Source organism: Caulobacter sp. DWR2-3-1b2, from assembly GCF_049896345.1.
Taxonomy (GTDB): domain Bacteria; phylum Pseudomonadota; class Alphaproteobacteria; order Caulobacterales; family Caulobacteraceae; genus Caulobacter.
The window spans coordinates 1-53,595 of the sequence record NZ_JAFCUC010000005.1 but is presented as its reverse complement, the minus strand read 5'-3'; the positions used below and the strand labels follow the sequence as shown (position 1 = coordinate 53,595).

The 53,595-nt window shown below is 66.9% G+C and carries 59 protein-coding genes, 2 tRNA genes and 1 pseudogene (1 of these 62 only partly in view); 37 read left to right on the top strand and 25 right to left on the bottom strand.

The window, feature by feature from the left end; translation table 11 throughout:
- Positions 1–664: the 5' portion of an NADP-dependent oxidoreductase gene (locus ACP694_RS14135; protein WP_426013366.1), read on the bottom strand. It extends 362 nt beyond the left edge of the window; only the first 664 of its 1,026 coding nucleotides appear in the window; its start codon is at positions 662–664; the stop codon falls past the left edge of the window.
- A 116-nt stretch (positions 665–780) separates the two neighbouring features.
- Here ACP694_RS14135 and ACP694_RS14130 point away from each other — a divergent pair, with 116 nt between their 5' ends.
- Positions 781–1,701: a Gfo/Idh/MocA family protein gene (locus tag ACP694_RS14130; protein WP_426013364.1), complete on the top strand. Its 921-nt coding sequence runs from the start codon at positions 781–783 to the stop codon at positions 1,699–1,701.
- Positions 1,702–1,709: 8 nt separating this feature from the next.
- Here ACP694_RS14130 and ACP694_RS14125 read toward each other — a convergent pair whose 3' ends face one another.
- Positions 1,710–3,212 carry a GH39 family glycosyl hydrolase gene (locus ACP694_RS14125; RefSeq protein WP_426013785.1) on the bottom strand — a complete coding sequence of 501 codons (1,503 nt, stop codon included), beginning with the start codon at positions 3,210–3,212 and terminating at the stop codon, positions 1,710–1,712.
- 347 nt (positions 3,213–3,559) lie between these two features.
- Between ACP694_RS14125 and ilvD the strand changes: the two genes are divergently transcribed.
- The 4 genes from ilvD (at position 3,560) to ACP694_RS14105 (ending at position 6,835) form a co-directional block, all read left to right on the top strand.
- The gene (gene ilvD, locus ACP694_RS14120) at positions 3,560–5,290 is read left to right on the top strand and encodes a dihydroxy-acid dehydratase (protein WP_426013363.1); all 1,731 of its coding nucleotides are present in this window, start codon (positions 3,560–3,562) and stop codon (positions 5,288–5,290) included.
- A gap of 84 nt (positions 5,291–5,374) precedes the next feature.
- Positions 5,375–5,839, top strand: a complete 465-nt coding sequence (locus ACP694_RS14115; RefSeq protein ID WP_426013361.1) for an HlyD family efflux transporter periplasmic adaptor subunit — start codon at positions 5,375–5,377, stop codon at positions 5,837–5,839.
- On the top strand, positions 5,836–6,534 hold the full coding sequence (locus tag ACP694_RS14110) for a hypothetical protein (RefSeq protein ID WP_426013359.1): 699 nt from the start codon (positions 5,836–5,838) through the stop codon (positions 6,532–6,534). The genes ACP694_RS14115 and ACP694_RS14110 overlap by 4 nt, the downstream gene beginning before the upstream one ends.
- A gap of 4 nt (positions 6,535–6,538) precedes the next feature.
- A complete protein-coding gene (locus tag ACP694_RS14105; RefSeq protein ID WP_426013357.1) occupies positions 6,539–6,835 on the top strand; it encodes a hypothetical protein in 297 nt (98 codons plus the stop codon).
- Positions 6,836–6,940: 105 nt separating this feature from the next.
- Here the strand turns inward: ACP694_RS14105 and ACP694_RS14100 are convergent, their stop codons facing one another.
- Both ACP694_RS14100 and xth read right to left on the bottom strand, forming a co-directional pair.
- Entirely contained in the window at positions 6,941–7,771 is an 831-nt protein-coding gene (locus ACP694_RS14100) for a hypothetical protein (RefSeq protein ID WP_426013356.1), read from the bottom strand.
- A 44-nt stretch (positions 7,772–7,815) separates the two neighbouring features.
- Positions 7,816–8,610 (bottom strand): exodeoxyribonuclease III, encoded by a 795-nt coding sequence (gene xth / locus ACP694_RS14095; protein WP_426013354.1) that lies wholly within the window; start codon positions 8,608–8,610, stop codon positions 7,816–7,818.
- A gap of 36 nt (positions 8,611–8,646) precedes the next feature.
- Here xth and ACP694_RS14090 point away from each other — a divergent pair, with 36 nt between their 5' ends.
- Positions 8,647–8,985: a hypothetical protein gene (locus ACP694_RS14090; RefSeq protein WP_426013353.1), complete on the top strand. Its 339-nt coding sequence runs from the start codon at positions 8,647–8,649 to the stop codon at positions 8,983–8,985.
- A 7-nt stretch (positions 8,986–8,992) separates the two neighbouring features.
- Here the strand turns inward: ACP694_RS14090 and ACP694_RS14085 are convergent, their stop codons facing one another.
- Together ACP694_RS14085 and ACP694_RS14080 are read right to left on the bottom strand one after the other, a co-directional pair.
- Positions 8,993–9,304 carry a hypothetical protein gene (locus ACP694_RS14085; protein ID WP_426013351.1) on the bottom strand — a complete coding sequence of 104 codons (312 nt, stop codon included), beginning with the start codon at positions 9,302–9,304 and terminating at the stop codon, positions 8,993–8,995.
- Positions 9,305–9,455: 151 nt separating this feature from the next.
- Positions 9,456–9,788: a HesB/IscA family protein gene (locus ACP694_RS14080; protein WP_426013350.1), complete on the bottom strand. Its 333-nt coding sequence runs from the start codon at positions 9,786–9,788 to the stop codon at positions 9,456–9,458.
- Between the two features lie 78 nt (positions 9,789–9,866).
- Here ACP694_RS14080 and ACP694_RS14075 point away from each other — a divergent pair, with 78 nt between their 5' ends.
- The 12 genes from ACP694_RS14075 (at position 9,867) to ACP694_RS14020 (ending at position 21,754) form a co-directional block, all read left to right on the top strand.
- Positions 9,867–11,051 (top strand): deoxyguanosinetriphosphate triphosphohydrolase, encoded by a 1,185-nt coding sequence (locus tag ACP694_RS14075; RefSeq protein ID WP_426013348.1) that lies wholly within the window; start codon positions 9,867–9,869, stop codon positions 11,049–11,051.
- Between the two features lie 113 nt (positions 11,052–11,164).
- Positions 11,165–11,995, top strand: a complete 831-nt coding sequence (locus ACP694_RS14070) for an SPOR domain-containing protein (RefSeq protein WP_426013346.1) — start codon at positions 11,165–11,167, stop codon at positions 11,993–11,995.
- A gap of 13 nt (positions 11,996–12,008) precedes the next feature.
- Positions 12,009–13,034 carry a beta-N-acetylhexosaminidase gene (gene nagZ / locus ACP694_RS14065; RefSeq protein WP_426013345.1) on the top strand — a complete coding sequence of 342 codons (1,026 nt, stop codon included), beginning with the start codon at positions 12,009–12,011 and terminating at the stop codon, positions 13,032–13,034.
- Positions 13,031–13,855, top strand: a complete 825-nt coding sequence (locus tag ACP694_RS14060; RefSeq protein WP_426013344.1) for a segregation and condensation protein A — start codon at positions 13,031–13,033, stop codon at positions 13,853–13,855. The genes nagZ and ACP694_RS14060 overlap by 4 nt, the downstream gene beginning before the upstream one ends.
- Before the next feature lie 141 nt (positions 13,856–13,996).
- A complete protein-coding gene (gene scpB, locus ACP694_RS14055) occupies positions 13,997–14,644 on the top strand; it encodes an SMC-Scp complex subunit ScpB (RefSeq protein ID WP_426013342.1) in 648 nt (215 codons plus the stop codon).
- A 112-nt stretch (positions 14,645–14,756) separates the two neighbouring features.
- Complete coding sequence (locus tag ACP694_RS14050; RefSeq protein WP_426013340.1) at positions 14,757–14,981, top strand: twin-arginine translocase TatA/TatE family subunit; 225 nt, start codon at positions 14,757–14,759, stop codon at positions 14,979–14,981.
- A 135-nt stretch (positions 14,982–15,116) separates the two neighbouring features.
- Positions 15,117–15,728: a Sec-independent protein translocase protein TatB gene (gene tatB, locus ACP694_RS14045; RefSeq protein WP_426013338.1), complete on the top strand. Its 612-nt coding sequence runs from the start codon at positions 15,117–15,119 to the stop codon at positions 15,726–15,728.
- Positions 15,725–16,627 carry a twin-arginine translocase subunit TatC gene (gene tatC, locus ACP694_RS14040; protein ID WP_426013337.1) on the top strand — a complete coding sequence of 301 codons (903 nt, stop codon included), beginning with the start codon at positions 15,725–15,727 and terminating at the stop codon, positions 16,625–16,627. The genes tatB and tatC overlap by 4 nt, the downstream gene beginning before the upstream one ends.
- A 97-nt stretch (positions 16,628–16,724) precedes the next feature.
- Positions 16,725–18,179, top strand: a complete 1,455-nt coding sequence (gene serS / locus ACP694_RS14035; protein WP_426013335.1) for a serine--tRNA ligase — start codon at positions 16,725–16,727, stop codon at positions 18,177–18,179.
- A gap of 100 nt (positions 18,180–18,279) precedes the next feature.
- Positions 18,280–19,089 (top strand): 5'/3'-nucleotidase SurE, encoded by an 810-nt coding sequence (gene surE / locus ACP694_RS14030; RefSeq protein WP_426013333.1) that lies wholly within the window; start codon positions 18,280–18,282, stop codon positions 19,087–19,089.
- The gene (locus ACP694_RS14025) at positions 19,089–19,745 is read left to right on the top strand and encodes a protein-L-isoaspartate(D-aspartate) O-methyltransferase (RefSeq protein ID WP_426013783.1); all 657 of its coding nucleotides are present in this window, start codon (positions 19,089–19,091) and stop codon (positions 19,743–19,745) included. The genes surE and ACP694_RS14025 overlap by 1 nt, the downstream gene beginning before the upstream one ends.
- Positions 19,746–19,846: 101 nt before the next feature.
- Positions 19,847–21,754: a LysM peptidoglycan-binding domain-containing protein gene (locus ACP694_RS14020; protein ID WP_426013331.1), complete on the top strand. Its 1,908-nt coding sequence runs from the start codon at positions 19,847–19,849 to the stop codon at positions 21,752–21,754.
- Between the two features lie 146 nt (positions 21,755–21,900).
- Here the strand turns inward: ACP694_RS14020 and ACP694_RS14015 are convergent, their stop codons facing one another.
- Together ACP694_RS14015 and ACP694_RS14010 are read right to left on the bottom strand one after the other, a co-directional pair.
- Positions 21,901–22,149 (bottom strand): hypothetical protein, encoded by a 249-nt coding sequence (locus ACP694_RS14015; protein ID WP_426013330.1) that lies wholly within the window; start codon positions 22,147–22,149, stop codon positions 21,901–21,903.
- 18 nt (positions 22,150–22,167) lie between these two features.
- Positions 22,168–23,007, bottom strand: coding sequence for an ATP-binding protein (locus tag ACP694_RS14010; protein ID WP_426013328.1), 840 nt, complete (start codon positions 23,005–23,007; stop codon positions 22,168–22,170).
- A 153-nt stretch (positions 23,008–23,160) separates the two neighbouring features.
- On the opposite strand from ACP694_RS14010, the gene yajC reads away from it, so the two are divergent.
- From yajC to ACP694_RS13980, 6 genes are all read left to right on the top strand, one after another.
- Positions 23,161–23,466: a preprotein translocase subunit YajC gene (gene yajC / locus ACP694_RS14005; protein WP_426013326.1), complete on the top strand. Its 306-nt coding sequence runs from the start codon at positions 23,161–23,163 to the stop codon at positions 23,464–23,466.
- Between the two features lie 73 nt (positions 23,467–23,539).
- Positions 23,540–25,141, top strand: coding sequence for a protein translocase subunit SecD (gene secD, locus ACP694_RS14000; RefSeq protein WP_426013324.1), 1,602 nt, complete (start codon positions 23,540–23,542; stop codon positions 25,139–25,141).
- Positions 25,142–25,150: 9 nt separating this feature from the next.
- Complete coding sequence (gene secF / locus ACP694_RS13995; protein ID WP_426013323.1) at positions 25,151–26,101, top strand: protein translocase subunit SecF; 951 nt, start codon at positions 25,151–25,153, stop codon at positions 26,099–26,101.
- Positions 26,102–26,103: 2 nt separating this feature from the next.
- Positions 26,104–26,457: an Mth938-like domain-containing protein gene (locus ACP694_RS13990; RefSeq protein WP_426013781.1), complete on the top strand. Its 354-nt coding sequence runs from the start codon at positions 26,104–26,106 to the stop codon at positions 26,455–26,457.
- A gap of 72 nt (positions 26,458–26,529) precedes the next feature.
- A complete protein-coding gene (locus ACP694_RS13985) occupies positions 26,530–27,144 on the top strand; it encodes a urate hydroxylase PuuD (RefSeq protein ID WP_426013322.1) in 615 nt (204 codons plus the stop codon).
- 83 nt (positions 27,145–27,227) lie between these two features.
- Positions 27,228–27,956 carry a squalene/phytoene synthase family protein gene (locus ACP694_RS13980; protein ID WP_426013321.1) on the top strand — a complete coding sequence of 243 codons (729 nt, stop codon included), beginning with the start codon at positions 27,228–27,230 and terminating at the stop codon, positions 27,954–27,956.
- A 117-nt stretch (positions 27,957–28,073) separates the two neighbouring features.
- Here ACP694_RS13980 and ACP694_RS13975 read toward each other — a convergent pair whose 3' ends face one another.
- A complete protein-coding gene (locus ACP694_RS13975) occupies positions 28,074–30,158 on the bottom strand; it encodes a prolyl oligopeptidase family serine peptidase (RefSeq protein ID WP_426013319.1) in 2,085 nt (694 codons plus the stop codon).
- Between the two features lie 291 nt (positions 30,159–30,449).
- On the opposite strand from ACP694_RS13975, the gene lpxC reads away from it, so the two are divergent.
- The 3 genes from lpxC to recN all read left to right on the top strand — a co-directional run bounded on the left by lpxC (position 30,450) and on the right by recN (position 34,243).
- Entirely contained in the window at positions 30,450–31,346 is an 897-nt protein-coding gene (lpxC, locus tag ACP694_RS13970; protein ID WP_426013318.1) for a UDP-3-O-acyl-N-acetylglucosamine deacetylase, read from the top strand.
- A gap of 153 nt (positions 31,347–31,499) precedes the next feature.
- Positions 31,500–32,465, top strand: coding sequence for an outer membrane protein assembly factor BamD (locus tag ACP694_RS13965; RefSeq protein ID WP_426013316.1), 966 nt, complete (start codon positions 31,500–31,502; stop codon positions 32,463–32,465).
- Positions 32,466–32,548: 83 nt separating this feature from the next.
- Entirely contained in the window at positions 32,549–34,243 is a 1,695-nt protein-coding gene (gene recN / locus ACP694_RS13960; RefSeq protein WP_426013314.1) for a DNA repair protein RecN, read from the top strand.
- Between the two features lie 145 nt (positions 34,244–34,388).
- On the opposite strand, the gene ACP694_RS13955 is transcribed toward recN, so the two are convergent.
- From ACP694_RS13955 to ACP694_RS13945, 3 genes are read right to left on the bottom strand one after another with little or no spacing between them, the layout of a single operon-like run.
- Entirely contained in the window at positions 34,389–34,514 is a 126-nt protein-coding gene (locus ACP694_RS13955; protein WP_426013312.1) for a hypothetical protein, read from the bottom strand.
- A gap of 17 nt (positions 34,515–34,531) precedes the next feature.
- On the bottom strand, positions 34,532–34,822 hold the full coding sequence (locus tag ACP694_RS13950; protein ID WP_426013310.1) for an acyltransferase family protein: 291 nt from the start codon (positions 34,820–34,822) through the stop codon (positions 34,532–34,534).
- 41 nt (positions 34,823–34,863) lie between these two features.
- A complete protein-coding gene (locus ACP694_RS13945; protein ID WP_426013309.1) occupies positions 34,864–35,046 on the bottom strand; it encodes a hypothetical protein in 183 nt (60 codons plus the stop codon).
- Between the two features lie 113 nt (positions 35,047–35,159).
- Between ACP694_RS13945 and ligA the strand changes: the two genes are divergently transcribed.
- Positions 35,160–37,505, top strand: coding sequence for an NAD-dependent DNA ligase LigA (gene ligA / locus ACP694_RS13940; RefSeq protein WP_426013307.1), 2,346 nt, complete (start codon positions 35,160–35,162; stop codon positions 37,503–37,505).
- A gap of 86 nt (positions 37,506–37,591) precedes the next feature.
- On the top strand, positions 37,592–38,008 hold the full coding sequence (locus ACP694_RS13935; RefSeq protein WP_426013305.1) for a DUF2147 domain-containing protein: 417 nt from the start codon (positions 37,592–37,594) through the stop codon (positions 38,006–38,008).
- A gap of 146 nt (positions 38,009–38,154) precedes the next feature.
- On the opposite strand, the gene ACP694_RS13930 is transcribed toward ACP694_RS13935, so the two are convergent.
- From ACP694_RS13930 to ACP694_RS13905, 6 genes are all read right to left on the bottom strand, one after another.
- Entirely contained in the window at positions 38,155–39,966 is a 1,812-nt protein-coding gene (locus ACP694_RS13930) for a M24 family metallopeptidase (RefSeq protein ID WP_426013303.1), read from the bottom strand.
- Positions 39,967–40,011: 45 nt separating this feature from the next.
- A complete protein-coding gene (locus ACP694_RS13925) occupies positions 40,012–40,434 on the bottom strand; it encodes a hypothetical protein (protein ID WP_426013301.1) in 423 nt (140 codons plus the stop codon).
- Positions 40,435–40,501: 67 nt separating this feature from the next.
- Positions 40,502–41,368: a 50S ribosomal protein L11 methyltransferase gene (locus ACP694_RS13920; RefSeq protein WP_426013299.1), complete on the bottom strand. Its 867-nt coding sequence runs from the start codon at positions 41,366–41,368 to the stop codon at positions 40,502–40,504.
- A 119-nt stretch (positions 41,369–41,487) separates the two neighbouring features.
- Complete coding sequence (locus ACP694_RS13915; RefSeq protein ID WP_426013297.1) at positions 41,488–42,057, bottom strand: O-antigen ligase family protein; 570 nt, start codon at positions 42,055–42,057, stop codon at positions 41,488–41,490.
- Complete coding sequence (locus ACP694_RS13910; RefSeq protein ID WP_426013295.1) at positions 42,054–42,224, bottom strand: hypothetical protein; 171 nt, start codon at positions 42,222–42,224, stop codon at positions 42,054–42,056. Before ACP694_RS13910 ends, ACP694_RS13915 begins: the two co-directional genes overlap by 4 nt.
- Positions 42,225–42,262: 38 nt before the next feature.
- On the bottom strand, positions 42,263–42,751 hold the full coding sequence (locus tag ACP694_RS13905; RefSeq protein ID WP_426013294.1) for a hypothetical protein: 489 nt from the start codon (positions 42,749–42,751) through the stop codon (positions 42,263–42,265).
- 86 nt (positions 42,752–42,837) lie between these two features.
- On the opposite strand from ACP694_RS13905, the gene ACP694_RS13900 reads away from it, so the two are divergent.
- Together ACP694_RS13900 and ACP694_RS13895 are read left to right on the top strand one after the other, a co-directional pair.
- Complete coding sequence (locus tag ACP694_RS13900) at positions 42,838–43,062, top strand: hypothetical protein (protein ID WP_426013292.1); 225 nt, start codon at positions 42,838–42,840, stop codon at positions 43,060–43,062.
- 54 nt (positions 43,063–43,116) lie between these two features.
- Positions 43,117–43,416 (top strand): low temperature requirement protein A, encoded by a 300-nt coding sequence (locus ACP694_RS13895; RefSeq protein ID WP_426013290.1) that lies wholly within the window; start codon positions 43,117–43,119, stop codon positions 43,414–43,416.
- Here ACP694_RS13895 and pip read toward each other — a convergent pair.
- Positions 43,413–44,402, bottom strand: coding sequence for a prolyl aminopeptidase (gene pip / locus ACP694_RS13890; protein WP_426013288.1), 990 nt, complete (start codon positions 44,400–44,402; stop codon positions 43,413–43,415). The two genes, ACP694_RS13895 and pip, sit on opposite strands and share 4 nt — an antisense overlap.
- A gap of 86 nt (positions 44,403–44,488) precedes the next feature.
- Here pip and ACP694_RS13885 point away from each other — a divergent pair, with 86 nt between their 5' ends.
- Both ACP694_RS13885 and ACP694_RS13880 read left to right on the top strand, forming a co-directional pair.
- On the top strand, positions 44,489–45,586 hold the full coding sequence (locus ACP694_RS13885) for an HPP family protein (protein WP_426013287.1): 1,098 nt from the start codon (positions 44,489–44,491) through the stop codon (positions 45,584–45,586).
- A 37-nt stretch (positions 45,587–45,623) separates the two neighbouring features.
- Positions 45,624–45,869, top strand: a complete 246-nt coding sequence (locus ACP694_RS13880; protein WP_426013285.1) for a low temperature requirement protein A — start codon at positions 45,624–45,626, stop codon at positions 45,867–45,869.
- A 115-nt stretch (positions 45,870–45,984) separates the two neighbouring features.
- Here ACP694_RS13880 and ACP694_RS13875 read toward each other — a convergent pair whose 3' ends face one another.
- Complete coding sequence (locus ACP694_RS13875) at positions 45,985–46,968, bottom strand: alpha/beta fold hydrolase (RefSeq protein WP_426013283.1); 984 nt, start codon at positions 46,966–46,968, stop codon at positions 45,985–45,987.
- 118 nt (positions 46,969–47,086) lie between these two features.
- Between ACP694_RS13875 and ACP694_RS13870 the strand changes: the two genes are divergently transcribed.
- The gene (locus ACP694_RS13870; protein ID WP_426013281.1) at positions 47,087–48,313 is read left to right on the top strand and encodes a multidrug effflux MFS transporter; all 1,227 of its coding nucleotides are present in this window, start codon (positions 47,087–47,089) and stop codon (positions 48,311–48,313) included.
- A 9-nt stretch (positions 48,314–48,322) separates the two neighbouring features.
- Here the strand turns inward: ACP694_RS13870 and ACP694_RS13865 are convergent.
- From ACP694_RS13865 to rlmB, 5 genes and pseudogenes are all read right to left on the bottom strand, one after another.
- A pseudogene (locus ACP694_RS13865) lies at positions 48,323–49,077 on the bottom strand (IS5 family transposase).
- 175 nt (positions 49,078–49,252) lie between these two features.
- Positions 49,253–49,633 carry a DUF423 domain-containing protein gene (locus ACP694_RS13860; protein WP_426013280.1) on the bottom strand — a complete coding sequence of 127 codons (381 nt, stop codon included), beginning with the start codon at positions 49,631–49,633 and terminating at the stop codon, positions 49,253–49,255.
- The gene (locus tag ACP694_RS13855) at positions 49,630–50,373 is read right to left on the bottom strand and encodes a TerC family protein (protein WP_426013278.1); all 744 of its coding nucleotides are present in this window, start codon (positions 50,371–50,373) and stop codon (positions 49,630–49,632) included. Before ACP694_RS13855 ends, ACP694_RS13860 begins: the two co-directional genes overlap by 4 nt.
- 42 nt (positions 50,374–50,415) lie before the next feature.
- Positions 50,416–52,062 (bottom strand): hypothetical protein, encoded by a 1,647-nt coding sequence (locus tag ACP694_RS13850; RefSeq protein WP_426013276.1) that lies wholly within the window; start codon positions 52,060–52,062, stop codon positions 50,416–50,418.
- A gap of 123 nt (positions 52,063–52,185) precedes the next feature.
- On the bottom strand, positions 52,186–53,004 hold the full coding sequence (rlmB, locus tag ACP694_RS13845; protein ID WP_426013275.1) for a 23S rRNA (guanosine(2251)-2'-O)-methyltransferase RlmB: 819 nt from the start codon (positions 53,002–53,004) through the stop codon (positions 52,186–52,188).
- 170 nt (positions 53,005–53,174) lie between these two features.
- On the opposite strand from rlmB, the gene ACP694_RS13840 reads away from it, so the two are divergent.
- From ACP694_RS13840 to ACP694_RS13830, 3 genes are all read left to right on the top strand, one after another.
- Positions 53,175–53,260: transfer RNA gene (locus ACP694_RS13840), tRNA-Tyr, on the top strand.
- An 87-nt stretch (positions 53,261–53,347) separates the two neighbouring features.
- Positions 53,348–53,421 (top strand) — tRNA-Gly (locus ACP694_RS13835).
- Between the two features lie 55 nt (positions 53,422–53,476).
- A partial coding sequence (locus tag ACP694_RS13830; RefSeq protein ID WP_426013779.1) for a GTP-binding protein occupies positions 53,477–53,595 on the top strand: 119 nt, incomplete at its 3' end.

Genomic DNA, 53,595 nt, shown 5'->3' with positions numbered 1-53,595 from the left:
CCTTGGGCGCGACCCGCGCCAGTTCGGCCACTACGTCGGGCGTGGCCTTGTAATCGATGACCTCGTCGACGCCGATGCTCTTGAGGAACGCCACCTTCTCGGGCCCGCCAGCTGACCCGATCACCGTGTGGCCCTTCAGCTTGGCGATCTGGCAGACGACCTGCCCCACCGCCCCGGCGGCGGCCGAGACGAAGACGATGTCACCATCCTTGAGGGCCGCGATGCGCAAGAGCCCGGCATAGGCGGTCAGGCCCGGCATTCCGGCCACGCCCAGGAAGGTCTGGGGCGGCAGGCCATGGGTGTCGATCTTGGTCACCGCGCCCATGCCGCCGGCCGCTAGCGCCTTGGGCGAGACGTTGAACACCTCGCGCCAGCCAAACATGGTGCTGACGATGTCGCCCACCTTGAAGTCCGAATCATTGGTGGCCGTGACCTCGCCGATCGCCCCGCCCTGCAGGGCCTCGCCCAGCTCGAATGGCGGCACATAGCTTTTGCGGTCGGTCATCCGGCCGCGCATGTAGGGATCAACCGACATCCACAGGTTCTTCACCTGGATTTCGCCATCGCCCGGCGCGCCGACCTCGACCGTGGCCAGTTCGAAGTCGGTGGTGACTGGGACACCCACCGGGCGGCTCTTCAGACGGATTTCGCGCGACGTGACCATGGTCGTTCCTCCAGACCTCGTGATCGAGGTGCGTTGCTTAAACGAACGTTTAACCCGGTCTGGTCCGCGCCTCCAGTCCTTCCCGCGACAAAGCGAACGGTCTAGACAGCAAACCCATGACCCAAGATATCCTCAAGGCTGGCGTTGTCGGCGCGGGCGTGTTCGGCGGCTACCACGCCAAGAAGTACGTCGAGCTCGACGGGGTCGAACTCAAGGCGGTGTTCGACATCGACCTCGCGCGGGCTCAGGCCCTGGCCGAGCCCCTGGGCGCGGAAGCCTTCGATGACATGGCCGCCTTCCTGGCGACGGTTGATGTGGTCACCGTCGCGACCCCGGCCGTACACCATGCCCCGGCCGTGCTGGCGGCGCTGAAGGCGGGAAAGCCGGTCTATTCCGAAAAGCCCCTGGCCGTGACGCCGCAGGACGCCGACGCTCTGGTCGCCGAGGCCGCCAAGCGACAGCTGCCGCTGGCCTGCGGTCATCAGGAACGGGTTGTGTTCCAGGCCATGGGCCTGCTGGACATTCCCGAGCAGCCGCTGCGCCTTGAGGCCGTGCGTCGCGGCACGCCGTCGGACCGCAATCTTGACGTCTCGGTGGTGCTCGACCTGATGATCCACGACATCGATTTGGCCCTGGCGATCTGCGAGGGCGAGCCGATTGCCGTGGAAGGCGAGGGGGCCATCACCCGCTCGACCTCACTGGACTGGGTCAAGGCCGAGGCCACCTTCGACAACGGCTTCACCGCCGTGTTCGACAGCTCGCGCGTCGCCGAGGCCCGCGAGCGGACCATGAAGGTCGTCTACCCCTCCGGCGAGGTCGAGATCGACTTTCTGGCCCGCACCTTCCGCAACACCACGCCGTTCCCGCTGATCGAGGACTTCACCGAGACCCCGGCCGGCAAGGACCCCCTGGGCCAGAGCGTGGCGGGGTTCTTGAAGGCGGTGCGCGGGGAGGCGCCGCGTCCGGTGGTCACCGGCGAGGAAGCGGCCCGGGCGCTGGACCTGGGCCTGGCGGTGGAGCAGGCGGCGGGGGGCTGACGGCGCGGTTAGCGTGGCGCCACCTTCACCAGCACCACGTCATTGGCCCGCATGGTCACCGCCACCCTCGCCGCGCCCGACTTGCCGACGGTCAGCGCTCGGGTCTCGGGCTTGTCCACCGTCAGCGCCTGCAGGTCGCTTACCTGCGACCCGCGCAGCGTCTTGGGCGAGCCCAGCTCCAGATAGGCCGTGTAGGCGTCGTTGGCCTTGAAGCCGGTGCGGAAGATCTGGACGTCATAGCGGCCCGGCTTCAGGCCCTCGAGGTCAAGGCTGACCGGCTCAATGTCATGAGTGGGCTGCACCTTGGTGTAGTAGGGCCGGTTGCTCTTTTCCTGCACCGGCTGACGGAAGGCCCAGACCAGGGCCTGGACGCCGCCCTTGTCGCCCGTGACATAACTCTCGGCGTCGGCCACCTTGATCGCCTTGTCGCCCAGCTGGTTCAGGTACTTGTAAGCGAACCAGGCCGGCTTGCGGATGCCCTGCGGGTTCATCAGGCCAAAGCCGCCCTGGAACGGCGCGGTGGGCGGGCCCGGCTCTTCGAACAGGTCGCTATAGGTCCAATAGCTCATGCCCTGCAGCAGGCCCTCGCTGGCCTTCAGCTTGCTGAGGATATAGGGCGCGCTGACATAGGAATCGTGGACCGGATCGCGCGGCGTGTAGCTGGTGCTCCATTCGGTGAAATAGAGCGGCAGGCCGGGCCTGGACGAGGCCTCGATCTCCTGGCGTACCCGCCGCACATCGCCGACGATGGCGTCGGGCGACGGCGATAGCTTGGTGTCGCTCTCGCCCTTCTCGTCCAGGAACCCGCCGTCGACGCCGTAGGTGTGGGTGGTGATGAAGTCGACCGGCGCGCCCGAGGCCTTGGTGTGGGCGATGAATTCCGGCGTCCAGGCCGCGCCCGCCGTCGAGGGCCCCCCGACCTTCAACAGCGGATCGACGGCTTTCAGGGTGCGCGCCGTCAGGTCATAGAGCTCGAAATAGGCCTTCTGGTCGGCGCCTTCCCAGAAGCCGGCCAGGTTGGGCTCGTTCCAGACCTCAAAGTACCACGACCGCACCTCGGCCTGGCCGTAGCGCGCCTCGACGTGGCGGGCGAAGGCGTCCACCAGCCCGGCCCAGGCCTTGGGTTCGGGGTGGGACGAGTTGCCCTTCCAGTAGAAGATCGTCTGTTCCGAGGTCTTCATGGCGTCGGGCGTAAAGCCCAGCTCGACGAACGGCTTGATCCCGATCTTCAGCAGGGCGTCGTAGAACGCGTCGATTTTGATCCAGTCATAGACCGGCTTGCCGTCGACGACGCGGTAGGTCCCCAGCACGTCATGGAAGATGGCGTGGAAGCGGATGTAGCGGAAGCCAAGCTCGTCCTTGGCGGTCTTGAGCTGGGCCAGGCTGTCGTCGCGCAGCAAGGTGCCCGGATAGTCCGAGCCGACCGACAGGTCATAGAAGCGGTCGCCCGGGGTGGTCGGGGCCTGGGCGTCGATGGCGATGTGGCGGACGGCGCTCGGCTCGGCGGCCATTGCGGCCGTCGAGGCCAGCAGTGAGGCCAGGGCCGAGGCGGCGGCGGCCGCGAACCGTGTGTTCCGGACGATCTTCATCACTGGTCAAACTCCGTCTGTTTCCGCCCGGGCCGTCTAAGCGATCTCTGTCGCTCTCTGGCTGATGAGAGCGGTACCATCATTTGTCACACAATGCCTAGAGGGCGCGGCTGCGAAGGGTTTGATCGTGCGTCGAGGGCTGCGACGCCGCTGACCCGTCGCAACGAAATATGCGTGCGGCGTCGGTTTCACGGTAAAAACCAAGCGCGAACCCTTCCGTCGCGCTTGCGCCTGAGCTAACCACACCGCTCTGTTCGAAGGGCATAAGCATGACCAAGAAACCCGACGGGACCTGGGACAAGTCGCAACTCCCCAGCCGGCACGTGACCGAGGGACCGGCCCGCGCGCCGCACCGTTCCTATTACTACGCCATGGGTCTTGGCACCCGCGAGATCGCCCAGCCGTTCGTCGGCGTGGCCTCGTGCTGGAACGAGGCCGCGCCGTGCAACACCGCCCTGATGCGCCAGGCCAACGCCGTCGCCAAGGGCGTCAAGGCGGCCGGCGGTACGCCGCGCGAGTTCTGCACCATCACCGTCACCGATGGCATCGCCATGGGCCATGAGGGCATGCGCTCATCTTTGGTCAGCCGCGACGTGATCGCCGACTCGGTCGAGCTGACCATGCGCGGCCACGGCTATGACGCCCTGGTCGGCGTCGCTGGCTGCGACAAGAGCCTGCCAGGCATGATGATGGCCATGCTACGCCTCAACGTGCCGTCGGTGTTCCTGTACGGCGGCTCGATCCTGCCCGGCCGCTTCCAGGGCCGCGACATCACCGTGATGGACGTGTTCGAGGGCGTCGGAGCCTTCGCCGCCGGCAAGATGTCCGCCGAGACCCTGTGCGAGCTGGAGCAGCACGCCTGTCCGTCGGACGGCGCCTGCGGCGGCCAGTTCACCGCCAACACCATGGCCTGTGTGTCGGAAGCCATCGGCCTGGCCCTGCCGCTGTCGTCGGCCCTGCCGGCCCCCTATCTCGACCGCGACCAATATGCCGTGGCCTCGGGCGAGGCGGTCATGCGGCTGATCGAGCAAAACATCCGCCCCCGCGACATCTGCACCCGCAAGGCCTTCGAGAACGCCGCCGTCGTCGTCGCCGCCACCGGCGGCTCCACCAACGGCGCCCTACACCTGCCGGCCATGGCCCACGAGTGCGGCATCGAGTTCACCCTGAAGGACGTGGCCGAGATCGCCGCCCGCACGCCCTACATCGCCGACCTCAAGCCCGGCGGCCGCTATGTGGCCAAGGACATGGGCGAGGCGGGCGGCGTGCCGATGCTGCTGCGCACCCTGCTCGACGCCGGCCTGCTGCATGGCGACTGCATGACCGTCACCGGCAAGACCCTGGCCGAAAACCTGGCCGACGTGGTTTGGCGCGAAGACCAGGACGTCATCCGCCCTGTCTCCAACCCGCTGTCGCCGACCGGCGGCGTCGTGGGCCTGTGGGGGTCGCTGGCTCCGGATGGCGGCATCGTCAAGGTGGCGGGTCTCAAGCACCAGGTGCATCGCGGCCCGGCCCGGGTATTCGACGGCGAGGCGGCCTGTTTCGAGGCGGTGTCGAACCGCGACTACAAGGAAGGCGACGTCCTGGTCATCCGCTACGAAGGACCGCGCGGCGGGCCGGGCATGCGCGAGATGCTGTCGACCACCGCCGCCATCTATGGCCAGGGCGTGGAGAACATCGCCCTGATCACCGACGGCCGCTTCTCAGGCGCCACGCGCGGCCTTTGCATCGGCCATGTGGGTCCTGAAGCCGCGCTTGGCGGTCCGATCGCCCTGGTCAAGGACGGCGACATCATCAGCATCGACGCCACCAAGGGCACGATCGAGCTGGAGGTGGATCCGATCGAGCTGGAGAACCGCCGCCGCCACTGGGAGCCGCGCAAGCACAACTACAACAGCGGCGCGATCTGGAAGTTCGCCCAACTGGTGGGGCCGGCCTATCTCGGCGCGACGACCCATCCGGGGGCGGCGGAAGAGACGCATATCTACGCGGATCTGTAGGAAACGCGGCGGTGGGGTGAGGGACACACACTCATTTTCCGCCACCGCCTTATCAGCCGCGAAGCCGTTGCGGAAAATGAGTGTGTGTCCCCAAAGGCACTGACCGCCCCGGTCGGCGGCATCGTCCAGGCGGTGGCGGTGACTACACTCGGCGAGGTGGCCGAGACCGGCAAGCCGATCGTCACCCTGGTGGCCGATGGCGAGGCCTTGGTGGTCGAGGCCCTCGTTTTGGGCCGCGACATCGGCTTCGTCCACACCGGCGATCGCGCCGTCGTCAAGCTGGAGGCCTATCCGTTTACCCGTTACGGCACGCTGTTGGGCGAAGTGATCCAAGTCTCGCCGGACGCCATCGTCGACGAAAAGCGCGGGTTGGTGTTTCCCGTCAGGGGGAAGCTGTCACGGGCGCGTCTTACGGTTGACGGCCGGCAAGCCTTGCTGTCGGCTGGCATGAGCGCTTCGGTCGAGATCGTGACGGGGAAACGGCGGGTGATTGATTTCGTGTGGTCGCCAGTGGCGAAGACGATGAGTGGGGCGGGGAGAGAACGATGAAGAACAGGATCAGCGCCCGCGCGCGCTTCCGGATTTGCCTGTCGCTGGTCGGCCTGTTCGTCACGATCGTCGATCAGGCCGACGCGGGCGTCAGTCGCGGGACCTGCGCGAACCTGCTGGAGCGGAGTGTCAGGGTCATGGACGACACAAGCCTCGTCCTGGCCGCCGAGGCCGAAATCCGGGATGACATGAATATCTACAGGTCCTCGCAGGCCGCGACCGTGGCGGCGGAGCAGGTGCAGAGGTATCTTCGGACCTGCGCTCCCTCCGAGGCCGGGAAGGCCCGCCTGCGGGCGAGTTCGTCGCATCTATCGAATCTCGCCCTCGACAGATCGTCGGGTTCGTACCGGCTTGATCCGGCCCGAACCTACCTGCCGCTCTACATCGAGATGTTGCTCGGCGATCGTGGACCCATCACCGCCACGCTGCGCGATCGGCCCGAACGCGTCTTCATCGACAACGAGACGCCGGTGACCTGGTCGGCCAGCCGCGCGCCGACCGACGTCGCCAACCTCGACCACAGGGCCATCCTCGCGAACGCCTACGCCGTTTGCGTGGCCTATCCGCGACGGTTCGGCCGGATCATGGCCGACTTCGGATATGCCGACTTCCTCTCCGGGCAAGCCAGACGCGAAGTCCAGGCCCTGCCCAACCGCGCCTTCTCGACCTGCATCGCCACCTTGGTGAAGGGATAGGATCATGGGTTTCAACCGCCTGCCGGACGGCCGCCTGATCGGTTCCTGGAAGGGCACGAACACGACGTGGATCTCGGGAAACATATCCTCGAACTCCGGCGGCGCGTGGACCGGGGTGAGGTCGGTCGTGCCGACCTGCACGTCCTACAACGAGTGGGTGACGGGCGTCGTCCTCACCAACGCGGCAGGACAGACGCAGACGGCGAACATCCATGTGGTCGGCTTCAGGACCTCGGGCGTCGCCATCGCCGAGCAGATTATTCGCTCCGTCGCCGCAGGCAGCAACGTACCCGGGAAATAGGGACACAGGAAATAGGGACACACACCCTTTAGAAGCGAGCCCCCAAAGCACCCTTGAGTGGGGCGCTCCACACCGATCGTCTCCAGGTCGCCGTTGCCTGCGCCCTCAGTCCTCCAGATCAAACGGCAACTCGTCCTGGTCGCCCTTGGGCGGGCGGGGCGTGGCCTTGGAGACCGGTTTGTAGGGCTTGTCCATCACCAGAGGCGGCTCGTCGAGGTCGTCGTCCCAGGGCGCTTCAATCGGATCGGCGGTGGTGTCGATCTCGTCGAACATCGGGGCGGTGGTCGTGGCGGCCACGGCCTCGTGCGCGGGCTGGTAGGGCTTGGGCGACGGGGCGGGTACGGGCCGAGCGATCTCCGGCTCGGCCAGCGGGCGCGACGGCCTGGCCGGCTGCAGTTGGGCCTTCGGGGCCAACGGCCGGCGGACGATGGCGTCGGCGCGCAGCAGCCAGCGGTTGGCTTCCTGGATGGCGTCGGCCGGTGAGCGGGTCTCGCGGCGCGCCTGGTCGCCGTCCAGCCACAGGTCGAGCTCGAAGTCGGGATGGCGCGGATCGTCGAAGATCAGTTTCAGCGTCACCTGTGCAGCCTGTTGGACGATCTGGTCGATGGCGCGGCGCTGCTCGCCCCGGAAAACGCGGCCGATCACCTGGCCATCCACCGCCAGTTCCGCGCCCATCAGTTCGTCGATGCGGTAGATCAGGCACCAGGCGCCGCTGTCCCAGGCAACGGCGGCCTGGTTGGTGGAGAAGTTGAAACCCGCCCCGCGACCGCGCCCCCGCGCGATGATCACCGTCTCCGGCGCGCCCTTCAGCACGTGGCGCAGGGACCGGCGGATGCGGCGGTCCTCGTCAATGAACCAGATCGCGGCGCTGCCCATGAACGTGACGGCCGAGGCCGAGATCGTCACCAACAGCATAAGACGCCAGAGTTCGCTCATGAGATCAGGCTAGCGAGAGTCCGGGTTTGGGAACAGGGCGAAGACTAGAGCGAAAGCTCGACCACGACCGGAACGTGGTCCGAAGGCTTCTCCTTGTCGCGCTCGTCGCGGTGGATCACCACGCCCTGAAGCTTGTCGGCGGCCTGGGGCGACAGCAGTAGGTGGTCGATGCGGATGCCCAGGTTTCGCGGCCAGGCGCCGGCCTGATAGTCCCAGAAGGTGTAGCCGTGCGGCGCGCCGTCGGCCTGCATATAGGCGTCGGTGAAGCCGAGGTTTTTCAGCGCGCGAAAGGCGCCCCGGCTTTCGGGACGAAATAGGGCGTCGTTCGCCCAGGCCTCGGGGTTGGCGACGTCCTCGGGCTCGGGGATCACGTTGTAGTCGCCGGCGATAACCAGCGGCTCTTCCAAGGCTAGCAGGCGCTGGGCGTGGGCCTGAAGCCGGCGCATCCAGGCCAGCTTGTAGGTGAACTTCTCGGTATCGACCGGATTGCCGTTGGGCAGGTAGATGCCCGCTACGCGGAACGGGGTCGGCGCGCCGATCACCGCCTCGATATAGCGCGACTGCTCATCGACCTCGTCCTCGTCCTCGTTGCGGAAGGGCAGGCCGCGCCGCACATCCTCCATCGGATATTTCGAGAGCATGGCCACGCCGTTGTAGGTCTTCTGGCCGTGGACCGCCACGTTGTAGCCCAGGCGTTCGAAGCCCTCGACGGGGAACTTCTCGTCGACGCACTTGATCTCCTGCAGCACGGCCACGTCGGGCGAGGCCGATTCGAACCACTCCAGCACTCTTTCCAGGCGGGCGTTGACGGAATTGACGTTCCAGGTGGCGATACGCATTGACGGCTCCAGTCGGCGGCGGGAAGGCTAGGGCCCATGGCGAGCACGCTCAAGTCGGGGTTCCAGATTTCACGACGCGGCCGACTCTTGCTGCTGGTTCTGGCGACCGTGACCTGCTGCGCCTTGGCCGTGGCCGGCGCGGTGGCCGCCGTCTTCACGCCGCTGGTGTTCGACGCCCCGGGCGCCCTGCGCAATCCCATGGCCTGGATCGGTTTCGTGCTGGGGGCGAGCTTCTGGATCGTTTGCCTGCTGGCGCCGCTGCGGGCCTGGATCGAATGGAAGCGCGGCCGCGAGCCGATCGCCTGGGCCGCGATGGCCGCGCCGCTGGCCTGGGGCGCGGCGGCGCTGGCGGTGCTGCAGTTCGTGCCGGCCTAGTGGGTCCTCAGCGCGGCGCCGCGCGAGAGGAGCCCACGGCTTGTCCAGCCTGGAAGGCCGATAGCAGATTGGCTTGAACGCTCATAACGAGGGCGGCGGCCGCCAGGATGGAGGTGATCATCGTGATGACCACGGTCCATCGCGTGGCCTTGTTGTCGGCCTTGCTTTCAGATCTCAAGGAATTCACCTGCGCGATAAGACCATGGTCGCCGGTGATGATCTCGCCCAGCCGGTCGATCTTACCGATGAGTTCGACGAAACGCGTCTCGCTGCGCGCCTCTGCGGCTTCCAGTCTGGCTTCCGTCTCTTCGCGCGTCATGGCGTTCATCTTGCGACCGGGGCGCCTTGGTTTCAATTGGCTTTTCGATGTGGCCATGCCCTTGCCCGAGATGGGACCGACCTAGCGTTTATGATTTGTTCCAAACTCATAGCGTCACCCGAAGCGGTTCGCAATCGCTTGAGTTGAAGTATTAGATCGAGAAGCTGACGCCGCAGCCGCAGCTGGACTTGGCGTTGGGATTGCGGACCCGGAACTCGGCCCCGGCCAGCTCATCGACGAAATCGATTTCCGAGCCCTTCAACAGGGCCAAGGAGATCACGTCGACCAGGGCCGCCGCCCCGTCGCGCTCGACCCGCAGGTCGTCGGCGTCGGCGGCGTTGACCAGGTCGAACCGATACTGGAAGCCCGAGCACCCGCCGCCGTCGACGGCGACGCGCAGCATCACCGGATGGCCTTCGGCCTCCGAGATCGTATGCAGCCGGCGGGCGGCGTTGGGAGAAAGCGTAACGGAGGTGTCGGTCATGGCTGTGGAAAACCCGTGCTTGACCTATATGAGGGTGTCCGCGCCCCAGGGAAAGGGGGCGATCAGCAAAGGCCGCTCATGTCGTCGTCTCCGTTCATCGTTCCGCGCGCCCCCTATGCCGAGGATCCGTCCAAGTCGCGGGGCCGTCGCTTCCCCGAGGACGAGAGCCGCACGCGCACGCCGTTCGCCCGCGACCGCGACCGCATCATCCACACCTCGGCCTTCCGCCGGCTGAAGGAAAAAACCCAGGTGTTCGTCGCCCACGAGGGCGACAATTTCCGCACCCGTCTAACCCACTCGCTGGAAGTAGCCCAGGTCGCGCGCTCGCTGGCCACGGCCCTCGGGCTCGACAGCGACCTGGCCGAGACCATCGCCCTGGGCCACGACATCGGCCACCCGCCTTTCGGCCACGCCGGCGAGGACGAGCTTCAGGCCAGGATGGAGCCCTATGGCGGCTTCGACCACAACGTCCAGACCTTCCGCGTCGTCACCGAGCTGGAGCGCCGCTATCCGGACTTCGACGGCCTGAACCTGACCTGGGAAACCCTGGAAGGGCTCATCAAACACAACGGCCCCGTCATTGATAAACTCGGCAAGCCGTCGTGGAAGGCGATCGCCGACTATGACGGCGCGTATAATTTGGGCCTCAACACCTGGGCTTCGGCCGAGGCCCAGGTCGCGGCCCTGGCCGACGACATCGCCTATAACAATCACGACGTCGATGACGGGGTCGAGGCGGGGCTGTTCACCTTGGACGAACTGATGGACGTGCCGTTGATCGGTCCGATCCTGGCGGCTGTTCGCAGCGAGCGTCCGGACCTGGACCTGCGCTTGACCCGCCTGGAGGCCGTGCGGCGGATGATCGGCGCCATGGTTGATGACGTGATGGGCGAGACGCTGCAGCGCGCCGGCGCGAGCGGCGTGCAGACCGCCGACGAGGTGCGGGGCCTGGACCATGCCCTGGTGGCCTTCTCGGCCGACATGGCCGAGGATTTGGCGCGGCTTCGTCAGTTCCTGCATGCCCGGATGTACCGTCATTGGCGCGTCAATCGGACTCGTAGCCAGGCGCGCCGTATTCTGGCCGAGATGTTCAGCCTGTTCTTGGCCGAGCCCGACGTTCTGCCGTCGGAATGGTTCGCCCGGTCGCAGAATTGTGACGAGGCCGGCCGCGCCCGCGTGGTCTGCGACTACATCGCGGGCATGACCGACCGTTTCGCCATCGAAGAGCACCGAAAACTGTTCCAGCTGGAAGTCTGGAACTAGCCCGGCGCCTGCTGACGGTTCTGCGTAAGCTCGGGCTTGGTTAGACTATCGAACGCGCGCGTCTGATTCGCTGTCGGCGATCCGCGCGCTGGAATACTGGAGCTTCGACGCGAATGTCCGATCCCCACCGCGGCGCCTATACGCCGCCTACCGATGCGCCGCTCTCGTTCGACGCGCGCCAGCCGGTTCGCGGTTCGCGGCCCCTGCCCATGACCCTGATCCTCAGCGCCGTGGTCCTGGCCACCCTGGTGGTCGCGGTGCTGCTGATCTATCGCGGCGGAGTCCGGGGCGCCAATGAGCCGCCGCGCACGGTGGGCGAACCGGTGGCGTCGATCAAGACGACCCCGCCAGCCGGGGGCGCCCAGCCCACCGATCCGGCCTCCGGTCTGCAGATCTACAAGAACGAACAGGCCGAGCCTTCGCCGACCTTCGCCGCCGCCCCGGAAGCGCCGATGGCTCGTCCGGCCGCGCCGCCCCCGACCACGCCCGTGCAGGCCGCGACCCTGGCTCCGGCCAAGACCCCTCCGGTCGGCCCCAACGCGCCGGTCTCGGCGACGCCGGCCGCCAAGCCGAGCCGCGCGCCCAGCATCGAGAGCCTGGCCACGGCCGCCGTCGCGCCCAAGGCAGGGTCCGTCGCCGCAAGGCCGGTCCAGGCCGCGACAGCCAAGCCCGTCACCGCGCCGGCCACGATCACCGCAGCCGGCGGCCCGGCCAGCGTGCAGATCGGCGCCCTGTCCTCAACCGCCTTGGCAGACAAGGCCTGGTCCGACGCCGCACGCATTGCGCCCGGCATGGCGGCCGGCAAGGGCAAGCGGGTGGAAGCGATCGACAAGAACGGCGCGACCCTCTACCGCACCGCCGTCACCGGTTTCGCGAGCCGAGCCGAGGCCAAGGCCTTTTGCGACGCCCTGACCGCCGCCGGCAAATCCTGCTTCGTGAAGTAGGGGAGGCGCGCGCTTGGCCAGCTTTTCCGCCGCCATCCTCGGCTGTGCCGGGACCACCCTGACGGCGGAAGAAGCCGCCTTCTTCCGTAACGTGAAGCCCTGGGGCTTCATCCTGTTCAAGCGCAATATCGCCGATCCCGATCAGGTGCGAGCCCTGACCGCCGCCCTCCGCGAGACGGTGGGCCGCCCCGACGCCCCGATCCTGATCGACCAGGAGGGCGGCCGCGTCGCTCGTCTGGGCGCGCCGCACTGGAAGACGTATCCGCCGGGCCGGTCATACGGAGCGCTGGTGGCCAATGATCCGCTGGTGGCGCGTGAGATCACCCGCCTGGGCGCGCGACTGATCGCCCACGACCTGTTGTCGCTGGGCGTCAATGTCGATTGCGTGCCGGTGCTGGACGTGCCCGATCCGCTGGGCCATGAGATCATCGGCGACCGCGCCTATGGCGATACGCCCGAGCAGGTGGCCACCCTGGGCCGCGCCGCAGCCGAGGGCCTGCTGGCCGGCGGCGTGCTGCCGATCATCAAGCACATCCCCGGCCACGGCCGCGCCATGAGCGACAGTCACCTGGAGCTGCCGGTGGTCAAGGCCAAGCTGGCCGAGCTGGACTCCCGCGACTTCGCGCCGTTCCGCGTGTTGTCGGACATGCCGATGGCGATGACCGCCCACGTCGTCTACACGGCCATCGACCGCCGCCGGCCGGCCACCACGTCACGTAAGGCCATCAAGAAGATCATTCGGGAATCCATTGGCTTCGACGGACTTCTGATGAGCGACGACCTGTCGATGAAGGCCCTATCGGGCGACTTCAAGCAGCGGGCCAAGGACAGCCTGTCGGCCGGCTGCGACGTGGTTCTGCACTGCAATGGCGACATGGCCGAGATGCGGGCCGTGATGTCCGGCGTCGGCCGCCCGTCCACCAACGCCAGGCGCCGGATCCAGGCGGTGATGGGCCGGCTGGTCAAGGTTCCCGAGCCGCTGGACGTCGCGCAGGCCCGAGCCCGCTTCGACGCGGCCTTCAACGGCGAATTTGCGTGAACACGGGCTTCCAGCCCACGTTAGACTTCGAGGCCGCCGATCACGCGGCGGAGGACGGCGCGGCCCTGGTCATCGACATCGACGGCTACGAAGGCCCGCTGCACGTGCTGCTGGCCCTGGCGCGCAGCCAGAAGGTCGATCTGCTGCAGCTGTCGATCACCAAGCTGGCCGAGCAATATCTGGCCTTCGTGCAGCAGGCCCGCCGCGTGCGCTTCTCGCTGGCCGCCGACTATCTGGTGATGGCCGCCTGGCTGGCCTATCTCAAGTCCCGCCTGCTGCTGCCCAAGCCCGAACGCCCCAAGGCCGAGGAGCCGCCGGCCGAGGAGATGGCCGCCCAGCTGGCCTTCCGCCTGGCCAAGCTGGATGTCATGCGCCAGGCCGTCGAGGCGCTGAAGGACCGACCGCTGCTGAAGCGCGATGTCTTCATGCGCGGGGATCCGGAGGCTGTGAAGATCGTCTCCTCCACCCGCTTCGAGGGCGACCTCTACGCCCTGATGACCGCCTACATCACCCAGCGCAAACGCGAGCACGGCCGCCATTACGCTCCGCGCCCGCCCCAGGCCTATCCGCTGGAAGACGCCCGCGACCGCCTGCGCCGCCTGCTGCCCGAGATGCAGGACTGGACGACGCTGTCGGGCGTCGCGCCGGTCGATCGGTTCGAGCATGATCCCGAGGGGCCGAGCCCCGCCAGCTACCTGGCCTCGACCCTGGCGGCCAGCCTGGAGCTGGTGAAGGAGGGGATCCTGGAGGCCCGTCAGATGGAAGCATTCTCGGAGGTTTACCTGCGGACGCGGGCCGAGCCGTTGAAGGCCTTGGCGTGAGTGCGATCCGAAAAGTCCTCCCCCCGTGGGCCCCCGTGGGGGAGGCGGCGCGAAGGCGCCGGTGGGGGGAGTGATCCCACGCCGGCCGGCTCCCCCCTCCGTCGGCTTCGCCGACACCTCCTCCACAGGGGGAGGACTTAGATGCTCGACTCTCTTCTAACCCAACGCTGCATCGAGGCTCTGCTGTTCGCGGCTGCCGAGCCCCTGAGTTTCGACGACCTGGCCAAGCGCTTGCCCGAAGACGCGGACATCGGCGCGGCCTTGGCAGACCTGCACGCGCGCTATGCTGGCCGAGGTATCGAACTGGTCCAGGTGGCCGGCCGCTGGCGTTTCCAGACCGCCACCGACCTGGCCTTCCTGATGACCGAGGAGCGCGAGGAGCCGCGCCGGCTGTCCAAGGCCGCCCAGGAGACCCTGGCGATCATCGCCTATCACCAGCCCGTCACCCGAGCCGAGATCGAGGCCGTGCGCGGGGTCCAGGCCAGCCGCGGCACCCTGGACGTCTTGCTGGAGCTGGGCCTCGTGAAGATGCGGGGCCGTCGGCGTTCGCCGGGCCGGCCCGTGACCTTCGGCACCACGGACGCCTTCCTTGAGCATTATGGATTGGCGAATCTGGCTGACCTGCCGGGCATCGCCGAGATGCGGGCCGCAGGCCTGCTGTCACTGGACCTGCCGCCCGGCTTCTCGGTGCCCGACCCCATGGGCGTGCGTCCCGGCGAGGACGAAGACCCACTCGACGACGGCGACGAAGCGCCGGAATTCGCGCAGGATTTCCTAGGGGAAAGCTGACGGTCCGATTGGATTAGCTCCCCGCCTCGCGACCGCCTATATTGTCTGAAATATTGTGGTATGGCGTGCGGACGGCCCGTAGGGCCGCGTACGCGTAGGAGCACCAGCGATCATGGGTAGTTTGAGCATCTGGCATTGGCTGATCCTGGCCGCCATCGTCGCGATCTTCTTTGCGCGTCCCGGCAAGCTGTCGGGCATCATGGGCGACGCCGCCAAGGGCATCCGCGCCTTCAAGGACGGGCTGAAGGACGAGACCTCCGACGAGGTTGCGGCCAACAAGGCCACCGGCGCGCTGCCGCGCACCGAGGCCGAGAAGGAAGATTTGCGCAAGTCGTAGTCGATTTCCGGCGTGGCGCGACCCGCGTCGCCGCCATGTTGTCGCCCTCGCCTCGCGTTTGCGGGCGCTTTTCTTTGACACAGTCGCGGAGGCCGGGCTTTCCCCAGGCCGGAAACCGCTCTAAGGCCGGCGGCTATGCTTCCTGATATCGGTGGATCCGAACTGCTTGTCATCGCTGCGGTCGCCCTGATCGTGGTCGGGCCGAAGGACTTGCCCATCCTGATGCGCAAGATCGGGCAATTTCTCGCCAAGATGCGCGGCATGGCCTCTGAGTTTCGCGCCAGTTTCGACGAGATGGCTCGCCAGTCGGAACTCGACGAGCTGCGCAAGGAGGTCCAGGCCATGCGCTCGGGCCAATATACCCAGCCCTTCAAGGACGCCGCCGAAGCCGCCCGCGACGTGGGCCTGACCGAGACCTTCGCCGAGATCGACGCCAGCCTGGCTAGCGGGACGATGCAACCCTATCCAGGCGCCGCAGCGCCGCTGTCGCCACCGCCCGAACCGGAGCTGATCGAAGCGCCCAAACCGAGAGCGGTGAAGCCTAGGGCCTTGGCCAAGAGCGCGCCCAAGCCGACCGTCGAGATCAAGGCCAAGGCGGTCAAGGCCGCCGCCAGCGCCGCGCCAAAGCGCGCATCGGCCAAGGCCGTGGCCAAGGCGGCTCCAGCCAGGTCGGCGAAAGCCTCCACCGAGATCACCGCGCCCAAGCGGCCCCGCGCGCCCGTCAAGACATCGGATAACGCCTCGTGAGCCAGGCCATCGGACACGACCCTGACGACTCCGAGATCGAGGCCTCGCGCGCCCCCCTGCTGGAGCATCTGGTCGAGCTGCGCACCCGCCTGATCATCTGCGTCGGCGCGCTGATCGTCGGCTTCGTCGCCTGTTTTGCCTTTGCTGGTAAGATCTTCCTGTTCCTGATCCATCCATTCGTGGTGGCCGAGACCCTGCGCACCGTGCAGCGGGCGGGCTCGCATCACGGGCCGTTCGACCTGCTGCTGGCCCTGACCGGCATCAAGCCGGTGCCCAAGGGCGCGATCATTCCCGACATCGCCCTGCAGGCCACCGCGCCGCTGGAGCAACTGTTCGCCAACATGAAGCTGGCGGCGTTCGGGGCGATCATCCTGACCTTCCCGATCATCGCCTGGCAGCTGTATCGCTTCGTCGCGCCGGGGCTGTATCGCAAGGAGCGCCACGCGTTCCTGCCGTTTCTGATCGCCTCGCCGGTGCTGTTCATGATGGGCGCGGCGCTGGTCTACTACATCATGCTGCCGTTCGTGTTGTGGTTCTCGCTGAACCAGCAGATCACGGGCGAGGGCGTCAAGGTGCTGCTGCAGCCCAAGGTGTCGGAATATCTGAGCCTGGTGACGACCCTGCTGCTGGCCTTTGGCTTGTCTTTCCAGCTGCCGGTGGTGCTGACCCTGGCCGGGCTGGCCGGGTTGGTCAGTTCCAAGCTGCTGCGCACCGGCCGACGCTACGCCATCGTTGGCGTGTTCCTGATCGCCGCCATCGTCACCCCGCCCGATCCCATCAGCCAGATCACCTTGGCGATCCCGCTTTGCCTGCTCTACGAGGTGTCGATCTGGTGTGTATGGCTGATCGAACGGCGGCGGGCGAAGGACGAGGCGGGTACGGACGTGGTGGCGGTCTAACCGCTCTTCCTGCCTTGCGGGCGGGAAGAGTGTTGGCGCCCCCGCCGACGCGCCTTAGAGAGGTCGTTTCTTAACGACCTGCCTCCGAGCGTTTCCGATGCACGACATCAAGGCCATCCGCGACAATCCCGAACCCTTCGAAGCCGCCTGGTCTGCCAAGGGCCGCTCGGGCGCGGCCGCCGAGGCGGTGGCGCTGGACGCTCAACTGCGGGCCTCGCAGAGGACGCTGCAAGAGGCCCAGGCCAAGCGCAACGACAACTCCAAGCTGATCGGCATGGCCAAGGCCAGGAAGGACGAGGCCGAGGCCGCGCGCCTGATGGCCGAGGTCGAGACGCTGAAGGGCGTGATGGCTGAAGCCGGCGGACGGGAAGGGATTGCTCTTCAACAACTGACGGATTTGCTGGCGGCCCTCCCAAACATCCCTGCCGCCGACGTGCCGCTGGGCGAGGACGAGGCTGGCAATGTCGAGATTCGCCGCTGGGGCGACGCGTCTAAACTGCCCGCCGGTCGCCTGAACAATCCCAAGGACCACGTCGATCTCGGCGCGGCCCTCGGCGGCATGGACTTCGAAGCCGCCGCCCGCATGAGCGGCGCGCGGTTCGTGGTGCTCAAGGGGCAGATCGCTCGACTGGAACGGGCGCTGGGTCAGTTCATGCTGGATATGCAGACTGTGCAGCACGGCTACATCGAAGTGTCACCGCCGCTTCTTGTGAAATCGAATGCGCTTTTTGGCACGGGCCAACTGCCGAAGTTTGAAGAGGATTTATTTTCCACTCACGGGAATTTCGCCACTGAAGTGAAAGTTCTCAAAAAATCGTTCGAATTGGAAGCGTTGGGCGACATCGAGGTCGATGATGATGATGTCGCGCTAGCCGCAGAAATTCAGAAATACCTGGATAAGGTCTCTGCGCGGCAGCTCGCAACGAGCTATGCCGATACACGTCACTTCCTCATCCCCACCGCCGAAGTCTCCCTGACCAACATCGTCCGCGAGCAGATCACCGACGAGACCGAACTGCCGCTGCGGATGACCGCCCTGACCCCCAGCTTCCGCTCGGAAGCCGGGGCCAGCGGTCGCGACACGCGTGGCATGATACGCCAGCATCAGTTCTACAAGGTCGAGCTGGTGTCGATCACCACGCCCGACCAGTCCGAGGCCGAGCACGAGCGCATGGTAGGGTGCGCCGAGGCGGTGCTGAAGGCGCTGGCGCTGCCGTTCCGCACCATGCTGCTGTGCGCCGGCGACATGGGCTTCGGCGCGCGCAAGACCTATGACCTCGAGGTCTGGTTGCCATCGCAAAACACCTATCGCGAGATCAGCTCGTGCTCCAACTGCGGCGACTTCCAGGCTCGCCGCATGGACGCCCGCTTCAAGAAGGCCGGCGAGAAGGGCACGCAATACGTCCACACCCTGAACGGCTCGGGCCTGGCGGTTGGCCGCACCCTGGTCGCCGTGCTGGAGAACTATCAGGACGAGACGGGGCGGATCACCGTGCCGGAGGTGCTGGTGCCGTACATGGGTGGGGTGACACATATTGGGGGCGCTCAATGATTCCGCTCATCCCGGCGAATGCCGGGACCCAGATCCATCCTGAGCGGTTCGCGGGCTTCACCTGGGTCCCGGCATTCGCCGGGATGAGCGGTTTGTAGGAATGCGCATCCTGCTCACCAACGACGACGGCATCCACGCGCCGGGTCTCGAAAGCCTGGAGCGTATCGCGCGCGTGCTGTCGGACGACATCTGGATCTGCGCTCCGGAATACGAGCAGTCCGGCGCCGGCCGGGCCCTGACCCTGTCGGACCCCATCCGCGTGCGCCGCATCGACCCGCGCCGCTTCGCCGTCGAGGGTACGCCGACCGACTGCGTGTCAATGGCCGTGCAGCAGTTGATCGAGGGCGCCAAGCCGGATCTGGTGCTGTCGGGCGTCAACCGCGGCCAGAACCTGGCCGAGGATGTCACCCTGTCGGGCACCGTGGCCGCCGCCATCGAGGGCATGAGCCACGGCATCCGCTCGATCGCCCTGTCCCAGGCCATGACCTATTTCCACGACGAGGTCCTGGCCCACTGGGAGACCGCCGAGCATTTCGGGCCAGGCATCATCCAGCGCCTGCTGGAGATCGGCTGGCCCACCGACGTCATCATGAATGTCAACTTCCCCGCTGTTGCTCCCGAAAGCGTCACCGAGGTGGAGGTCACTCGTCAGGGCTTCCGCGACTCGCACATGCGGAGCATGGAAAAGCGGACCGACCTGCGCGGTCGCGACTATTACTGGACCGGCTTCGTCTCAACGCCGTCCGTCCCGGTGGAGGGCACCGACCTGAAAGCCGTCTATGAGGGCCGCATCTCGGTGACGCCGCTGCATATCGACCTGACCCACAACGTCACCGTCGCGGCGATGAAGGGCCTGCTCGGCGGTTCGCCGCCGAAACGAGAGTTGACCCCGGCGGAAATGGGCGCGTGATGGTTCAGGCCAAGACGGACACGCCCGAGGCGCGGCTGAAAACCCTGATGGCCGCCTTGCGCGCCCAGGGCGTCACCGATCCCGCCGTGCTGACCGCCATCGAGAAGACCCCGCGCGACCTGTTCACGCCCGACCTGTTCAAGGAACGGTCGTGGGAAGACTCGGCCCTGCCGATCGCCTGCGGCCAAACCATCAGCCAGCCCTTCATCGTCGGCCTGATGACCCAGGCCCTGACGCTTGAGCCCCGCTGCCGGGTGCTGGAGATCGGCACCGGCTCCGGCTATCAGACCGCCGTGCTCAGCCGCGTTTCGCGCCTGGTCTATACGATCGAGCGCTACCGAACCCTGATGAAGGAGGCCGAGGCGCGCTTCGCGGTGCTCGGCCTGACCAATGTCATCACGAAATTTGGGGATGGATGGGACGGTTGGCCCAAGCAGGCTCCGTTTGACCGTATTCTGGTCACGGCCGCCGCTCAAGATGAGCCCGAGACTCTGCTGGCTCAACTGAAGCCCCAGGGCGTCCTGGTGGCGCCGGTGGGCAAGGGGCCGGTGCAGAGCCTTCGCCGCTATGCCGGCGACGGTAAGGGGGGCTTCACCGTTGAAGTCCTGTGCGATGTGCGTTTCGTCCCGATCCTGGACGGCGTCGCCCGCGAATAGCGCGGGGCGATGGTGTCGGGTTCTCGGCGCGGCGCGTGATGTTTAATGGTTGGTTTACCCTTGCGGCGGCGACTGAAGCCTCGCGAGGCAAAGGAGAGGCTATGCGGCAGTTGTGGACGCGCGCGGCGGTGATCGCCCTGACGGCTGGAACCCTCGCGGCCTGCGAAAGCACGGGCGGGGCGCAGTATCCGGTTCGTGACAGCGACGGTCGCGCCACGCCCAATTTCCCGATTGTCCAGGCCCCGATCGCCAACCAGCAGCCCGAGGGCCCGACGCTGGCTCCCGGCCAGGACCAACCCTTGTCCGGCATGTCCGCCCCCTCGCCGAGCGTCGGAGTGTCCAGCCAGTCGCTGCCGCCCGTGCCGTCTTACCAAGCCCCCCAGCCGCCGCCCGTCGAATACCGGCCGGCCCCGACGGCTGCCCGTCCCGTGGTGATCACCACCGTAGGTGGCCCCGTCGTCGCGATTCCTGGCCCGCCCAAGACCTACAAGGTCAAGGCCGGCGACAATATCGACGCCATCGCCCGCGGCCTCGACACCACCCGCGCGGATCTCGCCAAGGACAACGACCTCAAGTCGCCCTACCGCATCAGGCCCGGCCAAGTGCTGAAGGGGCCAGAGGGCAGGGACGTTAAGGCCTATCTGGTCCAGACGGGCGACACGATGTTCGCCATCGCCAAGCGTTTCTCGGTCACGGCCGCCGCCTTGGCCGACGAAAACGACCTGTCCTCCGGCGCCGCGATCAAGAAGGGCCAAAGGCTGCGCCTGCCGTCCGGCTACAAGGACAAGGGCCCGACCCGAACCACGGTGCTGCAGCCGGTCCCGCAAGGCGCGACCTCCACGCCCGGCCCGACCCGCGCGCCGGTCCAGACCAGTGCTCCGACCTATTCGCCTTCGGCCGCGACACCTTCGCGCATGACCGAAACCGTATCGGAGTCCGAGTCCGGGAGCGCGCCCGCTCGTTCGACCACGACCACCACGGTCAGCGTCACCGGGCCTGTCGTCGAGGTCGCCGGCCCGCGCCGCAGCTACACTGTCAAGTCGGGCGATGCGATCGACGCCATCGCCCGCGGCCTGGACACCACACGCGCCGACCTGGTCGAGGACAACAACCTCAAGGCGCCCTACCGCATCCAGCCCGGCCAGAAGCTCAAGGGCCCGGCGACCACGGCCAAGGCCTATGTCGCCAACAGCGGCGACACCCTGAGCAACATCGCCAAGCGCTTCAACGTCAAGCCGGCGGCCCTGGCCGACGAGAACGACATCAAGGTCGGCTCCACGATCAAAAAGGGTCAGAAGCTGCGCCTGCCGTCCGGCTACAAGGACAAGGGCCCGCTGAAGACCGTCGTGAAGACGGCCGCGCCCGCCGCGCCGCGTCCTGTTACGCCGCGCCCGGCCGCGCCGCCTCCGATCTATGTGCCTCCGGCCGCCGCCACGACCACCCCGCAGCCCTACATGCCTTCGGCCCCGCGCCCCTATACGCCGTCGCCCTCGCAGAGCTATCCGCGCCCGAGCGCACCCGTCGCGGCTCAGCCGGTCACCCCGCCGCCGTCGTCGGGCCAGATCATCGGCAGCAGCCCGCCGCCGACCGAGGCCGAGATCACCGCCGCCGGTCGTGGACGCTTCGTCTGGCCGCTGCAGGGCGTGACGATCTCCGACTTCGGCCCCAAGGGGACTGGCCAGCGCAATGACGGCGTCAATATCCGCGCCGCCGCCGGCACGCCGGTTCGCGCCGCCGCCGCCGGCGAGGTGGTCTATGCCGGCAACCAGGTGCCGGGTTTCGGCAATCTCGTCCTGGTCAAGCACAGCGACGGCTGGGTCACGGCCTATGCCCACCTGTCGACCACCGAGGTCAAGATGCGTCAGCAGGTCTCGCAAGGCGCCACCCTGGGCGCGGTCGGCCAGACAGGCGGCGTTACAGAACCGCAGTTGCACTTCGAGGTCCGCTACGCCCCGACGCCCAAGGACAAGGCGCGGCCGGTGGATCCGGGCCTGGTTCTGCCGCGCTAAACCCTTCCTCCGCCTGTGGGGGAGGTGTCGGCGAAGCCGACGGAGGGGGGAGGGATTGGCCGTCGGCTACACGCGCCGAAGATCCTGAAGCTCCCCCCACCGATCGCTGCGCGATCGCCTCCCCCACAGGGGGAGGAACGAGAGCCTCAATCCCCGCCGTTGCGCCACTTCCAGGGTTTGTCGCTCTTGCGCCACGCGATCCAGAGCAGAGGGATCGAAGGCGCGATGATCGCCGCAGCATAGGCCACAGGGTGGCTGACGCTGTAGGCCACGCCGAGCATCGAAATGGCCAGGATCAGGATGAGGAACACGGCCAGAACGGCCCAACCTTCCCAGCTGACCGGCAGGCCAGCGCCGTAGCCGAACCGTTTGACGCGAAACCAGGGCTTGCCCATGACGGGTCTCCGAAGGGGTTACGCGGGCAAGTTTACACCCAGCTCCCCGGCAAGGTCACGAATGAACTGCCACGCGACGCGGCCCGAGCGGGCGCCGCGGAGTTGCGACCACTGCAGGGCGCGGCGGTCGAGATTCTCCACCTTCAGCCCGAAGCGCTCGGCGTAGCCGTGAATGGCCAGCAGATAGGTCGGCTGGTCCATAGGCGGAAAGCCGATCCACAGGCCGAAGCGGTCGGAGACGCTCATCTCCTCCTCGGCATTCTCGGCGGAGGCGATCGCGCCCTGGGCCTCGACATGGTCGCGCGGCATCAGGTGGCGGCGGTTGGAGGTGGCGACGAACAGCACGTTTTCCGGCGGACCGGCCACGCCGCCTTCCAGCGCCGACTTCAAGGCCTTGGCCGCCGCAGCCCCATCCTCGAACGACAGGTCGTCGCACAGAACGACGAAACGCTCCGACCGCGTGCGCAAGGCGTCGAACAGGGGGGGCAGGGCTGTGACCTCGTCGCGATCGACCTCGACCAGCTTCAAGGCCGGATATTCCGCAGCCAGCACCATGAAGGCGGCCTTGGTCAGCGAACTCTTGCCCGTGCCGCGCACGCCCCACAGCAAAACGTGGTTGCACGGCAGGCCCACGGCGAAGCGGCGCAGGTTCTCTACGAAGCGATCCTTCTGCCGTTCCACACCGATCAGCAGGTCCAGCGCCATCGGATAGTCGGGGGCCGGTACGAAGGCGTCCTTCGACGCCGCGTGCCGAAACAGCCGCGCGGCGTCGAAGGACGCCGGCATCGGTGCGGGCGGCGCCAGGCGCTCCAAAGCGTCGGCGATGCGGGCGAGAAGGGCTGTGGCGGCGTCATTCATGGCCTGCCTCCTAGACCCCCGAAGGCCCCTATAAAAGGGCCGTCGCCGAAACGTGAGCCGTCATTGCAAAAGAGGAGGTGAACGCATAGCTTCCGCCGACTTGGTCGACCCCCTATTTGAGCGGGACGCCAGCTAGACTTTCGTGGAGCCGATATGAACGACCCGAGCCAACTGATCCAAATGATTGGCATGCCCGTCATGCTGTTTGGGCTGTTCTACATCCTGATCCTCCGCCCGCAGCAGCAGCGCGCCAAGCAACACGCCGCCGCCATCGCCGCCGTGAAGCGTGGCGACAATGTCGTGCTGTCGAGCGGCATGCTGGGCAAGATCGTCCGGGTCGAGGACACCGAGGTCGGCGTCGAGATCGCGCAGGGCGTCACCGTCAAGGTCGTCAAGAGCATGATCACCGATATCCGCGCCAAGGGCGAGCCGGCCCCGGCCAACGACCCCAAGAGCTGATACCCCTCCGCGCTGAATACGGGGCGCCGCCCACCACGAGACGCCTTTGGGCGTCGTCTAGAGCCTGTAATCCATGCTGACCCTCTCCCGCTGGAAAGTCACCGCCGTCATCCTGTCGGTGATTTTCGGCATCGTCTTTTCCTTGCCCAACATGCTGCCGCAGAGGACGCTCGACGCGCTTCCGGGCTGGGTTCCGCATCAGAAGCTGAACCTCGGCCTCGACCTGCAGGGCGGGTCCTACCTGCTCTATGAGGTCGACACCGACGCTTTGCGCGCCGAACGCCTGACCAACATGGTCGAGGATGTGCGGACCGCCTTGCGCAACGAGCAGATCGCTTTCAGCGAGTTGGGCGAGTCGGGCGGGATCGTTCGAGTTCGCATCGCCGACCCGGCCAAGGCGGGCGAGGCCGTCAGCCTGCTGCGCAAGCATGTTGGCGGACCCCTCCAAGGCGCGATCGGCGGCCGCGACACGACGATCAGCGACAAGGGCGACGGGCGACTGGAGCTCAGCTTCGTGGCCGAGGCCGCCAGGGCCGACGCCGCCAAGGCGGTGGAGCAGTCGATCGAGACGATTCGTCGCCGGATCGACTCCCTGGGCACCAAGGAACCGACCATCACCCGCCAGGGGACGGATCGGATCTCGATCCAGGCGGCGGGCGAAAGCGACCCTGATCGTCTGCGGGCGGTGATCGGTCAGACGGCCAAGCTGACCTTCCAGATGGTGGACGACTCGGTGACGCCGGAGGAGATCGCCTCGGGCCGCGTTCCGCCGGGCGTGGTGGTCCTGCCAGGCGCCGAGCCAGGCATGCCGCCGTTGGCCCTGGCCAAGCGGGCCCTGGTGACGGGCGAGGACCTTGTCGACGCCAGCCAGCAATTCGACGGTCAGAGCGGCGAGGCCGTGGTCGCCTTCCGCTTCGGCGGTCCGGGCGCCCGGAAGTTTGGCGACGCCACGGCGCGCAACATCGGTAAGCGCTTCGCCATCGTGCTGGACAACAAGTATATCTCGGCGCCGACCATCCAGAGCGCCATCACCGGCGGATCGGGCCAGATCACCGGCAGCTTCACGGCGGAAAGCGCCAATAACCTGGCTCTGCTGCTGCGGTCCGGCGCCCTGCCGGCCAAGCTGAACCTTGAGGAACAGCGCACCGTGGGGGCCGAGCTTGGCGCCGACGCCGTCCGGGCCGGCGCCATCTCGCTGGCCGTCGGCGCGGCGGCGATGTTCGTGTTCATCATTCTGGCCTACGGACTGTTCGGGGTGTTCGCCGCCATCGCCCTGGTGGTCAACGTTCTGCTGATCATCGGCATCATGTCAATGACCCAGGCCACCCTGACCTTCCCCGGCATCGCCGGCCTGATCCTGACCCTGGCCGTCGCGGTCGACGCCAACGTGCTGATCTATGAGCGGATGCGCGACGAGGCGGCGGCGGGACGATCTCCCATGTCGGCGGCCGACACCGGATTCCGCCGGGCCATGGTCTCGATCATGGACGCCAACATCACCAGCCTGATCTCGGCCGGGATCATGTTCGGCTTCGGGTCCGGGCCCATCAAGGGCTTTGCCTGGACGCTGTCGATCGGCGTGTTCACCTCGGTGTTCACCGCCATCATCATTACTCAAGTGCTCATCGGTTGGTGGTTCAAGGTCACCAAGCCGAAGAAGCTGCCGATCGCGTAGGTCCACATCATGGCTTGGCCCCTCATCCGTCTGATTCCCCGCCAGACCCACTTCCGGTTCGTGAAGTGGGCTCCGGTCGCTGCGGCGATCTCCCTCCTGCTGATCGCCGGTTCCGGCGTGTCGTTCTTCACCCAGGGCCTGAACCTGGGCATCGACTTCAAGGGCGGCGTCGCCATGGAAGCGCGCATGCCCACGCCCATCTCGGGCGACGCACTGCGCAAGGTCGCCCGGGCGACCGGCGCGCACGACGTGCAGGTCCAGGACAACTTCGGCTCGCCCAACGCGGCGATGATTCGCTTCCTGCCCACCGAGGGCGGCAACGCCATGGCCGAGGCTAGCCGGGTCCAGAAGGCGATCATCGCGAAGTTTCCGGGCATGACCATGCCCGCCCCCAGCGTCATCGGCGCCAAGGTCTCGGGCGAGCTGCTTTTGGGTGGCTTCAAGGCCTTGGGCATCGCCCTGTTGCTGATGCTCGGCTACATCTGGTTCCGCTTCCAGCTGCAGTTCGGCCTTGGGGCCGTGGTCGCCGTGTTCCACGACATCCTTCTGACCCTGGGCCTGCTGTCGGTGCTCCAGATAGAGTTCTCGATGACCTCGATCGCCGCCCTGCTGACGGTCATCGGCTATTCCATGAACGAGAAGGTCATTACCTTCGACCGGCTCAAGGAAAACCTGCGCAAGTACAAGACCACGCCGTTGCGCGACATCATCGACCTGTCGGAGAACGAACGTCTGTCGCGGACGATCATCACCGGCTCCACGGCGCTTCTTGCGCTGGGCGGCACGATGGTGTTCGGCGGCCCGGTGCTGTTCCCCCTGGTCTTCACCATGACCTTCGGCATCATTATCGGCACCTATTCGTCGGTCTATATCGCCCTGCCGCTGATCCTGGTCTGGGGCGTGAAGCGCGGCGACGAGGAAGCCACGCCGATCAAGCTCGGCGCCGGCACGCGTCCCTGATGTTGCGGCAGCCGCCATCGGTCGACGCCTGGGGCGGCGGCGGCTTCCGCGTCTCCGGCGATTGGCGTCCAGGCTCGTTGCTGATCATCGACGATCAGCCCAAGCCCTGGATCGCCACCAGCCTGGCGGCCTTGACGCCCGACGACTTCGCCGAGGTGTTCGCGGCGGGCGGGGCGGTCGAGTTCGTGCTGCTGGGCTGCGGGCTGGTCAACGCCTTGCCGCCGCGCTCGGTGCGCGACGCCTTGAAGGCTGCAGGCCTGGGTCTGGAATTCATGAGCACCGAGGGCGCGGCCCGCACCTACAACGTCCTGGCCAGCGAAGGTCGTCGGCTGGCGGCGGCGCTGATCGCGGTCTAGGCGGCGCCTATTGCCGACACGGCGAACAGGCCTATACCTGAGGTTCAGGGCTGGAACTTCAGGGGGCTGAAAATGACCGGACTTCTTTCGAACTTTCGCAACACCATCATCCTCAGCGTCATCCTCGCGCTGGTCATGGCGTTTGGCTTTGGGCACAGCCCGCACGGCTTCGACGACGCCTATTTCAGCGCTGTCTTCCGGGTGATGCACGTGTTCTTCGGCATCCTGTGGATCGGGCTGCTCTACTATTTCAACTTCGTGCAGATCCGCGTGATGCCGCAGATCCCGGCCGAGCTGAAACCGGCAATCAGCAAGTATATCGCGCCCGAGGCGCTGTTCTGGTTCCGCTGGGCCGCCCTGGCCACCTGGGTGATGGGCGTGATCCTGGCCTATAGCCGCGGCTATCTAGGCGAGGCCGCGACGCTGGGCCTGTGGGGCGGCTATACGCCGGGCTCGGACATGGGCTTCGTCTTCATCGGCGTGGGCATGTGGCTAGCGACGATCATGTTCCTCAACGTCTGGGGCGTGATCTGGCCCAACCAGAAGCGCGCCCTGGGCATTGTCGTGGTCGATGACGCCGCCAAGGCCAAGGCCGCCAGGATGGCCATGCTGTTCTCGCGAATCAACACCCTGCTCAGCATCCCGATGCTGGTCTGCATGACCATGTACCAGACGCTGTTCGGCTGATCGGTTCGCCGCATCGCTTGGAGAGGGCCCGCCAGATCGGCGGGCCTTTTGCTTTTGGGCAATGCGGCGCATAAGCCGCGCCCATGACGATTTCCGAAACCGGTCCCGACACCGATCTCGACAATTTGGTGCGCCGCGTCGATCCCGACCGCTGGCTGGCCAGCCGATTCGTCGCGGACTCGAAGGCCCGCGCCGACGTTGTGGCGCTGTACGCCTTCAATTACGAACTCGCCCGTGTCGCCGGCGGGGTCACCAACGCCTTAATGGGCGAGATTCGGCTGACCTGGTGGCGCGAGGCCATGGACGAGGTCGCAGCCGGCCAGGCCCCTCGCAAACATCCCACGGTCGAAGCCGTGGTCGCTGCTGGCTATCCGTTGACGGCCCTGGCGGAGATGGCGCAAGCCCGGTTGACCGATCTGGACGCCGCGCCCTTCGAGGACGAGGGCCAAACCCTGGCCTATGTGGACGCCACGGCCGGCGCGGTCATGATGCTCAGCGCCTGGCGGCTGGATCCCAAGAGCGACCTTCACGCGGTCAAGAGCGCGGCCCGGGCCTACGGCTTGGCGGGGCTATGGCGGCTGAAGCAGGTGGGCGCTGGCAGACTGCCTTCGGACTGGACCCAGTCCGAGGTCCGCGGCCGGATCGCCGAAGCGCTGGCCAAGGCGCGCGGCGAGTTGAGGGCCCTGCCAGTGGCGGCGTTCCCGGCCGCCGCGCTGGCCGCGCTGGCGCAGGCCCAGACCGGCGGCCGGACGTTGGGCGTCCTGGAAACCCAGGCCCGTCTCACCTGGGCGGTGGCGACGGGCCGGGTCTGATCGCGGGCGCGGGCTAGAGCATTTCCCGACCTGACTGCGTCAGGCCGTGAGCTCTAATCTTTTGTTTTGACGCATTTTTCTTCACGCGAACCGGAACCACTTCGCTCGAAAAATGCTCTAGCGCGTCGTCTTGGTCCATTTGTCCAACCACTGCAGGACCTCGGCGTGCCATTGCACCGAGTTCTGGGCTTTCAGCACCCAGTGGTTTTCGTTGGGGAAGTAGAGCAGCTTGCTCGGAACGCCCTTGCGCTGCAGGGCGGTGAACGTCCCGATGCCTTCTTCCAAGGGCACGCGGAAGTCTTGGCCGCCCTGGACCACCATCGTGGGGACGCTCCATTGATCGACATGGTCGGCGGGATTGAACTTCGAATAGGTGGTGTTGGCCGCATAGGGCGGGCCGCCGTTTTCCCACTCGCTGAACCACAACTCCTCGGTCGAATAACCCATGAAGCGGCTGTCGAAGATGCCGTCGTGATTGACCAGGCATTTCCACGGCTCTTTCCACTGGCTCGCGATCCAGTTGACCATGAAGCCGCCGTACGAGCCGCCCAGGGCGCAGGCGCGGTCCTTGTCGAGAAAGCTGTACTTGCCGGTGGCGAAGGCCCAGCCCTTCTGAAGGTCCTCCAGCGGCCGGTCGCCCCAATGCTGGCTGATGGCGTCGGTGAAGGCCTGGCCGTAGCCGGTCGAGCCGTGGAAATCGATCATCACGACGGCGTAGCCGGCCCCGGCATAGGTCTGGGCGTTCCAGCGATAGTGGAAGAGGTTGCCGAAGCTGCCCTGCGGCCCGCCGTGGATCAGGAAGGCGACGGGGTATGTCTTGGCCGGATCGAAATTGGCCGGCTTGACGACGTAGCCGTGCACGGTCTCGCCGTTCCAGCCGGGGAAGCTGAACTGCTCGGTCTCGCCCATGGCCACGCCGGCCAGGGCCTCGGCGTTGTTGTTGGTCAGCTTGATCGGCGCCTCGCCCTTCTTGGTGGTCGAGATCGCGTAGAGCTGGGCTGGACCCTTCAGATCGTCCTGGGCGTAAACCAGCGTGCCGCCACCAAGGCCGAAGGCGCTGACATGGCCCTCGCCGGTCAGGGCCATGACCCTGCCGGACTTCACGTCGACGGCGAACAGCTTGGTCTGACCCACGTCCTCGGCGGTCGTGTAGATCGTTTTGCCGTCCGCGCTCCAGGCGATCGACTGTGCCGAGCGATCCCAGGTCGGGCTCATCTCGCGAACCTTGTCGCCTTCACGAACCATGATCGCCATGCGATCGGCCTCGAACCCTGGACGCTTCATGGCCAGCCAAGCCGTCGTCTTGCCGTCCGGTGAGGCGGTGGGCTGGGAATCCATCGCCTCATTGGCTTCGGTTTCATTGATCGGAGCCGAGGCGCCAGTCAGCGGCGCCCGCCACAGGTCATAATTGGTGCTCCACGCCTCCTCGCGATCGGCGAGCTTGGCCGAGAACACCACCGACTTGCCGTCGGGCGTGATGTTGAAGTCCTCGTCGCCGCCGAACGGCTTGGTGGGCGTATCGCCGTTGAAGCCGTTCATCAGGGCGACGGGCGCGCCGCTCACTAGGCCCTGGTCGTCGAGCTTCAGGGCATAGAGATGGTTTTGAAGACCGTCCGCCCAGGTGTCCCAGTGACGGATGAACAGCTTGTCGTAGACCACGCCGGTGGTCTTGGCCGCGCCCTTGGCCGCAAGCTTGTCCTTGGTGCAGTCCAATGTGTCGCAGTCGGGGAACACGGCCTGCGAAATGACCAAGCTCTTGCCGTCGGGCGCGATCTTGAACACGCCAACGTCGAACGGGGCCTTGGTCACCTGGGTCGCGGCTTCGGCCGCCAGATCGGTGCGATAAACTTGGTCGAGGCCGCCTGTCCGTCCCGAGACGAAATAGATCGCCTTGCCGTCCGGCGACCAACGCCCGCTGGAGACGCCGCCGTCGGAGATAGCCAGCCGACGCGGGGCCATGCGCGCCTTCAGGTCGACGATCCACAGCGACACCGACGCCTTGTTGGCCGCGTAGTCCATCGTCCGCACGCTGTAGAGGACATAGTGGCCGTCCGGCGACACCCGCGGGTCGCTGATCCGTTCAAGGTTGACCATGTCCTTGGCGGTAAAGCCCCGGGCCTGGGCCAAGGCGGCCGGCGCGACCGCGAAGGCCGCGAGCGAAAGGGCGAGGGCCGAGGCGGCTGTACGCAAGGTCTTTGTCATCGAAGCAGTATCCACGAGGCTATGGCGCCGGAAGGTCGCGGAAGCCTAGCGAGAGCGTGCTCCCTAGGCCACACCTAACGCAGAACTTTACCGGGCCCCGCGCCGAGCGTTGCAATGCGGCGCGAAAATGGCGGTGAAATGGCCAGAAAAGCCATGAAAAACAACTCGGTAAACAGGTAACAAACCGAAACAGGACTTGCTTTGCCGCGACGCAGCATTGTCCCTAAATGGTACGCGGGGCGAGAGGTGGTCGAAGAGCTACTCCGTCGGTCAAGTTTTAAGGGTCTCGTTTTGTCGGCTTCGGCATATTTTCAGCATACGGTCGCTGGACCGGTGATCTTCGCGGGGGTGGGCCTGCATACGGGGTCGCATGTCCGCGTCGCCGTGCGCCCCGCGCCGGTCGATGCCGGGATCGTCTTCGTCCGCACCGATGTGCAGGACCGCGATAACCGCGTGCCGGTTAAGCCTGAAGCCGTTTGCCAGACTCAACTGGGCACTGTCATCAACAACGCCGCCGACGTGCGCGTCTCCACCATCGAGCACCTGATGGCCGCCTTGGCCGCCCTGGCCATCGACAACTGCGTCGTCGAGTTGGATGGTCCGGAAGTGCCGATCATGGACGGGTCGTCCGAGCCCTTCATGCGGATCCTTGATCGCGCCGGTCGTCGCAAGCAGGAAGCCGCGCGTCGCTACATCGAGATCCTCCACGCCGTGGTGGTTCAGGACGGCGAAAAGCAGGCCAGCCTCTCGCCGTCTGATCGTTTCGAGGTCGCCTTCGAGATCGCCTTCGCCAGCAAGGCCATCGGCCGCCAGCGCGTCGACCTGACCATCGACGAGGAGTCGTTCCGCGCCGAGCTGTGCGACTGCCGCACCTTTGGCTTCGTCCGCGATGTTGAAGCGCTGCGCGCCATCGGCCTGGCCCGAGGCGGCTCGATGGAAAACGCCGTGGTCATCGACGGCGACCGGGTGCTCAATCCGGAAGGTCTGCGTCGTCCCGACGAGTTCGTGCGCCACAAGGCGCTGGACGCGGTGGGTGACCTCTATGTCCTGGGCGCGCCGATAATCGGCCGGTTCGAGGGCGTTCTCGCCGGTCATGGCCTGAACAACGCGGTCGTACGCGCCCTGATGGCCAATCCGCGCGCCTGGCGTCTGCGGACCCATTCGGTGGAATTGGCAGAAGCCGTCTGACATTCCGTGCGCGGTCATCGCGCTTCGACCTGATTTGGTCAAAAAGTCGATGTCATTAGGGTTTGGGCGGATTCCTCGGGGGATGCGTCTTGGGGCGTATCCTTCTCACGGCTCGGCTTCCATTTGCGCCCGCATCGGCGTGGTGTAGAAGCCTTGCACGGCGCAGGAGCGCACGTTTGCTTCGAGGGTGAAAAGTCCGTGCTTCGTAATTTCTCGGGACGCCAGGCCGCTACCGTCGCGACCGCCCTGCTGGTCGCCCTGTCGGTCACCGCCTGCGCCGGCAAACACAAGAAGCCGACCCTGGCCTATGAAGAGCGCCCGGTGGAGCTGCTCTATTCGACGGGCGCCAATCGCCTGGACCGCGGCGCCTGGAACGAGGCCGTCGACTATTTCCGCGAGGTCGAGCGCCAGCACCCCTATTCGGAATGGTCGCGCCGCTCGATCCTGATGACCGGCTACGCCCACTACCAGGGCAACCAGTACAACGAAGCGATCTCGGACGCCGATCGCTTCATCGGCCTTTATCCGGGCAACCCGTCCGCCTCCTACGCCTATTATCTGAAGTCGATCTGCTATTTCGAGCAGGTCGTCGACGTCAATCGCGACCAAGCCGCCACAGAACAGGCCTTGGCCGCCCTGCGCGACGTGGTTCAGCGCTATCCCAACTCGGAATACGCCCAAGACGCCCGCCTCAAGATCGACATGGTCAACGACCAGTTGGCCGGTAAGGAAATGACCATCGGTCGCTACTACCTGCGCAACGGGCAGACCCTGGCCGCGATCGGGCGGTTCCGCACCGTCATCGATCGCCACCAGACCACCTCTCACACGCCCGAGGCCCTGTACCGGCTGGTCGAAAGCTACATGACCCTGGGCCTGCTGGACGAAGCCAAGCGCAATGGGGCGGTGCTGGGCTACAACTTCCCGGGCGATCCCTGGTACGCCGACGCCTACAAGCTGCTGAACAACGCTGGCCTCAAGCCCGCCGTCGAGCCGCTGAAGGCCGGTAACAAGAAGAACATGCTGGACCGCCTGACCCAGGACAAGGACGCTACCCTGGCCCCGCCCGGTGAGACCAAGTCCAAGAGGAGCGGCATCAAGGGCGTTCTCGGAATGTGATTTCAAGGGGCCGGTCCAGAGGATCGGCCCCTGTTTTCGAAACGTTCTTTCAAAAACCTTGATTCCCGGCGATCCTGCGCGACATGCTGATTGGCCTTTCCATCCGCGACGTCGTGCTCATCGAGAGCCTGGACCTGGCCATCGGGCCGGGCCTGACCGCCCTGACCGGTGAAACCGGCGCGGGCAAGTCGATCATTCTCGACGCCCTGGGCCTGGCGACCGGCGCCCGGGCCGACGCCGGGCTGGTGCGGCGCGGGGCCACGGGCCATGCCAGCGCCACCGCCATTTTCGCCCTGCCGGCCGACCACGCCGCTTTCGCCTATCTCGACGACAAGGGCCTGGACTATGCCCGCGACGAGGACTTGGTCCTGCGCCGCCAGCTATCGCCCGATGGTCGCAGTCGCGCCTTCGTCAACGATCAGGCCACCAGCGTTGGTGTGCTCAAGGACCTCGGCGCGCTGTTGCTCGAGGTTCATGGCCAGCACGAGACCGTCGGCCTGCTCGACCAGCGCACCCACCGAACCCTGCTCGACGCCTATGGCGTCGTGAGCCTCGGGACCGTCGCTGGAGCGTGGAGCGCCTGGCGGGCCGCTCGAGAGAAAGCCGCCGCCCTGCGCGACCTCGCCAACCGCGCCACGGTCGAGACCGAGGAACTGACCCTTCGCCTGTCGGAACTGGACCGTCTGGATCCGCGCGAAGGCGAGGAAGCTCAGTTGGCCGAGGAGCGGGCCCTGCTGGGCTCCGCCGAAAAGGCCCTGGCCGATATCGATGCGGCTCGCGACGCCCTGGGCGGCGACGCCCTGTCGGGCAGGCTGGCCGGCGCCTATCGTGCGTTGGAAAGGGCGCGTGAACGCGCGGTCCAGGCCGGCGCGCCCGCCGATGGTCCAGCCATGCTCCGGCTCACCGCCGCCTGCGAGGCGGTGGACCGCGCCTTGGTCGAGGCCCAGGAAGCCACCGCCACCATCGACGCGGCCGCCGACAGCTTCGAGTTCCAGCCCGACCAGTTAGACAAGACCGAGGAGCGCCTGTTCGCCCTGCGCGGCATGGCCCGCAAGCTGAACCTGGCCGTTGAGCTGCTGCCCGCAGCCCGCGCCGACTTCGCCGCCCGCCTGCAAGCTATCGAGACCTCAAGCGAAGCGCTGAAGGCGGCCGAGGAAGAGGCCGCTGGCGCCCGCGACGCCTATCTCTATGCCGCCGAAGCGCTGTCGGCCGAGCGCCGCGCCGCCGGTGATCGCCTGGCCGCGTCTGTCGAGTCCGAGCTGGCGCCGCTGAAGTTGGAAAAGGCTCGGTTTCGGGTCGCGATCGAGACCCTAGACGAGGACCGCGCCGGTCCCGCCGGCATGGACCGCATCGCCTTCGAGATCTCCACCAATCCCGGCGCGCCGTTCGGACCGATGGAGGCCATCGCCTCCGGCGGCGAACTGGCGCGCTTCGCCCTGGCCCTGAAGGCCGCCCTCGCGGGTCGCGAGGGCTCTCAGCCGCTGATGATCTTCGACGAGGTCGATCAGGGCGTTGGCGGGGCCGTGGCCGACGCGGTGGGCCTGCGGCTCAAGCGCCTGGCGACCAACGCCCAGGTGCTGGTCGTCACCCATTCGGCCCAGGTCGCGGCCCGCGCCGACGCCCACTGGCGGATCGCCAAGTCGGGTGACGACACTGCGATCCGCACGCGGGTCGAACCGCTGTCGCCCGTCCAGCGTCAGGAAGAGATCGCCCGGATGCTGTCGGGCGCCGAGGTCACCGAGGCGGCGCGGGCGGCGGCGCGGGCGTTGATCGGCTAGTCAGGCCGGAGCAGCCTTTGCCTTTGGCGCGAGATCCTTGCGCGACCCGCCCTTGATCCACACCTGCAGCGGCGCGTCGACATAGAGCATTTTTCGAGCGACGTGGTTCCGGTTCGCGTGAAGAAAAATGCGTCAAAACAGAAGATCAGCGCTCGAACAGCCACGCGGCGGCGATGCAGGCGGGCAGGGCCATCGCCCAGACGAGCCAGAGCATCGCATCGTCCAGGTCGAGTTTCGCGGCCACTGCGCGGGCGGCGCCGAACCAGATCACGGCGGCCAGCTGATTGGTCAGGAACGCCAGGCGGCCGGGAAGCCCGCATAGCAGACGATCAGGGCGGACAGCGTCCAGGTCGGCATGTTCCAACCCGACGCTGCTGGCACGAACCAGGCCTGGACCAGGAAGATCTGCGGTGGCAGCTGGCTCCATTGGAACCACTGCGGGTTCTGAGGCGCCAGGCCGATGGCCCCCGTTCCAAACACGAAGCCGGCGAGCAGGGCCAGCATGATCAGGTGCGCCGGCCAGATACGCAGGATGCGGCGCTCGAGAAACTCGCCGGTTCCCAGCCCATGGTCCAGCACAAGCTGACCGTAGGTCTTGGCCAGAACCTAGCCCGAAAGCATCAGAAAGAAGTCCGTCGCGAGATAGCCGCGTCCAAGGGCCGGATCGCAAACAGCGAAACCGGGGCTCGCTTGGCCACGTGATAGAGCACGATGAACAGCGCCGCGACGAACCGCAGGACGTCAAAGGCGCCGCCACGAGCCAAGCCCGCGTCGTTCTGGGACATCGTTGCGGGCTGGGTCATGCGGCGAGCTTCTGAGCGTCAGCGGCTAGGCAAGGCTGTCGGCTTAAAGCTCCTCCCCCACAGGGGGAGGAGCGGCTAGTCTGCCGCCGTCTCAGCTTCCGCCGGATTCGCCCGTGTCCCAGATCGCCGTTGCCGACCTCACCGAAGCCCAGGCCGCCCTTGAGCTGGAGCGCCTGGCCGACGACCTGACCGGTCACGACCTGCATTATCACCAGCAAGACGCCCCGACGATCACCGACGGAGAGTACGACGCCCTCAAACGCCGCAACCTCGACATCGAGGAACGCTTCCCGCATCTGGTGCGCGACAATTCCCCGTCTGTCCGGGTCGGGGCGGCGCGGGCCGAGCAGTTTTCGCCGGTCGAGCACGGCGTGCCGATGCTCAGCCTCGACAACGCCTTCTCCAACGACGAGGCGGCGGAGTTCGACGCTCGCGTCCGGCGGTTCCTGCGGCTGACGAACGAGCCGGTGTTCTACACGGCCGAGCCGAAGATCGACGGACTGTCGGCCTCGCTGCGCTATGAAAAGGGCGTGCTGGTCCAAGGCGCGACGCGAGGCGACGGCCGGGTCGGCGAGGATGTCACGGCCAATCTGCGCACCATCGGCGACATCCCCCACAGGCTGAAGGGCGCCGGCTGGCCCGACATCATAGAGATCCGCGGCGAGGTCTATGTCGAGCTAGAGGCCTTCGCCGCCTTCAACGCCGCCGCGCTTGAGGCCGGCCAGCGCACCTACGCCAACCCCCGCAACTTCGCCGCCGGCTCGCTGCGCCAGATCGACCCGAAGATCAGCGCCCAGCGGCCGCTGCGGTTCTTCGCCTACGCCTGCGGTCTGGTCAGCGGCCCCTTCGCGGCCGGCCAGTGGGAGGCGCTGGGGACGCTGGAAGCCTGGGGATTCGTCACCACGGCCCCGCCGGCCAAGAGGGTCCAGGACGCCCAGGGGCTGCTCGACGCCTATGCCGCGTTCGAAGTGCTGCGCCCCAAGCTCGATTTCGATATCGACGGGGTGGTCTACAAGGTCGACGACCTGGAGCAGCAGCGGCGCCTGGGTTTTGTGTCACGCTCGCCCCGCTGGGCCGTCGCCCGCAAGTTTCCGGCCCAGCAGGCTCGCACGATCCTCGAGGCCATCGACCTGCAGGTCGGCCGCACCGGCGCGATCACGCCGGTGGCGCGGCTCAAGCCCGTTGCCGTCGGCGGGGTCTCGGTCACTAACGCCACCCTGCATAACGCCGACGAGATCGCCCGCAAGGACGTGCGGATCGGCGACACGGTGATCCTGCAGCGGGCCGGCGACGTGATCCCGCAGATCGTCGGGCCGGTGCTGGAGGAACGTCCGGAGGGCGCCACGCCGTTCGAATTTCCGAGCCATTGCCCCTGTCCGCTGAGGACAGCGCTGGTCAAGGAGACCACCGCCTCGGGCGCCGAATCCGTGGTGCGCCGTTGCAGCGGTGAGTTCGCCTGCCCGTTCCAGCGCATCGAGCACCTGCGCCACTTCGTGTCTCGCCGAGCCTTCGACATCGAGGGCCTGGGCGAGAAGCAGCTGGCCGCCTTCTTCGAGGACGGCTGGATCAAGGAGCCGGCCGACATCTTCCGGCTGGCCAAGGACGAGGAAAAGCTGGCCGTGCTGCGCGAGCGCGACGGCTATGGCGAAACCTCGGTCGCCAACCTGGTCAAGGGAATCGAGGCGCGACGCACCATTGGCCTCGATCGGGTCATCTACGGCCTGGGCATGCGCGACATCGGCGAGACCACCTCGACCGTGTTGGCCCGCAACTTCGACCGGTTCGAGGAGCTGCAAGCCGCAGCCGAGCGGGCAGCCGGGCAACTGCCGGGCGCGGTCTATCTGGAACTGGCCGGCGCGGCGGGGGTCGGTCCAAAGGCCCGCGACGAGCTGGTCGAGGCGGGCCGGGGCGGGCTGAAGGCCGATCCCTGGCCGGAGGCCGACAGTTTGGAGGTCAAGATCGGCCATGCCGTGCCAAAGCTCTCCAAGCCCGCCAAGGTCGCCCTGGCCGAGCGCTTTGGCGACTGGGAGGCCTTCGCCCAGGCCCTGGTCGAGGCCGCCGACGGCGCGCCGGGCGACGACTATCTCCAACTGGCGGCGATCGACGGGATCGGCCCGGTTGCGGCCCAGTCGATGGCCCGGTTCTTCGCCGAGGATCACAATCGCGAGAAGGTGGCCAATCTAATCGCCCAGCTCGACATCCAGGCCGTGGCCAAGCCGAAAACCGATACCGCCGTGGCCGGCAAGACGATCGTCTTCACCGGCGCCCTGGAGAAGATGACCCGCGACGAGGCCAAGGCCCAGGCCGAGGCGCTGGGCGCCAAGGTGGCCTCGTCGGTGTCGAAGAAGACCGACCTCGTGGTGGCCGGGCCAGGTGCGGGGTCGAAGCTGAAGACCGCCGGCGAATTGGGAGTTCAGGTGATGACCGAGGACGAGTGGCTGGCAATGGTGGCGGGGTAGGCGTCGCGCCTTCGCTTTTCAATTCATGGCCGGTTCAGGCGAACGCGCGTTAGAACAGGCTAACAATACTTAGGAGAGACGATCCTATGAAACTGCCCATCCTCGCCGCGGCCTTCGCCGTGGCCATCGCCGCCCCGGCTTTCGCGCAGGACGCCATCGGCCTGTGGCAAACCGAAACCAATGGCGGCCAGGTCGAGATCAGCCGCTGCGGCAACAGCCTGTGCGGCAAGCTGGTGACGTCAAACCACATCAAGGCCGATCCGACGATCAAGGACGTCAAGAACAAGGACGCCAGCCTGAAAGCCCGTCCGTTGAAGAATATGCAGATGCTGTACGACTTCACCGGCGGCCCGACCAGGTGGACCGGCGGCAAGGTCTACAACGCCGACGACGGCGGCACCTATTCGGGCACCATCACCCTGACCTCGCCCAATTCGCTGAAGCTGAAGGGCTGCATCGTGGCCCCGCTGTGCAAGACGCAGAAGTGGACGCGGATTAAGTAGTCAGCGGCTCGCTTATTCCTGCCCTTGTGGCAGAGGTGTCGGCGCAGCCGACGGAGGGCGAGTGTCGGTGAGGTGGGTCTGCTCCCCCCACCGGCGCCTTCGCGCCGCCGCCCCCACAGTGCCCCACAGGGGGAGGACCTAAGCGCCTAAAGCGGCGCGCAGACCTCTTCCAGCCAGGCCCCGACCTCCGGCTCCACCAGCGGCCCGATCTCCCGAACCACCCGCGCGTGATAGGCGTCGAACTGGGCGATCTCCTCGGGGCTCAACAGGCTCCTGTCCACCAGCCGCCGGTCGATGGGGGCCAGGGTCAGAGCCTGGAAGCGGTGCATCGGGCGGTCGCCGTCGCCGACGGCTTCGGCGGGCATCACAACCTCTAGGTTCTCGATGCGGATGCCGTACTCACCGTCTTTGTAGTAGCCCGGCTCGTTGGAGACGATCATCCCGGGCTGCAACGCGATGGTGTTGGGAGCTTTGGAAATCCGGTGCGGACCTTCGTGGACGCCCAGATAGACCCCGACGCCGTGGCCAGTGCCGTGGTCGTAATCCAGGCCATGGCTCCAGAGGGCGGCGCGAGCGAAGGCGTCGATGGCCGAGCCAGTGGTGCCTGCCGGAAAGCGCAGGCGGGCTATGGCCAGGTGGCCTTTCAAAACGAGGGTGTTTCGGGTGACCATCTCGGCGGTCGGCTCGCCGATCGCCACGGTGCGGGTGACGTCGGTGGTGCCGTCCAGATACTGACCGCCGCTATCGACCAGGAGCAGTGACCCCAAGGCGGCGCGCTCGTTTGAGCGCTCAGTCGGACGATAGTGCGGCAGGGCGCCATGGCCGTTGGCCGCGCCGATGGTGTCGAAGCTGAGGTCCTTCAGCAGACCAGTCGCCTCGCGGAAAGCTTCCAGCTTGGCGACGGCTTCCTTCTCGTCCGGCGGGTTGATCTGCCCTTCGGTGGCCAGCCAGTGCAGGAAGCGCGTCAACGCCGCGCCGTCGCGGCGGTGGGCCTTCTGCGTGCCGGCGATCTCGACGGCGTTCTTGCAGGCGCGGGGCAGGGTGCAGGGATCCATGGCGCGGACGACCGAGGCGCCGGCGGCGGCCAGGGTGTCGAAATACCAGGCCGAGGACTGGGCCGGGTCGACGACCACGGCCTTGCTGGACAGGTCGGCCAGGGCCCCGTCCAGGGCCTCGGATGGTTCTAGCCACACCTGGTTGCCCAGCCACGCCGACAGGCCTTCGGCGACCTTGGCCGGGTCTAGGAACAACCGCGCCGTGCCGTCGGCGCGGACCACCGCCTGGGCCAGGGGCAGGGGCGAGCGGATCACATCTCCGCCGCGAATGTTGAACAGCCAGGCGATCGAGGCCGGAGCGGTGATCACTGCGGCGTCGGCGCCCAAGGCGGCGATGGCCCCGCCGATCCGGGCGCGCTTTGAGGCCGACTCCTCGCCGGCATAGTACACGGGCTGGGGGACGACGGGCGCGGCGGGTTGGGCCGGACGCTCAGCGCCCCAGGCCTGGTCGATGGGGTTGACCGACACGGGCTTGAGCGCCGCGCCGGCCTTGCTGGCGGCGGCCTTCAGCGCGTCGAGCGCCTGAGGGCTGTGCAGGCGGGCGTCGTATCCAATCACCGCGCCCTTGTGGACAGTTTCGAGATAGGCCGGGACGCCGCCCTCGACGAGGTCGCGAATCTCGAACACACCCTGGTCAACCTGGTCACGGACCTGAAGGGTGTAGCGTCCATCGACAAAGACGGCGGCGCGGTCGGCCATGATGACGCCAGCCCCAGCCGAACCGGTGAAACCGCTGGCCCAGGCCAAGCGGTCATTGGCGGTGGGCAGATATTCGTTCTGGTGCTCGTCCTCGTGGGGCACGAGGAAGCCGTCCAGGCCTTGCAGCGCCATGGCGGCGCGGATCAGTGGGACATGGCGGGGGCCGAAGCCCGGCTCGGTGGATTCATCGAAGGTCTGGCGCATGCCTTCGATTTAGTCCGACCCGGCCGGGCAGGGAAGAGCCAGCCGCTACTGGGCCGGTTGCGGGGCGGGCTGCTCGGCCATGGGGGCGACTGTCTCGTCGCGCGAAGCCGCAGCGCGGGCGGCGGCGTCCTGAGCCACCCGTGCGGCGTTGGCCGCCGTCACCTCGGTCGAGCGACGGGCGCTGTCGGCGGCGGCCGCGGCGTCGCGGGCCGCCTGTTGGGCGACCATCGTCGATTGGGCGGCGCCCACCTGGGCGCCTTCGATCTGCCCGACTGCGCGGCCCTGATCCTGAGCCTGGGCGATCTGGTCCTGGCTGGGGGTGCGCGCTCCGATCGTCAACATGAAGGCCACAGCGATCACCGCCACGACGGCCACCACGCCGGCCACGAACCAGCCGGTCGCGCCACCCTCCCGGCGCACCACGACTTCGCGCGGCGGTAGCGGGGCGTTGGGGTCGATGTAGGTCATGAGGTTGCTCCTGGAACGTACGAGTGCCGCAGGAGAAACGTCAGGACCGTGAAGGACGTTCCGCGCTCTACGGCCGTTGCAGAACCAGCGCCGCCCAAGCGTCGCGATGGATGCGGCTCACCACCTTGAAGCCGCGCGAGACGTAGGCGGCCTTCACCATCCGCTCCTGGGTGCGCAGCAAGCCCGACAGGATCACCGTGCCGCCGGGGACCAGGGCGGTCTTGATGTCCTGGGCCAGGCTGATCAGCGGGCGGGCCAGGATGTTGGCGAACACCAGGTCATAGGGGGCGTTGTCGGACACCAAGCGGTTGGACAGGCCCGCGGCGTGGACGAACCTGGCGTTGGCGCGATTTACCTTGGCGTTCTCCTTGGAGATCCGCACGCTGGGCCTGTCGATGTCAGTGCCCACGGCGATTTTCGAGCCCGTGCGTGCGGCCGCAATGGCCAGCAGGCCCGTACCGGCCCCGACGTCGAGCACCTTGTTGAACTTGCGAGCCTTGATCAGGCGGTCATAGGCCTGCAGGCAGCCGACCGTGGTGCCGTGGTGGCCGGTGCCGAAGGCCGCGCCGGCCTCGATGCGGAGGTTGACCGTGCTGGCCGGCAAGCGGCCGCGATCATGCATGCCGTAGACGAAAAACCGACCCGCCCGCACGGGCGGCAGGCCCGACAGCGCCATGGCCAGCCAGTCGGCGTCGGCCAACTGCTCCCGGATCACCTTCAGCTTGTAGCCGGCCAGGACTTCGAGCAGGCCGGCGTCTTCCTCGTCATTGGTCGGGAAGGCGTCGATGCGCCAGAGACCCTTGTCCTCGTCCTCTTCCAGGATCGAGTAGGTCGCGCCTTCGAGGTCGGGATGGTTGTCGATGGCGTCTGCGGCGGCTTCGGCGACGGCGCGCGCGCCGCGGGCGACGATCTGCTGGGGCGTGTAGTCGGTCATGGCGCTTCCGTAGCGGTCCAGAGCAAGCCGCGCGATACAGAAATCGCACGGCTTGCTCTAGATTTTTGTTTTCGCACCGTTTTCGCGGAAAACTGGGTCCCACTTTTCCACACGGTGCTTCACGCGCCGAAAGGCGAGACCGGGCGCTTGCCAAATGTCGAGGCGCGGCCCTCGTCGGTCGCCCAGATCTCGACCGTCGGCTCGCCCGACGCCAGAGACCAGGCCAGCGGTGGCGGCTGGAGAGCGATCGAGGGCAGGGCCCATCTGGCGGCGCCGAGATCGGCGAGCACCGGTCCGAGCAGGCGGGTCACCGCCGCGCAGGCCAGAGCCCAGGCGATGCCGTTACGCTCCAGGATGAAGCTCTCGGAGAGGGTGGTCGTCAGGAAGATCACCAAGAAGAGCGGTGTCCAGTAGCCGTCGCGCAGGCGCTGGAAGCGGAACAGGCCGACCAGCAGGGCGCTGCCCAGCACCAGGGCGCAGAGGCCCACGCCGATCCAACCCAGCTGCGCCAGGATATCGAGCCAGCCGTTGTGGGCGGTGGACACCAGCCAACCGGTCTCCTTGCGGATCCAGTTCGCGGGCGCGGATTCCAGGGTCCAGAGGACCGCACAGCCATAACCGGTCAGCGGTTGCTTGGCCGACTGGCGCAGCACCGCAGCCCAGATGTCGGTGCGGCCGGTCAGGGTCATGTGGTTGGACCCGGCGCCTTGAAGATCAGCGCCGGGTCCAACCACATGACCATCACGCCCAAACCAATGACGGTGACGCCCAGCCACAGCACGATAATCGCCGTGGCCGGCCCACGCCGGGTGATGGCCAGCATCGCCGAGCCCCCCAGGCCCAGCATCAGCGCCAAGAGCGAGGTCTTGGACTTGGTCGCCGGCAGGAGCGGGCTTAGGAGCTTGACGCCGCCATCGCGACCGGGGCGGGGGTCGCCACCGGCGGTTCGGGCGCTTGCGACGCCTCAGGCGCGGGCGGCGCATCCTCTGGCAGGCGCGTGTTCAATATATCGCCGCCGGTCGACGCCCAGCTGCGTTCCGCGGGCTCGGCCATGCGCGCCGGCTGAACATGTGGCTCGGGTTCGCGCCAAGCCGGCGCGGTATATTCCGGGACCTCGTACGAGGCCACCAGCACCGGCGGCGGATCCATGCGCTGGGCGTCCAGGAAGTCGGTGCCGATCACGTAGTCGGGGACCTTGCCGCTGGGCCAGGCGATAGGCTCGGCCTCGGCATATTGGCTGTCGTAGGTGGGGACGGATTCAATAAACGGTTCATCCTGCGGGCCAGTCTTCAGCGCGATACCGCCGGTCAGGCCGGTGGCCAACGCGACGACGGCGCCGATCATTGGGGTGCGGTGCTGGAGGAGGAAATCTTGCGCGTCCATATCCATGAAGCGCACTAAGCCACAATTCGTTCGATCCCACAGTGACGATTGCTAGGCTGCCACTCGTCCAGACGGGAAATGCCACCATGCAACGCCGCCACATGCTTCGCCAACGCGCTTCTGGAGGTCACGCGCGCCTCGGGGATCGCCATGGCCAGCAGCATCCCCGCCGCCACGCCGCCTTCCTCGCCGCCTTCGCGGGGAGGAAGGCCATGTGGTGGATATATTTCTCGTTCACCGCCCAGGCCGCCAGCGAGGCGATCAGCCACGCCAAGGACCCCGGCGCGGTGGCGCGCGCCGCCTATACCTAAAGCCACCTGCTGCCGATCGCCGGCATCATCGTCACGGCTGTGGCGGAGGAGCGGGTGCTACACCACCTGCTGGGCCATGCTGACCTGAAGACCGCCGCCGCCCTGACCGGCGGGCCGTTCCTGTTCATGCTGGGCGGGCTACTGTTCAAGAAGGCGGTGTTCCGCCTGTGGTCGCCGTCGCGCGGGGCGAGGTTGGTGGGGTTGGCGGCGCTGGCTCCGCTGAGTCTGTCCATGAGCCCGCTGGTGCTGTCGGTCGCGACGACAGCCGTGCTCGCGGGCGTCGCGGCGTTCGAAAGCCTGGCGATGCGCCGGCGCGAAAGTCTCTCCCATGGGAAGAGGGTCTCAGACCCTTAGACCCTCAGCGCTGCGTCCGTCGCGCGCACCAGCCCGTCGATGATCCCCGGCTCGGTGGACGCATGGCCGGCGTCCCAGACGATCTCGAAATGGGCTTCCGGCCAAGCGCGGTGAAGCGACCAGGCGCTGTCGAGCGGGGTGACGACGTCAAAGCGGCCCTGGATGATCCACGCCGGGATGTGACGGATTTTGTCGATGTTCTTCAGGATCCAACCGTCGTGCTCGAAGAAGCCCTCATTGGAGAAAAAGTGGTTTTCGATCCGCGCGAACGCGATGGCGAAGTCTTCTTCATTGAACTTGGGCGGTCGCGCCTCGGGGCCTCGCAGCGAGATGGTGTCGCCCTCCCACTGGCTCCAGGCGTTGGCGACCTGCGCCTGCACCCGGCGGTCGGGATGGGTGAGGCGCTTGTGATAGGCCCCCATCAGGTCGCCGCGCTCCTCGATCGGGATGGGAGCCAGGAACCGTTCCCAGGCGTCGGGAAACAGCATCGAGGCGCCTTCCTGATAGAACCAGCGCAGCTCCTTCTGGGTCAGCAGAAAGATGCCGCGCAGCACCAGGCCTTCGACCCGGTCCGGATGGACCAGGGCGTAGGCCAGGGCCAGGGTCGAGCCCCAAGAGCCGCCAAACACCGTCCACTTCTCGACGCCCAGGTGCTCGCGCAGGCGCTCGATATCGGCGATCAGGCTCCAGGTGGTGTTATCCTCCAGGCTGGCGTTCGGACGCGAGCGGCCGCAGCCGCGTTGATCGAACAACGCCATGCGCCATTTAGCCGGATCGAAGAACCGCCGCATGGTCGGATTGACCGCCCCGCCAGGGCCGCCATGCAGGATCACCGCCGGCTTGCCGCGCGGCGCGCCGCATTCCTCGTAATAGATTTCGTGTGGGCCATCGGTGGTCAGCCACCCGAACGAAAAGGGCTCGATGTCGCGAAACAGGCTGCGGCGGCCGGCGGAGGACATCACGGAGGCGGAGGCGTTACGATCCATGCCCGCGATCCTAGCCCGGTTTCGGGGGCGGTGGGAACGGCAGGAATGGGGTTCATTTCCCGCTGCCGGTCGCGTATCCGGGTTCCATGATCGATCGACTCCCTTGGGCTCCGCGTCTGCGAACCGCCTCTGGCTGGCTGGAGATCGGTCGCGGCGGGCTCGGCGCGTTGCTGGGCTTAGCGGTGACGGGCGTACTGGCGCGGGCGATGATTGGGGGCGGACCCCTGACCTCGCCGCTGCTGGTCGCGCCGATCGGGGCTTCGGCCGTGCTGGTCTTCGCCGTGCCCGCCAGTCCCCTGGCTCAGCCACGTTCGGTGATCTGCGGCAACGTGCTGTCGGCGGTGGTCGGGATCGCCTGCGCGCAATTGTTCCCGGACCCGATGATCGCCGCGCCGCTGGCGGTGAGCCTGGCGATCATGGCGATGGCCTTGACCGGTTGCCTCCACCCGCCAGGCGGCGCCGTGGCGCTGATCTGTGGCCTGGGCGGGTCCGAGGTGACGCGCCTCGGTTACCACTTCGCTCTCAGCCCGGTGGGCCTCGACAGCCTGTTGTTGGTCGGGGCGGGCGTGGTCTTCCACCGCGTCACCAGGCGATCATATCCGCACCGTGCGCCGGTCCTGGCCGCCAGCCCGCATGGGACAGCCGATGCGCCACCGTCCACGCGGGCCGGCTTTACCAGTGGTGACCTGGATGCCGCTCTGGCGCGCTATGGCGAGCTGCTCGACGTCAGCCGCGATGACCTCGACGCCCTGTTCCGCCAGGTCGAGCTGCAGGCCCATCAGCGCTTGCACGCACAAATCCTCTGCGGCGACATCATGTCGGCCGACGTCATCACGGTCGATCCGCAGCAGAGCTGCGACAGCGCCTTACGCTATATGCGCGACCACGACCTGCGCACCGCCCCCGTGATCGACGGCGATCGCAAGGTGCTGGGCCTGGTGCGCCGCGCCGAACTCCAGGCCAATCGCGATCACAAGGTCGAGGCGGTGATTGACCCCTTCGTGCACCGCGTGCGCGAGAGCACGCCGATCCAGGCCCTGCTGCCCCTGCTGTCCAGCGGCCAGGTGCACGAGGCGGTGGTCGTCGACGCCGACCGGGTGCTGAAGGGCATCGTCACCCAGACCGACCTGCTGGCCGTGCTCTATCGCGCCCACGTTGTCGAGGCGATGGCGGCCAACAGATGATCGCAACCCGCGCCGACTTTCCGTATTCTCCCGAGTCATGAACAACCCCGAAGACCTCAGCGACGACGAGCTACTGGCGATGCTGACCCCGCGTCAGCTGGCCGAGCTGGACCGCGCCATCGCCGAGATGATGGGCCCCGAGGGGCTGGACAAGGTGATCTCGCTGCAGGTGATGGCGCAGGTGTACAGCGTGCGGGCCACCGAGCGAGACGAGGTCTCCGCCTTGGCCATGCTGCAGATGGCGGCCGCCATGCGGCGGCGGGCGGTGATTCTGGCGGGCTAATAAGGGCGCCGCGCATCCTTTGAGGCCCGCTGCGCGAGCGCCTTGGGAAGGAGCTTTGCAGAATTCCTCATCCTGAGGTGCACCCGCTGGCGAAGCCTCGCAGGATGCAAAGCGCTTAGTTTGGAAACCGCCGCCCGAGCCAGTCGATCAGGATTTCGTTCACCCGCTCGGGTTTTTCCTGTTGCGTCCAGTGACCGCTGCCCTCGACCAGCACCTTTTCCAGGTCCGAAATCTGGTCACCCATCCGGTCGGCCATCGCGGGCGGCAGCACCACATCGTGCTCGGCCATGATCATCAGGCAGGGTACGCCATCGATGCGGGTGGGCAGGCGCTCGGCCATCTCCCAGTTGCGGGTGAAGTTGCGATACCAGTTGATGCCGCCGGTGAAGCCGGTCCGCTGGAAAGTCTCGACGAACACCGCCAACTCCTCGGGCGCCAGAAGCTGGTTCGAGTCCCCGCTTGGATCGTAGTGGGCCAAGCCGTCCAGCAGGGCCAGCGACCGCTTCTCCGCTGGCCGCGCCGCGAAGTCGCCTTGTGTGCCGTTTGGCTTGCGCATGAAATAGCGCATGGTCTTTTCCACATCGGCGATCAGTTGAGCGTCGGCGACGGCGGGTGTCTGGAACTGGACGATATACATGTCCTCGCCGAAGGCGTGGCGGAACATGGCAATGGGATCCATCGGGAGGCGGGGGGTGAACGGCGTGTTAAGCCCGATCACCCCGGCGGTGCGGGCGGGATGCATCAGTGGCATCTGCCAGACGATGATGCCGCCCCAGTCATGGCCGCAAAATATCGCCTCCTTGACGCCTAGGTGATCGAGCAGGCCAACCAGGTCGCCAGTCAGGTGCTCCATGTCATAGGCCTCGACCGCCTCGGGACCTTGCGTCAGGCCATAGCCGCGCTGGTCGGGGACAATCACCCAGCGACCCGCCGCCGCCAGGGCCGCAATCTGCCAGCGCCAGGAATAGGAAAATTCCGGAAAGCCATGACACAGCACGATCGGGACGCCCTGGCGCGGCCCGGCCTCGTAATAGGCCATGCGGACGCCGTTGACCTGCGCATACGACGGGGCGGGCAGGGCCGGAGCAAGGTGAGACATGGCATTTCCTGCTTTTGTTATTGTTGATCACCTTGCCGGTGCTGGACCGACGCGGCAAGCGGCCGATTCGTACGGTCAAGGCCTTACCCTTATGGAAAGCAGGCGTAAAAGCGCTGCCATGACCGATCCTGCCGCGCCGCTTCCCGCCGTTACCCCCTGGCGGCTCGTCCTGATGCTGGGGGCGCTGACCGCCTTCGCGCCGATGTCGATCGACATGTACCTGTCGAGCATGCCCGATATCGCGCGGACCCTGCACGCCGGGGCCGACGACACTCAAGCGACCTTGGCGGCCTTCTTCGCCGGCATGGCGATCGGCCAGTTCCTGTACGGCCCGGCGTCGGACCGGTTCGGCCGCCGACCGCCGTTGTTGCTGGGCATCGGCATCTATGTGGTGGCCTCGGTGGTCTGCGCCATGGCGCCGTCGATCCAGGCGCTGATCGGCGCTCGCTTTGTTCAGGCCCTGGGCGGGTGCGCGGGGGCGGTGATCGCGCGCGCGGTGGTGCGCGATCGCTTTAACCACTCCGACACGGCCCGGGTGCTGTCGCTGATGACCCTGATCATGGGGCTGGCGCCGGTGCTGGCCCCGCAGTTCGGCGGGGTGGTGCAGGTCTTCGCCGGCTGGCGCGGGGTGTTCTGGACCCTGACGGTGTTCGGCCTGCTGATCGGCCTGTGGATCGCGCTGAGCCTGACGGAATCGCGTTCCGAGGCCACCGCCGTCCAAGCCCGTTCGGAGAACCCGTTCCGGGCCTACGGCGCGTTATTGAGCCAGAAGCGGCTGGTCGGTTACGGCGTCGCCGGGGCCCTGAACGGCGCGACCCTGTTCACCTACATCTCAAGCGCGCCAGACCTGATCATGGGGACCTACGGCCACCGGCCGCTGACCTTCAACATCATCTTCGCCTTCAACGCGGTGGGCATCATCGGGGCCAGTCAGGTCAACCGGCTGCTGCTGCGCCGCGCGACGCCGGACCGGGTGCTGGTGCGGGCCAGCATCGCCTCGATCGTCGCCGCCTTTCTGCTGGCGGCGGCGGCGTGGAGCGGGGTCGGCGGCCAGTTCACTGTGCTGCCGCTGCTGTTCGCCGCCTTGTCGACCTATGGTCTGATGGCCGGCAACACCATGGCCGGGGCGTTGAGCGTCGATCCGATCCGGGCGGGCTCGACCTCGGCCCTGATGGGCGGGGCGTCTTTCGCGGCCGGAGCCCTTGCCTCCTGGATCGGCGGCCTGCTGCATGACGGCACCGCTCGGCCCGTGGCGGCGGTAATGTTCGCCTGCCTGATAGGCTCCAGTCTGGCGATCTTCCTTTTGGCGGTTCCGAAGGACCAGCGGACCAAGGTCCCGGCCTAGGGTCCAGACTCATTGAGCCCACCAGATGATGATTGCGGCGATGAAGACGGCGCTGGCGAAGATGGAGGCGAGTTTGTCGTAGCGGGTTGCGACGCGCCGCCAGTCTTTGAGCCTGCAGAACATCCGCTCGACGAGATTGCGCTGCTTGTAGGCCTCTGGATCGAAGGGCTGGAGGTTCTTGCGGGTAGGATTGTTGGGGATGACGGGCGTGGTGCCGCGTTCGATGAGGAAGCGCCGCAACTTGTCGGCGTCGTAAGCGGTGTCGGCCAGACAGAGGCGCGCCCTGGGAAGGGACTCCAGCAATGGCCTAGCGAAGGGGGCGTCGCCGCGCTGTCCGGCGGTTATTTCGAAGGCGATGAGGTGTCCCTTGCCATCGACGACGGCGTGGATCTTGGTCGTGCGGCCGCCGCGCGAACGGCCGATCGCCTGGATTTCGGCCCCCCTTTTCCCCCGCCCGCCGAGCGGTGGGCCTTGGCGCTGGTGGAGTCGATCATGTGGACATCGTCGGGACTGAGCGCGACCAAGGCCGTAAACAGCCGCCGCCACACGCCCTTGATCGTCCAGCGGCGGAAGCGATTATAGATGGTCGTCGGCGGGCCGTAGACCGCCGGGCAGTCCTGCCAGCGGCAACCCACTTTCAGCACATGGATGATCCCGCTAATCACCCGCCGGTCGTCCACCCGACGGGCGCCAGACTGGTTCTTCGGCAAAAGCGGATCGATTGCCGCCCACTGCCGATCCGATAACCAGAACTCTCCAGCCATGATCCACCTCCGTTCCAAAGAGTGAATCACAGCAAGAATGCTTCAATCAATACCTTGATTGGGTTTTGACCCTAGAGCACTTCCCGACCTGACTGCGTCAGGCCGTGAGCTCTGATCTTTTGTTTTGACACATTTTTCTTCACGCCAACCGGAACCACTTCGCTCGAAAAATGCTCTAGTCGGCGGTGTCCGCAACCGCGCCAGCCCGCCAGGCCAGGATCAGCCAGCCAGCCAAGAAGCACAGGCCGCCCAGTGGCGTGATCGCTCCCAGGATACGCGGCGCGCCGAAGGCCATGGCGTAGAGCGAGCCCGAGAACAGCACCGAGCCAGTCAGGAAGAGGCTCGGCGTCCACAAGTCCGCCTTGCCGCCGGCTCTCCGCGCCGCCAGCCAGCAGAACACCGCCAGGGCGTGGATCATCTGATAGAGCGCGCCAGTGTGCAGCAGCTCGGCGGCGCGGGCATCCTTGGCCCCATGGGCGGCGAAGGCGCCGAAGGCCACGCCCAGGAAGCCGCTGAGCGCCGCCAGCCGAACCATCAGGCCGACTGGCCTGGTCATTTCTTATGCTTGAGGTGCGCGGCGAGCTCGGCCGGCGTGATGTCGATGATCGACGGCGCGGCGGCGTTGTAGGCGGCGGTCTTGTCCAGATCCATGACCACGCTGCGGTGGCCTTCCCAGATCATGTGGCCGGCCACGTAGAGCACGATGGCCAGGCCGATGAAGCCGATCCAGCGGAACCGGTGCAGCAAGTTGGCTATCGCACTGGCGGCCAGGCCCATCAGGGCGATCGACAGCAGCAGGCCAAACACCAGGATGGCGGGGTGCTCGCGGGCGGCGCCGGCCACGGCCAGCACATTGTCCAGCGACATCGAGACGTCGGCGATCAACACCTGCAGGAAGGCTTGCTTGAAGCTCTTGGCCGGTTTGACGTGGGGCTCGGTGGTTGGATCATTGTCCAGCATCGCCCGCGCGTCCGCCTGGTCGTGGGTGAACTGCTCGCGCAGCTCGCGCCACATCTTCCAGCAGACCCACAGCAACAGCACGCCGCCGGCCAGCAGCAGGCCAATGACGCCGAGCAGCCAGGTGGTGATCAGGGCGAAGCCGATGCGGAGCACGACCGCTGCGCCCAGGCCGTACAGGATGACCTTGCGGCGATCCTTGACCGGCAGGCCGCCGGCCGCCAGGCCAACGGCCACAGCGTTGTCGCCCGCGAGGACAAGGTCGATCATCAGGACGGACAGGAAGGCCGCGAACGGACCATCCAGCCCGCCCACCTGGGCTATGAGCGCATCAAACATGCGGCTTCAATGCGTCAGGCTGGGCGGTCTGGCAAGCATCGCCTAGTGCGCGGGCTCGAGTTCCTTGTGGGTCTCGCGGCCTTCGACATGTTGACCATGGTCGGCATGGGCGTCGTGATCGTCCGCGTGCTCGACGGGATGGACCTCGGCGTGGTCGTGACCGCTGACAGGCAGGGCCTCTCCGGCCGGCGCGACGACATGATGACCGTCATGGGGGTGGTCGTGGTGGTCCGGTTCGGCGTGGGTCTCATGGCCGTGATCGTCGCGAGCGGGGTCGCCAGCATGGGCGTCGTGCTCAGGACTGTCATGACCATGGTCGTCACGAGCGTGATCGTCATGGCCGTGGTGGTTGACCGCAGTGGCCACCGCTGCGCCGGCCAAGGCGCCACCAGCGGCGGCCACCATCGGGTTCACATAGTTGACGCTGGCCGATTGCGGCGGCGCTCCGAATTCCATCTCGTTGCGGCCGTAGTCGGTCAGGGTGCGGAACTTGCGCTGGCGCTCGGCTCGGGTCCTCGAGGCCGAGGCGTTGCGGGCGATCGCGACCAGGATCAGCAGGGCCAGCAGCACCAGGGCGCCGCCCAGCACCGACTTGCCTTGGACCTTGCCCAGGCCCGGCACGTCGATGGTCTCGAAGCCGCCCAGGCTGGGCAGGGCGAACTTGAAGCCCTTGGTGGCTTCCTGAACCTTCTCGCGCATCGGTGCGACCTGCTTGGCGATCGAGCCGAGCGAGAAGCCTTGGGCGGGCTTGGTCCCGTTCAGCTCGACGCCGAATTCGGTTTTCAACGCGCCGGTCGCCTTGTCGGTGGGCTTGACCTGCCAAGCGAAGGTCGGGGCTTCACCCGGCTTTACCACGGCGGTCTGGCGGCCGTTCGGGGTGATCTGGTAGCCTTCGCCCTGCAGGTCGGCATAGGCGCTGGTCTTCTTGGCCGCCTTGGTTAGGCCCAGCTTGGCGGCTTCCTTCTTGATCATGTCGCCGAGGGTGGCGGGCAGGGACAAGGTGACCTGGCCCTCCTTGCCCTGGGCCAGGCTTTCTCCCGAGGCCAGGACGGCGCCCTTGGTGGCTTCCGGCGCCACGGCCGCTTGCAGCTTCTGTAGCTTGGTGAGGACCTTCGGCGGCGCGGCCTTGACCGGCGCGACGATGGCCGGGGTCGGGGTCGGGGTCGGGGCCTTGGCCACAGCGGCGCCGGGTTTGACGGCGGCGACGGGCTTCACCGGGGCCGGAGTTGGCGCCACGGCCACGGGCCTGACGGCGGGCTTGATCACCGGATGAGCGACCGGCGCGGGCGCCGACTTGCCCACGGGCCGTGGCGCGGCGATGGCGGCGTGATGCGCGACGGCGCGCGGCTTATAATGCACGACCCTATGCTTGGGATTGGCGATCGGGGCCATGGCGGTCACCAGGGTGCCGTCGGCGCGCCGCCAGGTTTTCAGACCGGGGTGGCTGGACACGGGGACCGGCGCGGCGACCGGCAGGGTCGAAGCCGCGGGGCCGCCAAGCAGGCCGTCGGCCGGCGTGGTCTCGCTCGGCGCGGCGCCCATCAGCTCGGGGGTCTGGGTCGCGCCATATCCCGGCGCGGCCGAGGCGGGCGGCGCCTCGACAGGTTCGCGCGCGCCGCAACCGGCCACCACCAAAACCCCAACCGCGCATCCGGCCAGAGCCGTCAAACGGACTTTGTTATGCAACATCGGGTCCCCCGATCCCATGTTCGAACTCCCGGCAAGCGTCGCCTGTAGGAACAAGCGTTGAGAGAACCACGTCATCGCGACGAAATCAAAACGGTTAAGAGAGATTCACGAACTGGTTTCTTCCTACGGGCGAACTTTTGACGCTTCGTAGAGCGCCACCGCTGCCGCCGCAGACACGTTCAAGCTCTCAAACCCGCCCGGCATGGCAATTTTTCCCATCGCATCACAATGTTCGGCAACCAAGCGTCGGACGCCTTCGCCTTCCGATCCCAGCACCAGAACCGTCGGGCGGCCGTCCAGAACCTGGTCCAGGGTTTGTTCGGCCTCGCCAGCCAGACCCACGGCCCGCCAGCCCAGGTCGCTCAGTTCTTCCAGGGCGCGGGACAGATTGACCACGCGGGCATAGGGTATCTTGTCGATCGCCCCGACGGCGGTCTTGGCCAGCACGCCTGACAGGGCGGGGGCATGGCGGTCCTGGAGTATCACGCCGCGCGCGCCGAACGCGGCGGCCGAGCGGAAGATGGCGCCGATGTTCTGGGGGTCGGTGATCTGGTCGAACATCACCAACAGGCCCTGAGCCGGCATGCCCAGGTCATAGACCGACAGCGCCTCGGGCTCGTCGATCTTCAGCGCGATGCCCTGGTGCACCGCGCCGGGCGGCAGCTGGCGAGCAATCTCGGCGCCTTCCATGACCGTCAGAAAGGACGCCTTGGCCAGATCGGGGCTGAGTCGCTTGGCGCGGTCGGCGGTCGCCAACAGGCGTTTTGGCGCGGGCCTGGCGGGGTTGGAAAGCGCCGCCTCGACAGCGTGCGTGCCCCAGATCCAGTCCTTGGCGTCACCTTGGCCCTTGGAAAACTCGTTAGTTTTCCTGGGGTTGGAGCGAAAATCGCGACCTTTCGCAGAAGGCGGTTTCCGGTCGTTGCGTTCGGAATGAGAGGACACTATAAGACGCGCTCCGATTTGGGGCCCTGAGGGTTTCCGCGAGCCAGGGCGGCGCTGCTTTAGCACCGTCTCACCGGTCTCGAGGAAGCTTTTGTTCCTTTTTCGTGACGCGCGGCTCGCCGCGGGTTCGAGACTGGAAAGGCCGCTTTGAAAGAACTCTGCCGCGCGCTGGGGGAATGTCCCGAGTGGCAAAGGGGGGGGACTGTAAATCCCCTGGCGTACGCCTTCGTAGGTTCGAGTCCTACTTCCCCCACCACGCGCGGCGAGAGCTCCAACAAGGCTTGGCCCCAAAGCCAGAGACCGGGAGCCGACGCGACCCCGCTAGCCCGATGGGGTATATTGGGCGGGTATAGCACAGTGGTAGTGCAGCAGCCTTCCAAGCTGAGGATGCGGGTTCGATTCCCGCTACCCGCTCCAGCTCCCTATATATGACGACCCACATTCATAGCCGCCGGCGCGCAAGGTAGAGACCATGGCCAAGGAAAAGTTCGAACGTAACAAGCCGCACTGCAACATCGGCACCATCGGTCACGTTGACCATGGCAAGACGACGCTGACGGCCGCGATCACGATCACGCTGGCCAAGCAAGG

What these genes read in the sequence shown, in the direction of transcription:
- ACP694_RS14130 (WP_426013364.1), top strand. Translation starts at nt 781, where the DNA reads ATGACCCAAGATATCCTCAAGGCTGGCGTTGTCGGCGCGGGCGTGTTC.
- ACP694_RS14125 (WP_426013785.1), bottom strand. Translation starts at nt 3,212, where the DNA reads ATGGCCGCCGAGCCGAGCGCCGTCCGCCACATCGCCATCGACGCCCAG.
- ilvD (WP_426013363.1), top strand. Translation starts at nt 3,560, where the DNA reads ATGACCAAGAAACCCGACGGGACCTGGGACAAGTCGCAACTCCCCAGC.
- ACP694_RS14110 (WP_426013359.1), top strand. Translation starts at nt 5,836, where the DNA reads ATGAAGAACAGGATCAGCGCCCGCGCGCGCTTCCGGATTTGCCTGTCG.
- ACP694_RS14105 (WP_426013357.1), top strand. Translation starts at nt 6,539, where the DNA reads ATGGGTTTCAACCGCCTGCCGGACGGCCGCCTGATCGGTTCCTGGAAG.
- ACP694_RS14100 (WP_426013356.1), bottom strand. Translation starts at nt 7,771, where the DNA reads ATGAGCGAACTCTGGCGTCTTATGCTGTTGGTGACGATCTCGGCCTCG.
- xth (WP_426013354.1), bottom strand. Translation starts at nt 8,610, where the DNA reads ATGCGTATCGCCACCTGGAACGTCAATTCCGTCAACGCCCGCCTGGAA.
- ACP694_RS14090 (WP_426013353.1), top strand. Translation starts at nt 8,647, where the DNA reads ATGGCGAGCACGCTCAAGTCGGGGTTCCAGATTTCACGACGCGGCCGA.
- ACP694_RS14085 (WP_426013351.1), bottom strand. Translation starts at nt 9,304, where the DNA reads ATGACGCGCGAAGAGACGGAAGCCAGACTGGAAGCCGCAGAGGCGCGC.
- ACP694_RS14080 (WP_426013350.1), bottom strand. Translation starts at nt 9,788, where the DNA reads ATGACCGACACCTCCGTTACGCTTTCTCCCAACGCCGCCCGCCGGCTG.
- ACP694_RS14075 (WP_426013348.1), top strand. Translation starts at nt 9,867, where the DNA reads ATGTCGTCGTCTCCGTTCATCGTTCCGCGCGCCCCCTATGCCGAGGAT.
- ACP694_RS14070 (WP_426013346.1), top strand. Translation starts at nt 11,165, where the DNA reads ATGTCCGATCCCCACCGCGGCGCCTATACGCCGCCTACCGATGCGCCG.
- scpB (WP_426013342.1), top strand. Translation starts at nt 13,997, where the DNA reads ATGCTCGACTCTCTTCTAACCCAACGCTGCATCGAGGCTCTGCTGTTC.
- ACP694_RS14050 (WP_426013340.1), top strand. Translation starts at nt 14,757, where the DNA reads ATGGGTAGTTTGAGCATCTGGCATTGGCTGATCCTGGCCGCCATCGTC.
- tatB (WP_426013338.1), top strand. Translation starts at nt 15,117, where the DNA reads ATGCTTCCTGATATCGGTGGATCCGAACTGCTTGTCATCGCTGCGGTC.
- serS (WP_426013335.1), top strand. Translation starts at nt 16,725, where the DNA reads ATGCACGACATCAAGGCCATCCGCGACAATCCCGAACCCTTCGAAGCC.
- surE (WP_426013333.1), top strand. Translation starts at nt 18,280, where the DNA reads ATGCGCATCCTGCTCACCAACGACGACGGCATCCACGCGCCGGGTCTC.
- ACP694_RS14025 (WP_426013783.1), top strand. Translation starts at nt 19,089, where the DNA reads ATGGTTCAGGCCAAGACGGACACGCCCGAGGCGCGGCTGAAAACCCTG.
- ACP694_RS14020 (WP_426013331.1), top strand. Translation starts at nt 19,847, where the DNA reads ATGCGGCAGTTGTGGACGCGCGCGGCGGTGATCGCCCTGACGGCTGGA.
- ACP694_RS14015 (WP_426013330.1), bottom strand. Translation starts at nt 22,149, where the DNA reads ATGGGCAAGCCCTGGTTTCGCGTCAAACGGTTCGGCTACGGCGCTGGC.
- ACP694_RS14010 (WP_426013328.1), bottom strand. Translation starts at nt 23,007, where the DNA reads ATGAATGACGCCGCCACAGCCCTTCTCGCCCGCATCGCCGACGCTTTG.
- yajC (WP_426013326.1), top strand. Translation starts at nt 23,161, where the DNA reads ATGAACGACCCGAGCCAACTGATCCAAATGATTGGCATGCCCGTCATG.
- secD (WP_426013324.1), top strand. Translation starts at nt 23,540, where the DNA reads ATGCTGACCCTCTCCCGCTGGAAAGTCACCGCCGTCATCCTGTCGGTG.
- secF (WP_426013323.1), top strand. Translation starts at nt 25,151, where the DNA reads ATGGCTTGGCCCCTCATCCGTCTGATTCCCCGCCAGACCCACTTCCGG.
- ACP694_RS13985 (WP_426013322.1), top strand. Translation starts at nt 26,530, where the DNA reads ATGACCGGACTTCTTTCGAACTTTCGCAACACCATCATCCTCAGCGTC.
- ACP694_RS13980 (WP_426013321.1), top strand. Translation starts at nt 27,228, where the DNA reads ATGACGATTTCCGAAACCGGTCCCGACACCGATCTCGACAATTTGGTG.
- ACP694_RS13975 (WP_426013319.1), bottom strand. Translation starts at nt 30,158, where the DNA reads ATGACAAAGACCTTGCGTACAGCCGCCTCGGCCCTCGCCCTTTCGCTC.
- recN (WP_426013314.1), top strand. Translation starts at nt 32,549, where the DNA reads ATGCTGATTGGCCTTTCCATCCGCGACGTCGTGCTCATCGAGAGCCTG.
- ACP694_RS13945 (WP_426013309.1), bottom strand. Translation starts at nt 35,046, where the DNA reads ATGACCCAGCCCGCAACGATGTCCCAGAACGACGCGGGCTTGGCTCGT.
- ACP694_RS13935 (WP_426013305.1), top strand. Translation starts at nt 37,592, where the DNA reads ATGAAACTGCCCATCCTCGCCGCGGCCTTCGCCGTGGCCATCGCCGCC.
- ACP694_RS13930 (WP_426013303.1), bottom strand. Translation starts at nt 39,966, where the DNA reads ATGCGCCAGACCTTCGATGAATCCACCGAGCCGGGCTTCGGCCCCCGC.
- ACP694_RS13925 (WP_426013301.1), bottom strand. Translation starts at nt 40,434, where the DNA reads ATGACCTACATCGACCCCAACGCCCCGCTACCGCCGCGCGAAGTCGTG.
- ACP694_RS13920 (WP_426013299.1), bottom strand. Translation starts at nt 41,368, where the DNA reads ATGACCGACTACACGCCCCAGCAGATCGTCGCCCGCGGCGCGCGCGCC.
- ACP694_RS13915 (WP_426013297.1), bottom strand. Translation starts at nt 42,057, where the DNA reads ATGACCCTGACCGGCCGCACCGACATCTGGGCTGCGGTGCTGCGCCAG.
- ACP694_RS13905 (WP_426013294.1), bottom strand. Translation starts at nt 42,751, where the DNA reads ATGGACGCGCAAGATTTCCTCCTCCAGCACCGCACCCCAATGATCGGC.
- ACP694_RS13900 (WP_426013292.1), top strand. Translation starts at nt 42,838, where the DNA reads ATGCAACGCCGCCACATGCTTCGCCAACGCGCTTCTGGAGGTCACGCG.
- pip (WP_426013288.1), bottom strand. Translation starts at nt 44,402, where the DNA reads ATGGATCGTAACGCCTCCGCCTCCGTGATGTCCTCCGCCGGCCGCCGC.
- ACP694_RS13885 (WP_426013287.1), top strand. Translation starts at nt 44,489, where the DNA reads ATGATCGATCGACTCCCTTGGGCTCCGCGTCTGCGAACCGCCTCTGGC.
- ACP694_RS13880 (WP_426013285.1), top strand. Translation starts at nt 45,624, where the DNA reads ATGAACAACCCCGAAGACCTCAGCGACGACGAGCTACTGGCGATGCTG.
- ACP694_RS13875 (WP_426013283.1), bottom strand. Translation starts at nt 46,968, where the DNA reads ATGTCTCACCTTGCTCCGGCCCTGCCCGCCCCGTCGTATGCGCAGGTC.
- ACP694_RS13870 (WP_426013281.1), top strand. Translation starts at nt 47,087, where the DNA reads ATGACCGATCCTGCCGCGCCGCTTCCCGCCGTTACCCCCTGGCGGCTC.
- ACP694_RS13860 (WP_426013280.1), bottom strand. Translation starts at nt 49,633, where the DNA reads ATGACCAGGCCAGTCGGCCTGATGGTTCGGCTGGCGGCGCTCAGCGGC.
- ACP694_RS13855 (WP_426013278.1), bottom strand. Translation starts at nt 50,373, where the DNA reads ATGTTTGATGCGCTCATAGCCCAGGTGGGCGGGCTGGATGGTCCGTTC.
- ACP694_RS13850 (WP_426013276.1), bottom strand. Translation starts at nt 52,062, where the DNA reads ATGTTGCATAACAAAGTCCGTTTGACGGCTCTGGCCGGATGCGCGGTT.